The 57,306-nt window shown below is 67.8% G+C and carries 49 protein-coding genes and 1 tRNA gene; 27 read left to right on the plus strand and 23 right to left on the minus strand.

What is annotated here, in order from left to right:
• The first annotated feature begins 542 nt into the window (after window positions 1-542).
• The gene (locus tag CJ014_RS18180; protein WP_100081911.1) at window positions 543-5,171 is read left to right on the plus strand and encodes a 2-oxoacid:acceptor oxidoreductase family protein; all 4,629 of its coding nucleotides are present in this window, start codon (window positions 543-545) and stop codon (window positions 5,169-5,171) included.
• Window positions 5,172-5,268: 97 nt separating this feature from the next.
• Here CJ014_RS18180 and CJ014_RS18185 read toward each other — a convergent pair whose 3' ends face one another.
• The gene (locus CJ014_RS18185) at window positions 5,269-6,192 is read right to left on the minus strand and encodes an AraC family transcriptional regulator (RefSeq protein WP_100081912.1); all 924 of its coding nucleotides are present in this window, start codon (window positions 6,190-6,192) and stop codon (window positions 5,269-5,271) included.
• A 92-nt stretch (window positions 6,193-6,284) separates the two neighbouring features.
• Between CJ014_RS18185 and CJ014_RS18190 the strand changes: the two genes are divergently transcribed.
• On the plus strand, window positions 6,285-7,256 hold the full coding sequence (locus CJ014_RS18190) for an oxidoreductase (protein ID WP_100081913.1): 972 nt from the start codon (window positions 6,285-6,287) through the stop codon (window positions 7,254-7,256).
• Between the two features lie 71 nt (window positions 7,257-7,327).
• On the opposite strand, the gene CJ014_RS18195 is transcribed toward CJ014_RS18190, so the two are convergent.
• Window positions 7,328-9,295, minus strand: a complete 1,968-nt coding sequence (locus CJ014_RS18195; RefSeq protein WP_100081914.1) for a right-handed parallel beta-helix repeat-containing protein — start codon at window positions 9,293-9,295, stop codon at window positions 7,328-7,330.
• A gap of 237 nt (window positions 9,296-9,532) precedes the next feature.
• Here CJ014_RS18195 and CJ014_RS18200 point away from each other — a divergent pair, with 237 nt between their 5' ends.
• The gene (locus CJ014_RS18200; RefSeq protein ID WP_207765799.1) at window positions 9,533-10,570 is read left to right on the plus strand and encodes a LacI family DNA-binding transcriptional regulator; all 1,038 of its coding nucleotides are present in this window, start codon (window positions 9,533-9,535) and stop codon (window positions 10,568-10,570) included.
• An 82-nt stretch (window positions 10,571-10,652) separates the two neighbouring features.
• Here CJ014_RS18200 and CJ014_RS18205 read toward each other — a convergent pair whose 3' ends face one another.
• From CJ014_RS18205 to hisB, 6 genes are all read right to left on the minus strand, one after another.
• A complete protein-coding gene (locus CJ014_RS18205; RefSeq protein ID WP_207765804.1) occupies window positions 10,653-11,426 on the minus strand; it encodes a ferredoxin--NADP reductase in 774 nt (257 codons plus the stop codon).
• A 299-nt stretch (window positions 11,427-11,725) separates the two neighbouring features.
• Window positions 11,726-12,028, minus strand: a complete 303-nt coding sequence (locus tag CJ014_RS18210; RefSeq protein ID WP_133121879.1) for a hypothetical protein — start codon at window positions 12,026-12,028, stop codon at window positions 11,726-11,728.
• Between the two features lie 104 nt (window positions 12,029-12,132).
• Complete coding sequence (hisA, locus tag CJ014_RS18215; RefSeq protein WP_100081918.1) at window positions 12,133-12,894, minus strand: 1-(5-phosphoribosyl)-5-[(5-phosphoribosylamino)methylideneamino]imidazole-4-carboxamide isomerase; 762 nt, start codon at window positions 12,892-12,894, stop codon at window positions 12,133-12,135.
• On the minus strand, window positions 12,891-13,538 hold the full coding sequence (gene hisH / locus CJ014_RS18220; RefSeq protein WP_100081919.1) for an imidazole glycerol phosphate synthase subunit HisH: 648 nt from the start codon (window positions 13,536-13,538) through the stop codon (window positions 12,891-12,893). Before hisH ends, hisA begins: the two co-directional genes overlap by 4 nt.
• Window positions 13,535-14,008 (minus strand): DUF2628 domain-containing protein, encoded by a 474-nt coding sequence (locus CJ014_RS18225; protein WP_100081920.1) that lies wholly within the window; start codon window positions 14,006-14,008, stop codon window positions 13,535-13,537. Before CJ014_RS18225 ends, hisH begins: the two co-directional genes overlap by 4 nt.
• A gap of 11 nt (window positions 14,009-14,019) precedes the next feature.
• Complete coding sequence (gene hisB, locus CJ014_RS18230) at window positions 14,020-14,613, minus strand: imidazoleglycerol-phosphate dehydratase HisB (protein WP_100081921.1); 594 nt, start codon at window positions 14,611-14,613, stop codon at window positions 14,020-14,022.
• A gap of 267 nt (window positions 14,614-14,880) precedes the next feature.
• On the opposite strand from hisB, the gene CJ014_RS18235 reads away from it, so the two are divergent.
• Window positions 14,881-16,305: an MFS transporter gene (locus CJ014_RS18235; RefSeq protein ID WP_207765800.1), complete on the plus strand. Its 1,425-nt coding sequence runs from the start codon at window positions 14,881-14,883 to the stop codon at window positions 16,303-16,305.
• A gap of 6 nt (window positions 16,306-16,311) precedes the next feature.
• Here CJ014_RS18235 and queG read toward each other — a convergent pair whose 3' ends face one another.
• Window positions 16,312-17,328, minus strand: coding sequence for a tRNA epoxyqueuosine(34) reductase QueG (gene queG / locus CJ014_RS18240; RefSeq protein WP_100081922.1), 1,017 nt, complete (start codon window positions 17,326-17,328; stop codon window positions 16,312-16,314).
• A gap of 21 nt (window positions 17,329-17,349) precedes the next feature.
• Window positions 17,350-18,042 (minus strand): glutathione S-transferase family protein, encoded by a 693-nt coding sequence (locus CJ014_RS18245; RefSeq protein ID WP_100081923.1) that lies wholly within the window; start codon window positions 18,040-18,042, stop codon window positions 17,350-17,352.
• 206 nt (window positions 18,043-18,248) lie between these two features.
• On the opposite strand from CJ014_RS18245, the gene CJ014_RS18250 reads away from it, so the two are divergent.
• Window positions 18,249-19,058 (plus strand): undecaprenyl-diphosphate phosphatase, encoded by an 810-nt coding sequence (locus CJ014_RS18250; RefSeq protein WP_100081924.1) that lies wholly within the window; start codon window positions 18,249-18,251, stop codon window positions 19,056-19,058.
• 10 nt (window positions 19,059-19,068) lie between these two features.
• Here CJ014_RS18250 and CJ014_RS18255 read toward each other — a convergent pair whose 3' ends face one another.
• A complete protein-coding gene (locus CJ014_RS18255) occupies window positions 19,069-20,049 on the minus strand; it encodes a complex I NDUFA9 subunit family protein (RefSeq protein ID WP_100081925.1) in 981 nt (326 codons plus the stop codon).
• Between the two features lie 226 nt (window positions 20,050-20,275).
• Between CJ014_RS18255 and CJ014_RS18260 the strand changes: the two genes are divergently transcribed.
• From CJ014_RS18260 to CJ014_RS18320, 13 genes are all read left to right on the plus strand, one after another.
• Window positions 20,276-20,360: transfer RNA gene (locus CJ014_RS18260), tRNA-Leu, on the plus strand.
• A gap of 249 nt (window positions 20,361-20,609) precedes the next feature.
• Window positions 20,610-21,797 (plus strand): FprA family A-type flavoprotein, encoded by a 1,188-nt coding sequence (locus tag CJ014_RS18265; protein WP_100081926.1) that lies wholly within the window; start codon window positions 20,610-20,612, stop codon window positions 21,795-21,797.
• A 179-nt stretch (window positions 21,798-21,976) separates the two neighbouring features.
• Entirely contained in the window at window positions 21,977-22,591 is a 615-nt protein-coding gene (locus tag CJ014_RS18270) for a ribonuclease D (RefSeq protein WP_100081927.1), read from the plus strand.
• 271 nt (window positions 22,592-22,862) lie between these two features.
• Window positions 22,863-23,558: an LPS export ABC transporter periplasmic protein LptC gene (gene lptC / locus CJ014_RS18275; protein ID WP_165790894.1), complete on the plus strand. Its 696-nt coding sequence runs from the start codon at window positions 22,863-22,865 to the stop codon at window positions 23,556-23,558.
• 78 nt (window positions 23,559-23,636) lie between these two features.
• Entirely contained in the window at window positions 23,637-24,197 is a 561-nt protein-coding gene (lptA, locus tag CJ014_RS18280; protein ID WP_100081929.1) for a lipopolysaccharide transport periplasmic protein LptA, read from the plus strand.
• A gap of 28 nt (window positions 24,198-24,225) precedes the next feature.
• Complete coding sequence (gene lptB / locus CJ014_RS18285) at window positions 24,226-25,002, plus strand: LPS export ABC transporter ATP-binding protein (RefSeq protein ID WP_100081930.1); 777 nt, start codon at window positions 24,226-24,228, stop codon at window positions 25,000-25,002.
• Between the two features lie 104 nt (window positions 25,003-25,106).
• Window positions 25,107-26,627 carry an RNA polymerase factor sigma-54 gene (gene rpoN / locus CJ014_RS18290; protein ID WP_100081931.1) on the plus strand — a complete coding sequence of 507 codons (1,521 nt, stop codon included), beginning with the start codon at window positions 25,107-25,109 and terminating at the stop codon, window positions 26,625-26,627.
• A 348-nt stretch (window positions 26,628-26,975) separates the two neighbouring features.
• Window positions 26,976-27,581 carry a ribosome hibernation-promoting factor, HPF/YfiA family gene (hpf, locus tag CJ014_RS18295; RefSeq protein WP_100081932.1) on the plus strand — a complete coding sequence of 202 codons (606 nt, stop codon included), beginning with the start codon at window positions 26,976-26,978 and terminating at the stop codon, window positions 27,579-27,581.
• A 90-nt stretch (window positions 27,582-27,671) separates the two neighbouring features.
• Complete coding sequence (gene ptsN, locus CJ014_RS18300; RefSeq protein ID WP_100081933.1) at window positions 27,672-28,136, plus strand: PTS IIA-like nitrogen regulatory protein PtsN; 465 nt, start codon at window positions 27,672-27,674, stop codon at window positions 28,134-28,136.
• 268 nt (window positions 28,137-28,404) lie between these two features.
• Window positions 28,405-28,905 (plus strand): MmcB family DNA repair protein, encoded by a 501-nt coding sequence (locus CJ014_RS18305; protein WP_100081981.1) that lies wholly within the window; start codon window positions 28,405-28,407, stop codon window positions 28,903-28,905.
• A gap of 186 nt (window positions 28,906-29,091) precedes the next feature.
• Window positions 29,092-30,492, plus strand: coding sequence for a polyhydroxyalkanoate depolymerase (locus CJ014_RS18310; protein WP_165790895.1), 1,401 nt, complete (start codon window positions 29,092-29,094; stop codon window positions 30,490-30,492).
• Window positions 30,493-30,582: 90 nt separating this feature from the next.
• Window positions 30,583-31,011 (plus strand): Hsp20 family protein, encoded by a 429-nt coding sequence (locus CJ014_RS18315; RefSeq protein ID WP_100081935.1) that lies wholly within the window; start codon window positions 30,583-30,585, stop codon window positions 31,009-31,011.
• Window positions 31,012-31,131: 120 nt separating this feature from the next.
• Entirely contained in the window at window positions 31,132-31,407 is a 276-nt protein-coding gene (locus CJ014_RS18320) for a BQ00720 family protein (protein WP_425351929.1), read from the plus strand.
• 1 nt (window position 31,408) lies between these two features.
• Here the strand turns inward: CJ014_RS18320 and CJ014_RS27885 are convergent, their stop codons facing one another.
• Window positions 31,409-32,455, minus strand: coding sequence for a hypothetical protein (locus CJ014_RS27885; protein ID WP_165790896.1), 1,047 nt, complete (start codon window positions 32,453-32,455; stop codon window positions 31,409-31,411).
• Between the two features lie 72 nt (window positions 32,456-32,527).
• Between CJ014_RS27885 and CJ014_RS27890 the strand changes: the two genes are divergently transcribed.
• A complete protein-coding gene (locus tag CJ014_RS27890) occupies window positions 32,528-33,529 on the plus strand; it encodes a heparan-alpha-glucosaminide N-acetyltransferase (protein WP_165790897.1) in 1,002 nt (333 codons plus the stop codon).
• 61 nt (window positions 33,530-33,590) lie between these two features.
• On the opposite strand, the gene fabI is transcribed toward CJ014_RS27890, so the two are convergent.
• The 3 genes from fabI to fabA form a co-directional block, all read right to left on the minus strand.
• Window positions 33,591-34,421: an enoyl-ACP reductase FabI gene (gene fabI / locus CJ014_RS18335; RefSeq protein ID WP_100081938.1), complete on the minus strand. Its 831-nt coding sequence runs from the start codon at window positions 34,419-34,421 to the stop codon at window positions 33,591-33,593.
• 52 nt (window positions 34,422-34,473) lie between these two features.
• Window positions 34,474-35,694 (minus strand): beta-ketoacyl-ACP synthase I, encoded by a 1,221-nt coding sequence (gene fabB / locus CJ014_RS18340; protein WP_100081939.1) that lies wholly within the window; start codon window positions 35,692-35,694, stop codon window positions 34,474-34,476.
• A 61-nt stretch (window positions 35,695-35,755) separates the two neighbouring features.
• Entirely contained in the window at window positions 35,756-36,265 is a 510-nt protein-coding gene (gene fabA, locus CJ014_RS18345) for a 3-hydroxyacyl-[acyl-carrier-protein] dehydratase FabA (protein WP_100081940.1), read from the minus strand.
• 324 nt (window positions 36,266-36,589) lie between these two features.
• Here fabA and irrA point away from each other — a divergent pair, with 324 nt between their 5' ends.
• Window positions 36,590-37,000: an iron response transcriptional regulator IrrA gene (gene irrA / locus CJ014_RS18350; RefSeq protein ID WP_100081983.1), complete on the plus strand. Its 411-nt coding sequence runs from the start codon at window positions 36,590-36,592 to the stop codon at window positions 36,998-37,000.
• Window positions 37,001-37,220: 220 nt separating this feature from the next.
• Here irrA and CJ014_RS18355 read toward each other — a convergent pair whose 3' ends face one another.
• From CJ014_RS18355 to CJ014_RS18375, 5 genes are all read right to left on the minus strand, one after another.
• Window positions 37,221-38,006 (minus strand): GntR family transcriptional regulator, encoded by a 786-nt coding sequence (locus CJ014_RS18355; RefSeq protein WP_100081941.1) that lies wholly within the window; start codon window positions 38,004-38,006, stop codon window positions 37,221-37,223.
• A complete protein-coding gene (locus CJ014_RS18360) occupies window positions 38,003-38,872 on the minus strand; it encodes a glucosamine kinase nucleotide-binding domain-containing protein (protein WP_100081942.1) in 870 nt (289 codons plus the stop codon). Before CJ014_RS18360 ends, CJ014_RS18355 begins: the two co-directional genes overlap by 4 nt.
• A gap of 287 nt (window positions 38,873-39,159) precedes the next feature.
• Window positions 39,160-40,614 carry an NAD-dependent succinate-semialdehyde dehydrogenase gene (locus CJ014_RS18365; RefSeq protein WP_100081943.1) on the minus strand — a complete coding sequence of 485 codons (1,455 nt, stop codon included), beginning with the start codon at window positions 40,612-40,614 and terminating at the stop codon, window positions 39,160-39,162.
• 64 nt (window positions 40,615-40,678) lie between these two features.
• Window positions 40,679-41,419: an RluA family pseudouridine synthase gene (locus CJ014_RS18370; RefSeq protein ID WP_100081944.1), complete on the minus strand. Its 741-nt coding sequence runs from the start codon at window positions 41,417-41,419 to the stop codon at window positions 40,679-40,681.
• Window positions 41,420-41,491: 72 nt separating this feature from the next.
• Complete coding sequence (locus tag CJ014_RS18375) at window positions 41,492-43,129, minus strand: hypothetical protein (RefSeq protein WP_133121880.1); 1,638 nt, start codon at window positions 43,127-43,129, stop codon at window positions 41,492-41,494.
• Window positions 43,130-43,415: 286 nt separating this feature from the next.
• Between CJ014_RS18375 and CJ014_RS18380 the strand changes: the two genes are divergently transcribed.
• From CJ014_RS18380 to CJ014_RS18400, 5 genes are all read left to right on the plus strand, one after another.
• The gene (locus tag CJ014_RS18380; protein WP_100081946.1) at window positions 43,416-43,868 is read left to right on the plus strand and encodes an RbsD/FucU family protein; all 453 of its coding nucleotides are present in this window, start codon (window positions 43,416-43,418) and stop codon (window positions 43,866-43,868) included.
• A 129-nt stretch (window positions 43,869-43,997) separates the two neighbouring features.
• Complete coding sequence (gene rbsK, locus CJ014_RS18385; protein WP_100081947.1) at window positions 43,998-44,930, plus strand: ribokinase; 933 nt, start codon at window positions 43,998-44,000, stop codon at window positions 44,928-44,930.
• A 117-nt stretch (window positions 44,931-45,047) separates the two neighbouring features.
• A complete protein-coding gene (locus tag CJ014_RS18390; protein WP_100081948.1) occupies window positions 45,048-47,525 on the plus strand; it encodes a beta-glucosidase family protein in 2,478 nt (825 codons plus the stop codon).
• Between the two features lie 442 nt (window positions 47,526-47,967).
• A complete protein-coding gene (locus CJ014_RS18395) occupies window positions 47,968-49,017 on the plus strand; it encodes an HD domain-containing phosphohydrolase (protein ID WP_165790899.1) in 1,050 nt (349 codons plus the stop codon).
• A 35-nt stretch (window positions 49,018-49,052) separates the two neighbouring features.
• Complete coding sequence (locus tag CJ014_RS18400) at window positions 49,053-51,605, plus strand: ATP-binding protein (RefSeq protein ID WP_133121881.1); 2,553 nt, start codon at window positions 49,053-49,055, stop codon at window positions 51,603-51,605.
• On the opposite strand, the gene kdsA is transcribed toward CJ014_RS18400, so the two are convergent.
• Both kdsA and galE read right to left on the minus strand, forming a co-directional pair.
• Entirely contained in the window at window positions 51,599-52,456 is an 858-nt protein-coding gene (gene kdsA, locus CJ014_RS18405) for a 3-deoxy-8-phosphooctulonate synthase (RefSeq protein ID WP_100081951.1), read from the minus strand. The two genes, CJ014_RS18400 and kdsA, sit on opposite strands and share 7 nt — an antisense overlap.
• A 55-nt stretch (window positions 52,457-52,511) precedes the next feature.
• On the minus strand, window positions 52,512-53,504 hold the full coding sequence (gene galE, locus CJ014_RS18410; protein WP_100081952.1) for a UDP-glucose 4-epimerase GalE: 993 nt from the start codon (window positions 53,502-53,504) through the stop codon (window positions 52,512-52,514).
• Between the two features lie 370 nt (window positions 53,505-53,874).
• On the opposite strand from galE, the gene CJ014_RS18415 reads away from it, so the two are divergent.
• Together CJ014_RS18415 and gdhA are read left to right on the plus strand one after the other, a co-directional pair.
• Entirely contained in the window at window positions 53,875-54,936 is a 1,062-nt protein-coding gene (locus CJ014_RS18415) for a response regulator (protein WP_100081953.1), read from the plus strand.
• Window positions 54,937-55,327: 391 nt separating this feature from the next.
• On the plus strand, window positions 55,328-56,701 hold the full coding sequence (gdhA, locus tag CJ014_RS18420) for an NADP-specific glutamate dehydrogenase (RefSeq protein ID WP_207765801.1): 1,374 nt from the start codon (window positions 55,328-55,330) through the stop codon (window positions 56,699-56,701).
• Window positions 56,702-56,734: 33 nt separating this feature from the next.
• On the opposite strand, the gene rnk is transcribed toward gdhA, so the two are convergent.
• Entirely contained in the window at window positions 56,735-57,154 is a 420-nt protein-coding gene (gene rnk / locus CJ014_RS18425; RefSeq protein ID WP_100081954.1) for a nucleoside diphosphate kinase regulator, read from the minus strand.
• Window positions 57,155-57,306: the final 152 nt, after the last annotated feature.

Raw genomic sequence — 57,306 nt, forward strand, 5'->3', positions numbered from 1 at the left:
CAAACCATGCGGATTAAACTTTCATGGAAAGGTGAACTTTGAATTCCGGCGCCGCGGAACGCACGGCAGCCGGACTATACCGGATAGATAAACCGATTAATCCGTCGACGAATACTGTCCGGTTCCTGACGGCAAAAATCGCCGGCCCGCCAGCCTCGATCGTCCGGAAGGAGTCGGCCGGACGATTGGCCTGCCCGAATTCCTACTTTAGGAGCAGCAGGTTGCTTGAAACGGCAACCGCGTGGAATGAAGGCGCTGCGAGGATGGTGCCCTGCAAAAAACGCATAGCAGTAAAACCTTCGCAGTTCCACGTAGTCCCCGGTTGAGTACTTACGACAAACTTCTGCCGCGCTTCTATAACGGCAGAAGGGTCCATCGGTAACAACACCGAAACCCAAGTAAGTTTCGTATAGTTTTGACTGAAATCAAGGTCAGAACTCCATCGGCAGCTGAACATTGGCGTATCGATGCCCGAACCTCGGCCAGTGACTGATCGGACGGGGCGGACAGGAACACCAGATGCAGCAGGACGGATGCAGCAAATGAGCGCGAAATATCCAGGTCTTCCCACGGTCATCAACGGCAACGGCGCCGTTGCCCACGTCATGGGCCAAGTATGCGGCGGTGTCATCGGCTACCCGATCACGCCCTCGACCGAAATTTCCGAAATCTACGAGAGCTTCCGCGCCGGCGGCGGCTGCAACGTCTGGGGCCGCCACCCCTTCTTCTACGAGCCGGAAGGCGAGCATTCGGCCCAGTCGGGCGCCCTCGGCGCCGCGCTGACCGGCGGCAAGTTCATCTCCAACGCCTCGTCGTCGCAGGGCATCCTCTACGGCCTCGAGTCGCACTACGTGACGGTCGGCAAGAAGGCCGGCGGCTTCGTGCTGCAGGTGGCCGCCCGCGTGGTGTCCAAGCACTCGCTCAACGTCATGGCCGGCCATGACGACGTCTACTCGCTGCTGCCCACCGGCTACACCATCCTGTTCGGCGCCAACCCGCAGGAAGCGGCCGACCTCGCTGCCATCTCCTACAAGGTGTCGGCGCTGTCGCTGGTGCCGGTCGCCAACGCCATGGACGGCTTCGCCACCTCGCACATGCTGTCGGAAGCCAAGATGCCGGAGCCGGCGCTGCTGAAGGAATTCCTCGGCGACCCCACCGGCCGCATCAAGTGCCCGACCGTCGCCCAGGAAATCCTGTTCGGCGCCAAGGGCCGCGCCTACCAGCTCCGCCAGTGGCTGGTGCGCAAGAAGGACGCCTTCACCGTCGCCAACACGGCCGCGCTCAAGGCCTACATCGACGCCAACGAGGAGGCCATCGAGGCCGACAACGAAGGCAAGCTGATCGAGGCCGTTGGCAAGTGGGTTCCGGCCGATCTCCAGGGCCAGTTCAAGCGCCAGTGGCTGAACGCCTGGGAGAAGGGCACCCGCCAGCTCGTCCCGGCGCTGGTCGACATCCACAACCCCGGCCTGACCGGCGGCGTGCAGAACCAGCCCGACTTCCAGTCCGGCGCCGCCGACCATCGCACCCACTTCGTGGTGGACGTGCCGAAGTTCGTCAAGCAGGCCATGGACGAGTACGGCGCGCTGACCGGCCGTCAGTATTCGCCGGTCATGACCTACAAGACCGAGGACGCCGACTACGTGATGATCGGCCTCGGCTCGGTCACCGACGACGTCGAAGCCGTCGTTGACTATCTGCGTTCGAAGGGACGCAAGGTCGGTTCGATCGCCATCAAGCTGCTGCAGCCGTTCCCGGAAGCCGAGCTGATCGCCGCCATCGCCGGCAAGAAGGCCGTCACGGTGCTCGAGCGCTCGGACGACACCGCGCTCACCGGCTTCGTGACGCAGGCCCTGTTCAAGGCGCGCGAGAATGCCGACGGCGGCCGCCACGAGGGCATCCCGGCCATCGACAAGCTGCCCAAGGTCACCACGGCCATCTTCGGCCTCGGCGGCCATGACCTGCAGTCGCGCCATATCGTCGCCGCCTTCGACAACATGGAAGCGGCCCGCAACAACCCGTTCGTCTACCTCGGCTCGCAGTTCTTCTCGAAGAACCCGAATGCCCGCATGAGCGAGGTTCAGGCCAAGCTCAAGGCGGCCTATCCGCAGACCGAGTTCATGGCGCTCGAGACGGGCGAGAACCCCCGCCTTCTGCCGGAAGATGCCTTCCGCGTCCGCTTCCACTCGGTGGGCGGCTACGGCACCATCGCCACCGGCAAGCTCCTGACCGACATCCTGGCCGGCGCCCTCGGCCTCTACTCCAAGGCCGCTCCCAAGTACGGCTCGGAAAAGTCCGGCGCTCCGACCAACTACTACATCACCCTGTCGCCGGAGCCGGTGAAGATCACCAACGCCGAGATCGAGGACGTCGAGATCGTCATCTCGCCGGACCACAAGGTCTTCGCGCACTCCAACCCGCTGCGCGGTCTCGCCAAGGGTGGCACCTTCATCCTGCAGACCTCGAAGACGCCGCTTGAGGCGTGGCTCGACATGCCGGCTTCGGCCCGCAAGGCGATCCGCGACCGCGAGATCAAGTTCCTGGTGGTCGACGCCTTCGCCGTCGCCAGCAAGAACGCGCCGTCGCCGGAACTCGCCACCCGCATGATGGGCATCGCCTTCATCGGCGCGCTCTGCGGTCACGAGAAGCGGATCACCGCCGGTGCCGATCGCGCCGCCATCCTCGAGAAGGTGCGCCAGCAGATCTCCAAGAAGTTCGGCGCCAAGGGCGACGCCGTCGTCGCCGGCAACATGGCGGTGATCGCCGAGGGTGCCGAAGCGACCCACGAAGTCGCCTATAACGACGAGGCCTTCAAGGCCGCCGAGGCCAACGCTCCGGTGGTCCACGCTCGCTCGGTGGCGATCTCCGCTTCGATCTGCAGCCTCGACACCAACTCGCCGGCCGGCATCTTCGACGCCGACTACTACGAGGACATGCTGGCCGGTCCGTTCCGGGACGGCACCATCGGCGAATCGCCGGTCCTGCCGGGCACCGGCATGTTCATGCCGGCCGGTTCCGCCGCCATGAAGGACAAGGGCCTGTTCCGCCGGCAGGTGCCGGTGTTCGACGCCGAGAAGTGCACGGCCTGCCTCGAGTGCACGCTGGTCTGCCCCGACGCCGCCATGCCGTCGACGGTGCACGAGATCGATGACCTCGTCGCCACCGCCGCGCGCCAGATCGACGTTCCGGAAGACCGCCGCGCCGAGATCGCCGACAAGGTGCCGGCGATCGCCACCGCCATCCGCGAAGTCTACAGGGCTCAGCCGAAGGCCCGCGCCTTCCATGAGATCTTCGCCCAGGTGGCGCCGGGCGTTGCGGCCGGCGATGCGTCGCTCGCCCTCGACTTCGACAAGATGACGACGGTCCTCGCCAACTTCCCGGTGGCGCGTACCCGCCTGTTCTTCGATCAGACCGAGAAGAAGACGCCGGGCTCTGGCGCCCTCTACTCGGTCGGCCTCGACCCGTGGAAGTGCTCGGGCTGCCTCGAGTGCACCACCGTCTGCGGCTCCGACGCCCTGATCCAGACCGAGCAGGACGACGCGCTGCTCGAGACGCTGCAGGCTCGCTTCGAGTTCCTGACCAAGACGGCCAACACGCCGTCCCGCTTCACCGAGCAGCTCACCGGCGCCAACGCCAAGCGCCTCATCCTCGACCGCGACAACTACTATGCCATGACCGGTGGTCACGGCGGCTGCCGCGGCTGTGGCGAGGTGACGGCGCTGCGCCTGATCATGGCGGCGAACAATGCTCTCCAGGGCCGCGCCCGCAAGGAGCACATCGCCGACGTCGAAGCGCTGGTCGCCAAGCTGGAAGCCAAGCTCGCCACGGTGACCGACGAGGCGCGCGCCGCGCGCATCAAGTCGTCGCTCGAGACGATCAACCACCATCTCTTCCTCCTGGAGAGCGGCCCGACGGGCGAAGGCCCGGCGGCGGCGGTGATCGCCAACTCGACCGGCTGCTCGAGCGTCTACTCGTCGACCTTCCCCTACAACCCCTACCGCGATCCGTGGGTGAACAGCCTGTTCCAGGATGCCCCCGCGCTCGCCAAGGGCATCTACGAAGGCATCGCGGCGGATGTGCTCGTCAACTTCCGGGCCATGCGCATCGCCGAGCTGGAGCTCGACGACAAGTATGATCCGTCGGTGCACGACAAGATGTTCCGCACCTTCGGCTGGGAGCAGTTCAGCGAGACCGAGCTCGGCCGCCTGCCGACCGTGTTCTCGATCGGCGGCGACGGCGCCACCTACGACATCGGCTTCGGCGCGCTGTCGCGGTTGCTGTCGACCAAGACGCCGATCAAGGTGATCGTGGTCAACACCGGCGTGTACTCCAACACCGGCGGCCAGGCCTCGACCTCCTCGCTGATCGGCCAGGACTCCGACCTCGCCCGCTATGGCGCGGCGCATGCCGGCAAGACCGACAACCGCAAGGAACTCGGCCTGATCGCCGCCTTCCACCCGGCGGTGATGGTGGTGCAGACCGCCACCGCCATCCAGGGCCACTTCCTGAAGAACGTCCTCTCCGCCCTGTCGCGGACGACGTCGCCGGCCATCATCGACGTCTACACGCCCTGCCAGGGCGAGCAGGGCATCGGTGACGACGTGTCGAGCGAGCATGCCCGCCTCGCCGTCGAGAGCCGCACCAGCCCGGTCTACGTCCACAATCCGGACGGCGGCTCGGTGCTGAAGGAGCGCTTCTCGCTGGACGGCAACCCCGACGTCGAGCAGGACTGGACGACCCTCGTCCTGACCTACAAGGACGCCGATGGCAACGAGCAGACCAAGGAAGTGCCGCTCACCCCGGCCCACTTCGCTCACCAGGAAGGCCGCTTCAAGAAGCAGTTCACCGGCAAGCCGCTTGCCGATGACGTCAACAACGCCGTGTCGATCGACGAGTTCATCGACCTCAGCGAAGAGGACCGGGTCGGCAAGATCCCGTTCATCTGGGAAGTCAAGAAGGGCAAGCTGATCCGCTTCCCGGTGCCGGCCCAGATCGTTCGCCTGGTCGAGGAGCGCCGCCGCTTCTGGCGCACGCTGCAGAACCTCGCCGGCATCGACGCCGCCAAGCTCGACGAAGCCCATCAGGCCGAACTCGACGCCCTGCAGAGCCGCTACGACGAGGCTCTGGCGGAGATCGATACGCTGAAGGGCGCTACGACCAGCGCCGCCGAGTAATCGGCCTCAATACCAAGATGATCGGGCCGCCGGGAAACCGGCGGCCCTTTTGTTTTTGCACGCCGTCGGAATGGCAAGCTCCGGCGGAAAGCCTGCGTCAAGCCGGCAGGCCGCGGTGCAGACTGCGGTAGCGGGCGGGCGACTGGCCGAGAATGCGGCGGAAGGTGGCGGCGAAGGCGCTGTCGGAGGCATAGCCGAGGGACTGGGCGATGCGCGGCAAGGGCTCGTCGCCACGCCGAAGCCGGGCAGCCGCGAGCCGCATGCGCCATGCCGCGAGATAGTCGATCGGCGGGGCGCCGACAGTGGCGCGGAACCGCTCGGCGAAGGCCGAGCGCGATTGGCCGGCGATGCGGGCGAGTTCGTCCACCGTCCAGCGGCGGGCCGGCTCGGCATGGATGGCGCGCAGCGCCGGGGCGAGACGCCGGTCGCCGAGCCCTGCGAGCCAGCCCGGATGATGCGCCGTTCCGCGGGCGAGATAGGCACGCAGCACGTGGATGAAGATCAGGCGCAGAAGGTCGTTGCAGGCGATGCGCGACCCTGGCGCTCCGCCGTTCCATTCGGCATCGAGCTGCTCCAGCAGCCAGGCGATGGGACCGGCTTCCTCGCGGCGGATGACGACGATCGGCGGCAGGGCATCGGTCAGCAACGCGCCGTCCACCGTATCGAGGTTGACGCTGCCGCCGAGGAGGACGAAATCCCGACCGTCGCCGACCGCGACGTCGAGGCTGCCGCCGGCGAAAACGTCTCGCGCCGGGATCGGCCGTAGCTTCGGATCGCTGCAAAGCGTGAAGGCCTTGCCGCTGACCACCAGGCAATCTCCCTCCCCGACCCGCAGCGGCGCCTCGCCGTCCTGAATCAGCCAGGCGCCGCCATGGCGGATCGCGTTGAACTTGACGTAGGACGGCGGCGGGAAGGCGACCGACCAGGGGCCGCCGGCGGCGAAACGGACCGAGAAGAGGGCGTGCGCGTCGATGGCGCTCAGCACGTCAGACAGCGCATCCTGCGTATTCTGGACGATCACGACGAAAACCCGGAGTTTCGAAGCTGGGAACGCCGAGAACCTAACCGATATGAAGCGCGGACACCAGCACGAGAGAACCAAGGAGTGACGACATGTCCGAACAGAAACCCATCGGGTCCCGCTTCAACGGCGCGAGCACGGCGCAGGAGGTGGTGGCGGGAATCGACCTTTCCGGCAGATCGGCCATCGTGACCGGCGGCTATTCCGGCCTCGGCCTCGAGACGACGCGGGCGCTTGCCGGCGCCGGCGCCGCGGTCATCGTGCCGGCGCGCGACCGGGCCAAGGCGGAGCGCATGCTGGCCGGCATCGACAATGTGCGCATCGAGGCGATGGACCTGACGGACCCGGCCTCGATCGCCGCCTTCGCGGAACGGATCGTCGCCTCGGGCGCGCTGGTCTCCATCCTCGTCAACAGCGCCGGCATCATGGCGACGCCGCTCGCGCGCGACGCCGACGGCCACGAGAGCCAGTTTTCGACCAACCATCTCGGTCATTTCCGGCTGGTGGCGAGCCTCTGGCCGGCGCTCGTCAAGGCGGACGGGGCACGCGTCGTGTCGGTTTCCTCGCGCGGGCACCAGATCGGGCCGGTCGATTTCGACGACCATGACTTCCGCGCCCGTGCCTATGACAAATGGCAGGCTTACGGCCAATCCAAGACGGCGAACGCCCTGTTCGCGCTCGGGCTCGACCGGCGGGGAGCGGCGTACGGCGTGCGCGCCTTCTCGCTGCATCCAGGCGTGATCCTGACCGACCTGGCCCGCCACCTGAGCGAGGCGGAGATCAATTCCTTCGACGTCTACGACGAGAACGGCAACCGCCGCGTCGATCCGTCGCGGGACCTCAAGAGCCCGGAGCAGGGAGCGGCGACCAGCGCCTGGGCGGCGACGAGCCGGCAACTCGACGGCCTCGGCGGCGTCTATTGCGAGGACTGCGAGGTGGCCCTGTCGCAGAACGAGGCGGAAGGCAACAAGGGAGTGGCGGCTTGGGCCATGGACCCGGACGCGGCCGAACGTCTCTGGATGCTTTCGGAGCGGTTGACCGGGCTGTCGCTGCGGCGGGCCTGAGTGCCGGCCGGGGCGGCGATTTCACGCGAGGCGCGGGCTTCATGCCCGCGTCTCGCGGAATGACAGCCTCTTCACCAGAGGCGGATGCGGCTCGCGCCGGCGGCGAGCGTGGCCAGCGGCCCGACCGGATAGGTCCGGCCGATCTCCTTGCGATGACCGAGCAGGTCGCAGTGCAGCGTCAGCGGCGAACCGTCCGGCTCCTCGAAGTCCGCATCCGGGAAGCGGACGCGCGGCAAGTCGTCCTGGGTGACCACGGACAGAACGCCGGCGCCGAGGGCGTCGGGAATATCGGCGTCGAGGTAGACTTGGTCGCCCTCGTCGACGACGCTAAACGAGACGGGAGCCTCGACGGCGAGGGGGTCGCGCTCGAGCTCGAAGGCCCGCGCCCCCGCCGCATAGGCGTTGTGATGGATGTAGGCGGGCTGTTTGACGCCGTGGAACCGCTGGTGGTCGCCCAGGCGCTGGTTGATCCGCTTGAGGTAGTCGGCGAAGGTGGCGGGCAAGCCGTCGTAACCGCACGTGCCGTAGGTGGCCAGGGCGTGCCCCTCGCTGCCGGGCTTGAAGGCGCGGTCGGCGTCGCCGCCGAGGAACAGATTGCCGATGTAGCGGTCGTCGCCGCCGTAGATCACGGCATAGCCGGCGACCTCGGTGCTGTGCGGGCGATGGTAGGGCGTGGCGCGGTCCAGGACGGGCTCGAGGCGCAGCGCGCCGCAGATGAAATTGTTGACGAAGGCCCCGCCCTGGCTGAAGATTTCCAGCGCCACCGGCGAGGCGAGGATATTGTGGTCGACCACATAGGGGCCGTGACTGACCTCGACGAACAGGTCGCGGGTGTTGGCATAGTAGAGATTTCGCGACACGCGCGTGCCCTGGGTCTGCCAGTCGAGCCAGGTGCCGAGCGTGCAGTGGTGGATCCGGTTGTGCAGGATCCGGACGTCGATGGCGGCGTGGAGCTTGATGCCGCCGATCTCGTAACCGTAGAACTCGCGCTTGGTGCCGATGTGGTGGATGTGATTGTCCTCGATCGTCGAGAAGATCGCGCCCAGGTGGCCGACGACGCCGTTCTGGCCGCAGTCGAAGATCGTGTTGCGACGCACGATGTGCGAGCCGATATGCTCGCGATCCCAGCCGATCTGCCGGGCGGCGAAGACCGACTCCAACTGATACTGGTAGCCCGGCTTGTCGCCGCGTGAGGTGGAATAGTTGTTGCCGGTCGACGCTTCCTTGCCGAGCGACACCGCCGAACACTTGGCGTCGTGGATGACGTTGTCCTCGATGATCCAGCCCTTCGCCCAGTTGGGGCCGATCAGTCCGGGCTGGTCGGCGGTCGGCGGCGCCCACGGCGTGGCGGCATGCGCCAGCTCGAAGCCGCGAACGGTGATGTAGTCGAGGTGATGCTCGACGGGGTAGAAGACCGAGCGGCGCACGTTGATCTCGACCAGCTCGGCATTCGGGTCCGCACCCTGGAAATTGGCCCAGATGGTCGTCGCATCCGCGCCGACCTCGGCGTACCAGACGGAACGCGTCCGGTCGGGATCCTCGATCGGCTCGGCGGTGCCGGTCCAGCCGTCCACCTCCTCGCGGCGCGTCGGCGGCTCAAGCACGGCGGCAAGGTCCGGCGCCTCGTAGAAGCCGCGTCCGTCGAGATAGACCTCGCCGAGGTGCTTGGGCAGGCCGTTTGCGGCCGGCACGAGCCAGTCGCCACCGACCTCCTCCGCGAACGGATTGAACCCGCCGAACAGGGCGTTGGGGACGACCGCCCGCCAGACGTCGCCCTCCTCGCGAGTCCAGTCGGCGATGCGCTCGGAGCCCTTGATCACCACCCGCTCGCCCCTGGCCGCCTCGTAGGTGATGCGCCGGCGGTCGCTCAGCCCGCCGCGCGCCGGCTTGACCCACTCGCGGTATTCGCCTTCGTGAACGACAATGGTATCGCCCGGCTGCGCCAGCGCCGCGGCGCGGTTGATGGTGCGCAACGGCGTGCCGGCCGAACCGTCGGCGGCGTCCGAGCCGGTGATGGCGACGTGATAGACGTGTGTCATCGTTGCAGATCCTCCGTTCGCGGCTATGCCGGCCGCAGTCCATCCCAGCGGGCCGCTCGCCCCGCCTCGGCCGATGCATTTTCCTATGGATAGGAAAAAGTTTCCTATTTTTTTCGTTACTATACGCAGGCTATATATGGATTATTTCGCGAGTCAATCAGAAGAACGATAGTTTTATAATTCTTATTTCCGAAAAAGTTTCTGATATTTGAGACCACACTGCAAAGGAGCCGTTTCATGGATGCGGATATGGAGCGGCCGACGCTCGACGAGGTGGCCCGGCTGGCCGGGGTGTCCAAGGCGACCGCATCCAAGGTTCTCAACCATCGCCGCTATGTTTCCGAGGACACCCGGCGGCGCGTCGAGGAGGCGATCGGCCGGCTCGGCTACGTGCCGACCACGGGACCGCGAGACGCGGCATCCCTGCGGGCGGTCAACGTCGTGTTCGATACGCTGGCCAACGTCTATTCGGCGCAGGTTCTGAGCGGCATCGTCGGCGCCGCGCGTGCCCAGGATGTGGAAGTGCTGGTCGATGCGCTCGACCCGGCGGCCGGCGACGCCGGCGGGCCGCTGTCGGCGAGCTGGATCAGGCGCCTGGCGACGCACGGCCGGGCCGGCGTCATCGTGGTGACGGCCGAGCTCACCGCCGGGCAGCGCGCGCAGATGCGCGCGGCCGGGCTGAGCGTCGTGGTGATCGATCCCCTCAATCCCCTCGACGACGAGGTCGTCTCCGTCGGATCGACCAACTTCGCCGGCGGCCTGCAGGCGACCAGGCACCTGCTCGATCTCGGCCACCGCCGGATCGCCTATGCCGGAGGCGTGTCCGTCTCGGCGCCGTCCCGCGAGCGGCTGCAGGGCTACCTCAGCGCGCTGTCCGACGCGGGCGTGGCGGCGGACCCCGGGCTCGTTCTCGAGCAGGGCTTCTCCTTCCGCGCCGGACGGGAGATGGCCGCCACGCTGTTCGCCAGGGAACGGCCACCGACGGCGATCTTCGCCGGCAGCGACGCGAGCGCGCTGGGTGTCCTGGAAGCGGCGCGTCGTCAGGGCCTTCGGATTCCCGACGATCTGTCCGTCGTCGGCTTCGACGACACCTATTCGGCCTTCACGACCGCGCCGCCGCTGACGACGGTACGCCAGCCCATCGAGGACATGGGGCGCGTGGCCCTGAGAACGCTCCTGCAGCAGGCGCGCGGCGAACGCCCGGACTCGCACCACATCCAGCTCGCCACGCAGCTCGTCGTCCGGGAATCGACGACGGCGCCGAGGCCGGAATAGGTTATCCGGCGCGGCAAACGGAAAAGAAAAGGCGCCCGCGAAGGACGCCTTTCTTGATCGGGCCTGTCGTCCGAACAGGAGCCTAGCCGACGAAGGCGCGCTCGACGACGAAAGTGTTGGGAGCGTTGTTGGCGCCTTCGACGAGGCCGAACCGCTCGAGCCGGTCCTTGGTGTCCTTGATCATCGCCATCGAGCCGCAGATCATCGCCCGGTCGACGGACGGATCGAAGGGCGGAACGCCGAGATCGACAAACAGCTTGCCGGAATCGATGAGATCGGTGATGCGGCCCTGGCGCGGATGCGGCTCGCGCGTCGCCGAATCGTAGAGGCGGAGCTTGCCGGCGGCGAGTTCGCCGAGGAATTCGTGATTGACCACGTCGTCGTAGAGCTCGCGGGCATAGGCGAGCTCGGCCACCTCGCGGCAGGTCTGGACGAGGATCACCTCTTCGAACTTCTCGTAGACCTCGGGATCGCGGATAAGGCTGGCGAAGGGGGCGACGCCGGTGCCGGTCGACAACAAATAGAGGCGCTTGCCGGGCAGCAGCGCGTCGATCACCAGCGTTCCCGTCGGCTTCTTGCGCATCAGGATGGTGTCGCCGACCTTGACCTTCTGCAGGTATTCGGTGAGCGGGCCGCCCGGCACCTTGATGGAGAAGAACTCGAGCTCGTCGTCCCAGGCGGGGCTCGCCACGGAATAGGCGCGGAATACCGGTCGTTCGGCATTGGGCAGGCCGATCATCACGAATTCGCCGGAGCGGAAGCGGAAACTGGCCGGGCGCGTGGTGCGGAAGCGGAACAGCCGGTCGGTGTAGTGGCGGACCTCGGTTACCGTCTCGGCATAGACGTTGTCGGGGATCGGGAAGGCCTGGGCGCCTTCGGCGCCGGTCGCGACGTTCGAGGTATAGGCGTTCAAGATCGGCTTCCTCCGCCAGTGCACATCCGGCCGCGACCGACACGGATCCGCGTCGGCGGGCACACGGCCGCGTGCGGGGTGATAGCACCCGCTCCTTCCCTAGATGAAGCAAATGAGTTGCAAATTCCAGTCATTCCAGGGAAAAAACCGCCGGAAAAGCTGCATGGCAGGATTGCGCGGCGAGCGGCCGGAACCGGAAAAGCGACGTGCGGGCAACGCGGGCCCTTAGCTTTGCGTTCCGCTCAGCGGAGGGCGGTGGCACCGGCCCGGGATGGCCGGGCCGACTTGGCGCCGGCCTTTTGCGGCTCGGCGACCGGGCGCGACAGGCCGGCCCGCACCGTCAAGGCGGCGAAGGCGGCGAGCTCGAAGGCGGTGACGGCGAGGACGACCGAAAGGGCGATCTGCCAGCCGGGCAAGGCCAGTGCAATTGCGCCGACGCCGGCAGCGCAGGCCACGATCGCCGCCAGAAGGATGAGCGGGACCAGGCGCAGCCGCACGCCGGCGACGAACCCCGTGAGACCCGACATCGCGACAATGAACAGCATGGCCATACTCCGGACAAATCCTGATATCCAGACTATGGCAGGCCGCGCTTAGGACCCGCTTACAAAAATAGCTCAATTTTGATTGAATTCGCCGCGAGTCCCGATCACGAAACCGGGCCTGCCGGAGCGGGTCGAACCGCGGCCAGGCGGGCAAGGGCGGCGCGCGGGTCGAGGCGGCCGTCATAGAGCGCCCGGCCGGAGATGGCGCCGTCGAGCACCGCCGCCTCCGGCTGGCAGAGCGCCTCGATATCGTCCATCGAGGCGAGGCCACCGGAGGCGATCACCGGGATCGATACGGCACGGGCAAGCGCCAGCGTCGCCGGAAGGTTGAGCCCCTTCAGCACGCCGTCGCGATCGATGTCGGTATAGACGATGGCGGCGACGCCGGCATCCTCGAAGCGGCCGGCCAGCTCGACGGCGGTCAGCTCGGCGCTTTCCGCCCAGCCCTCGACGGCCACCTTGCCGCCGCGGGCGTCGATGCCGACCACGATGCGGCCGGGAAAGGCCTTTGCCGCCGCTTTCACCAGCTCCGGATCGCGCAGGGCCACCGTGCCGAGGATGACGCGGGAAATACCCTTGCCGAGCCAGGCTTCGATGGCCGCCATGTCGCGGATGCCGCCGCCGAGCTGGACGCGCATGCCCGGCGCCACGGCCGCGACGATGGCGTCGACCGCCGCGCCGTTGACCGAACGGCCGGCGAAGGCGCCGTTGAGGTCGACGACGTGCAGCCAGTCAAAGCCGATGTCCCGGAAGGCGCGGGCCTGCGCGGCCGGATCGGCGTTGTAGACGGTGGCGGCATTCATGTCGCCGAGCTTCAGCCGAACGCAGGCGCCGTCCTTGAGATCGATGGCGGGGTAGAGAATCACGGGCGCCACCTCAGGAAGTTGGCAATGAGCCCGAGGCCGAGCGTCTGGCTCTTCTCGGGGTGGAACTGGGTGCCGGCGATGTTGTCGCGGCCGATCATGGCGGTGACCGGACCGCCGTAGTCGGCGACGGCGATCAGCGCGCCGGTCTCGCGCAGCGTCATGTGGTAGCTGTGGACGAAATAGGCGTGGAGGCCGTTGTCGCCGGTGGCCAGCCCTTGCAGCAGCGCATGGGGCCGGACGAGGTCGATGGTGTTCCAGCCCATGTGCGGCACCTTGAGGGCGGGATCCCCGGGCTTGATGGGCTCGACGTCGCCATCGATCCAGCCGAGGCCGTCGGTCACCGTCTTCTCGAGGCCGCGCCGCGCCATCAGTTGCATGCCGACGCAGATGCCGAGGAAGGGGCGCCCCTTGTCGATGACCGTCTCGGTCAGCGCCTCGATCATGCCGGGAACGGCGGCAAGGCCGGCCTTGCAGTCGGCAAAGGCGCCGACGCCCGGCAGCACGACGCGGTCGGCGGCGCGCACGGCATCCGGATCGGCGGTCACCAGGATGGCATCGCCACCGCTGTCGCGGGCGGCCCGCTCGAAGGCCTTGGCCGCCGACCGCAAATTGCCGGAGCCATAATCGATGATGGCGACGGTCATGGCCGGGCTCCGCTTTCCGGGAAGAGGCCGAGGACGCCCGGCGGGACGCTTCTGGCGGGATGAACGACCGGCGGCGCCGACGGCGAGGCCGGGCGGGGCTGGGCGAGCCAGCTATCGAAGAAGCGCCGCTCGGCCGCCTCATGGCTTTGGGCTTCGACGACGCCGCTTTCCCGGAAGCCGCGTAGCGCCAATGTCAGGCGGCGGATATCGTTGGCGACGATGCCGGTGGCCAGCGCCAGGATCAGCTCGAAACCGCCGCCGGTCACCGAGCCGAGCCAGCGCTCCGAGACGGCGATCAGCGCGGCGATCACCAGCCAGCCGACAAGGCCCAACCATTCGCGATGCCAGAGGAACCACAGCGGCCCGAGCAGGAAGGCCCAGAAAGCGAAACCGTCGCGCACGAAGACCGCGCGGTCGGCCGCGACTTGCGGCGGGGCGTCGCCAAGCAGATGAACGCTGAAGATGGCCATTCATGCCTCCGTCAGGCTTCGAGAACACCCTTGGTCGACGGCACGCGGCCGCCCTGGGCCGGATCGACGGCAACGGCGAAACGCAGGGCGCGGGCCAGCGCCTTAAAGCAGCTCTCGGCGATATGGTGATCGTTCGATCCGTAGAAGGTCTCGACGTGCAGCGTCAGGCCGGCCTGCATGGCGAAGGCGCGAAACCATTCCTCGACGAGCTGGGTATCGAAGCTGCCGATCTTCGGCGCGTGGAAGCTGGTGCGAAAGACCAGACAGGGCCGGCCGGAGATGTCGACGACGACGCGGGACAGCGCCTCGTCGAGCGGCAAGGTCACGTCGGCATAGCGGGTGATGCCGGCCTTGTCGCCGAGCGCCTTGCGAAAGCACTGGCCGAGCGCGATGCCGACGTCCTCGACGGTGTGGTGGTCGTCGATATGGAGGTCGCCCTTCGCCTTGACCTCGAGATCGATCAGGCCATGGCGGGCGATCTGCGTCAGCATGTGGTCGAAGAAGCCGACACCGGTGGAGATGTCGGCCTCGCCGCGACCGTCGAGGTCGAGGCGGACGGAGATCTCGGTTTCGCGGGTCGAGCGGCTGAGGCTGGCCGTGCGCATGGCTCGCTGTCACTCCTGCGGCGGGAATAACCGGCTTCTATCAGGGGGAGGGGGAAATGGAAACGGGAAATGCCGCCGGCCGGACCGCGGCCGCCAAGCAAAGCCGGCTTGCCTTCACCGAACTTTGAACGTTTCAAGCCGCATCCGGCCTGTTCTTTTCGTCTCCGATGCCGCATGACGGGCTCCGACGCCACCGCGCCGCACCTCCCCGAACCGCAGATATCCGTGCCCGGTGGTTTCCGTTCCTGCCCTCCGCCTATCCCGCCGATGACCGACACGCCCGTCCTTCCCGCCGCCGTCCTCACCCGCTATTCGCCCGCCGTCGCGCTGACCATGGCGGCGATCGGCTTTATGCAGATCCTCGACAGCGCCATCATCAACACGTCGCTGCCGACCATGGCGCGCGCTTTCGGCGTCGCGCCGATCGACCTGTCGCTGGCCGTCACCGCCTATGTGCTGGCGGCCGCCGCCGCTTCGCCGCTGGCCAACTGGCTGTCGGACCGGTTCGGCGCCCGCGACGTGCTGGTGGCGGCGCTCGCCGCCTTCACGCTGTCGTCGGTGTGGTGCGCGCTTTGCCAGACGCTGCCGGAACTGATCGTAGCCCGGGTGGTGCAGGGGGTCGGCGGCGCCCTGCTGCTGCCGGTCGGCACCGCCGTGGTGATGCGCCGGGCCGCCAGGGCGGATTTCGTGCGAGCCACGGCGCTGATGGTCTGGCCGGCGCTGATGGCGCCGATCGTCGGACCGGTGCTGGGCGGCTTCATCACCGAACATCTCAGTTGGCGCTGGAACTTCTGGCTCAACCTGCCGCTCGGCATCTGCGGCCTGCTGGCCATCCTCAAGCTGGTGCCGAACGAACGCGGCGACGACGTGCGGCGGCTCGACGTCGTCGGCTTCCTGCTGTGCGCCGCCAGCCTGACGGCGCTGCTCGCCGGTTTCCAGCGCTCCGCCGAAGCCGGCGGCGAACGCATCGTCGCGCTGGCGATGATCGGCCTCGGCGGCCTTCTCGGCGTCGCCGCCGTCCGTCATCTGAGGCGGCATCCCGAGCCGCTGCTGTCGCTCGCCGCGCTGTCGCGGCCCAGCCTCGGCTACGCCTTTCATCCGGGCGGCCTCTACCGCGTGCTGTTCTCGGCGGCGCCTTTCCTGCTGCCGCTGTGGTTCCAGCTCGGCTTCGGCCTGTCGCCGGCGGCGGCCGGCCTGTGGGTGCTCGTCTACTTCGTCGGCAATCTCGGCATCAAGTTCATCACCACACCGCTGATGCGGCGGTTCGGCTTCCGCAGCGTGCTGGTCGGCGATGGCGTGCTGGTGGCGCTGTCGATGGTGGCCTGCGCCCTGGTCGGCTCGCTCGACCGGCCTTTCGTGGTGGTGGTGATCCTGCTGTTCGCCGGCAGCGTCCGCTCGGTGCAACTGACCACCCTGACGACGCTGGCCTTCGCCGACGTGCCGGGCGCCGAGCGCGGCAACGCCTCCAACCTGATCGCCATGATGCAGCAGGCGACCCAGGCCGCCGGCGTGGCCGTCGCCGCCTTCAGCCTGTCGGCGCTGCAAATCGCCATGGGTCGCGACGACATCGGCCTTCCCGAGCTGCAGGGCACGTTCTGGATCATGGCGGTGCTGGCGCTGGCCGGCGCCATCGCAGCGCTCCGCGTGCCCGATGCCTTCGGCCGCGAGGTCAGCGGAGCCGGCGGCCGCTAACCTCTTCTACGGCGGCAGGCGATCGATAGCCCATCTTGCCGCCTCGGCCACGACCGGATCGGGATCGTCGAGCAGCGGCGTCAGCGCCGGGGCCAACGCCGGATCGCCGGAATTACCGATGGCGATCGCCACGTTGCGGACAAAGCGATTCCGGCCGATGCGCTTCACCGGCGATCCGGAAAACAGCGCCCGGAAGGCGGCATCGTCCAATGCCGCGAGCGCTGTGAGCGACGGCGCCGTCAGCTCGGGCCGCGGCCTCAGCTTCATCTCGGCCGCTTCGCTCGCGAACTTGTTCCAGGGACAGACGGCAAGACAGTCGTCGCAGCCGTAGATGCGATTGCCGATCAGCGGCCTCAGGTCCTCGGGAATGGGACCGGCGTGCTCGATGGTGAGATAGGAGATGCAAAGCCGCGCGTCGATCTGGTAGGGCGCCGGCAGGGCGCCGGTCGGGCAGGCGTCGAGGCAGCGGCGGCAGGCACCGCAACGGTCGTTGGCCGGCTCGTCCGGCGGCAGGTCGGCGGCCGACAGGATGACGCCGAGCAGCAGCCAGGAGCCGAAGTCGCGCGAGACGAGGTTGGTGTGCTTGCCCTGCCAGCCGACGCCGGCCAGCGCGGCAAGCGGCTTTTCCATCAGCGGGGCGGTATCGACGAACACCTTGACGTCGGCGCCGGTGTCGCGGGCGATCAGGCCGGCCACCTCCTTGAGGCGGCCCTTCAGCACGTCGTGATAGTCGCGGTGGCGGGCGTAGACGGAAATGTTGCCGACGGCGGGCCTTGCGAGATTGGCGAGCGGGTCGCTGTCCGGGCCGTAGTTCATGGCCAGCACCACGGCCGACCGCGCCTCCGGCCACAGCACGCGCGGGTCGGCGCGCCGTTCGAGCGTCTCCTCCATCCAGGCCATCGAGCCGTGGCGGCCGAGATCGACGAAGGTGCGCAACCGGCGCGCGGCCTCACCGAGCCGATCGACCGGCGCGACGCCGATCGCCGAGAAACCGAGATCGCGGGCGCGGGCCCGCCAGTTCAAAACGCTCTCCCCAAGGCCGGCTCAGAAGTCGAGATCAGTGTAGATCGGCGCTGCCGGCAGGCCGGCCAAGCGGTCGGCAAGCAAGGTGCGGAAGGTCGGGCGCGACTTGATCCTGGCATACCAATATTTGGCATTGAGATCCTCGTCCCAAGGCACGTCGCCGACATAGTCGACCACCGACAGCTCGGCGGCGGCGGCGAGGTCGGCGAAGGTGAGCTGCTCGCCGGACAGCCAGTTGCGCGAGCCAGACAGCCAGCCGATGTAGTGAAGATGATGCTTGATGTTGACGCGGGCAACCCGCAGCACCTGATTGTCGGGCGAGCCGCCGCCCAGCTCGCGCGGCAGCTCCAGCTTCATGATCTTCTCGTGCTGGAAATACTGCACCGCCTCGTCGTGCGTCTTGTGCAGGAACCAGTCGACGAGGCGGCGCATCTCGGCGCGCGCTTCCGGATGGTTGGGCATCAGGCGCCGGTCGCCGAGCGCGTAGCCGCGCGTCTCGTCGACATATTCCATGATCGGGCCGGCGCCGACGATCGGCGGGCCGTCGTTCTCGACGAGGACGGGCACGCTGCCGGCCGGATTGAGCTCAAGGAATTCCGGCCGCCGTTCCCAGGTCTTCTCGACGACGAGCTCCACCTTGGCGTCATGCTCGGCCAGCATCAGCCGGACGAAGCGCGACGTGGTGGAAAATGGATGATGATAAAGCTTGAGCATCGTGAACCCGGATCGCCGGCTTGGCCGACGTCAAGACAAGAGGGTGGTGATGGATCGCCAGGAATGTCCAGCGCCGCCCCGCGCCCGTCCGATTCGCAACGGCGGCGGAGCCGCGAGGCTGGCCTATAGAGCCGACGCCATGTATGAACAACCGGTTACCAGTTTACCCCTTTCGCTTCACCCATTTTTACCGAAAGCATCGCGACATGGATCTGACGGGCCTCATTCAAGCGCTTCTCCTTGGCATTATCGAAGGTATCACCGAGTTCCTGCCGATTTCCAGCACTGGCCATCTCATCATCGCCGAACAGTGGCTCGGCGCGCGGTCCGACATGTTCAACATCGTCATCCAGGCCGGCGCCATACTGGCGGTGACGGTGATCTACTGGCAGCGGCTCGTCGGGTTCCTGACCGGCTGGCGCGATCCGGAGACGCGGCTTTACATCGGCAAGCTGGTCGTCGCCTTCCTCGTCACGTCCGTGCTCGGCCTTATTGCCAAGAAACTCGGCTTCAAGTTGCCGGAAACCGTGGTGCCGATCGCCTGGGCCCTGGTGATCGGCGGCTTCTGGATGATTCTCGCCGAATATTTCGCCGCCAAACGACCGGAAAGCAGCCATATCAGCTGGACGGTTGCGGTGATGGTCGGCATAGCGCAGGTGGTGGCGGGCGTGTTCCCCGGAACGTCGCGCTCGGCCTCGACCATCTTCGTGGCCATGCTGCTCGGCACCGGCAACCGGGCGGCGGCCACCGAGTTCGCCTTCCTGGTGGGCATTCCCACCATGTACGCGGCGAGCGCCTTCGAGATCGTCGCCACGCTGAGGGACGGCGCCGCGGCAGCCGGCGAGGACTGGCTGGCCCTCACCGTCGCCTTCATCGCTTCGGCGATCACCGCCTTCGTCTCGGTCAAATGGCTGCTGGGTTACATCCAGACCAACCGCTTCACCGCCTTCGCCGTCTACCGCGTGCTGTTCGGCGGGCTGCTGTTCGCCCTGATCCTGACCGGCTGGGTCCACTGACCCACCGGCTTCAGGCCGTCGCGCCGTCCCGGTCGTATTGGCCATGCGGACGGAAGCGGACGGCATATTCGGGCAACACGACGCCGAGCGACGTCGGCGCGATGCCTAGGGCTTCGAACGTGCGGCCCTCGCCGATGGCGGCGGCCGAAACCACGCTTCCCGCCTTCAGCAGCTCGACCTGGTCCGGCGTCAGGGGCGCGCCGGGCAACCAGGCGGTCAGCCGCGCGACAAGCGCGGCGAGACCGAAGGGAACCGTCAGAAGGCGCCGGCGGCGGCCGGTCTCGGCGAGCAAGCGCTCGATGACGGCGCGGAAGGTCAGAACTTCCGGCCCGCCCAGCTCGTAGACGCGACCGCCCGTGATGCGGCCCTCGACGGCGCGGGCAATCGCCTCGGCGACATCGCTGACGAATACCGGCTGCAGGAGCGTCAAGCCGCCGCCGATCAGCGGCAGCACCGGGCTCCGCGCGGCAAGCTCGCCGAACAGGTTGATGAAATGGTCCTCGGGACCGAACACCACGGACGGCCTCAGCACCACCGCGTCCGGCACGACGTCGAGCACGGCCGCCTCGCCGGCCGCCTTGGTGCGGGCATAGACCGAGCCGGAGGCGGCGTCGGCGCCGATGGCCGAGACATGCACGAGGCGGGAGATGCCGGCGGCGGCGGTCGCCTCGGCGACGGCGCGGGCCCCGAAGGCCTGCACGGCGGCGTGGGTCTGACGGCCGGAAGCGGAGAGGATGCCGACGAGATTGACGACGGCGTCGGCGCCGCTCACCGCCCGGTCCACCGAGGCGCGGTAGCGCAGGTTGGCCTGCATCGGCATGATCTGGCCGACGCCGCCGAGCGGCTGCAGGTGGGTGGCGAGATCGGGCCGGCGGCAGGCGGCGCGGATGCGCCAGCCGCGCCTGGCCAGCGCCCGCACGACGTGGCGGCCGAGGAAGCCGGAGGCGCCGAAGATGGTGACGATCGGCTGTTCTTCACGAACGAGGGGCATGACGATCCCTTCCTGCGCATGTTGCGGCGAACAATCCCGGCCGCCGCCCGTTGCCAACGGTGGGCCGAACCAGCAAAACCAAGTTATTACGGCAGGATGCCGCGCCCTGTACAGACCGGACAGCGTAGCATTCCGTAGCCGGCGGCAATTTGTCGGAGAGAACGGAAATGGCGGTTGACAACGCCGCGCCGACCCCGTATTCACCCCGCCAGCCGACGACCCCTGTGCCCAGGTGGCGGAATTGGTAGACGCGCACGGTTCAGGTCCGTGTGCCGCGAGGCGTGAAGGTTCGAGTCCTTTCCTGGGCACCATCGTCGATCTCCGGAGATCGACGGGCTGTCCGTTTCACGTGATCGATGTTCGTTGAATAGCCTGCCCCCCGGGGCGGGTTTTTTGATATCTGCGCTCATCGCGGGGCAGCCTTGCGCCGGATCGTTTTAGAACCGTTCCATGCTTGTCGGAAATCGTCAACGCGCCTAATCCCTTGCGGGTAAACGAAGACACGCGCCGACGCGGCCTGGAGCCGCGACGAGAGCCCGCCACCCCGAGGAATACCTGCAATGATCGCCCAGCGCATTACCGACGACATCCTTTCGTTTCGTGCCATCGATTGGGATCGCAAGCTGTTCGACGAATTGGTACCGCTGCCCGAGGGGACGACCTACAATTCCTATCTTGTCCGCGGCCGGGACAAGACCGCACTGATCGATACCGTCTATCCGCCCAAGGCCGAGGAACTGATCGCCGCGTTGAAGGCAGCCGGCATCGACCGGCTCGACTACATCGTCGCCAACCACGCCGAGCAGGATCACTCCGGCTCGATCCCGGCGCTGCTCGCCCTGTTTCCCGAAGCGAAGGTGGTGACGAATGCCAAGTGCAAGCGCTTCATCCTCGACACGCTGCCGGTCGATCGCGACGCCTTCGTCACCATACGCGACGGCGACAGCCTGGATCTCGGCGGCAAGACGCTTTCCTTCCATCTGACGCCCTGGGTGCACTGGCCGGACACCATGGTTACCTTTGCGGTCGAGGACCGAATCGCCTTCACCTGCGACTTTCTCGGCGCCCATCTCGCCACCACCGGGCTGTTCGCCCGCGACGAAGCGCAGGTCGCCATCTCCGCCAAGCGCTACTACGCCGAGATCATGATGCCCTATCGCGGCTTCTCGGCCGAAGCGCTCCAAAAGGTCGAGGCGTTCGATCCGCTGTTCGTGGCGCCGAGCCACGGCCCGGTGCACGACCGTCCGGCCTTGATCTTCGACCTCTATCGCGGCTGGACGTCCGACGAGGTCAGGCCGCTGGTGGTCATCCCCTATGTGTCGATGTACGAGAGCACGGCGAAGATGGTCGCCCTCCTGGTCGACCGCCTCACCGAGCGCGGCGTCGCCGCCCAGCCGGTCAACGTGGTGGACCTCGACAGCGGCGCGCTCGCCATGAGCATCGTCGACGCCTCGACCATCGTCTTCGCCTCCCCGACGGTGCTGTCCGGCCCGCATCCGAGCCTTGCCGCCGCGGCGATCCTGATCAACGCCCTGGCACCCAAGACGCGCAAGGTGGCGGTGATGGGCTCCTTCGGCTGGGAGGGCAGCCTGCCCGACCAGGTGATCGCCCTGCTGCCGCGCCTCAAGGCCGAGGTCCTGGAGCCGGTCATGACCAAGGGCCTGCCGCGCGAGGAGACGATCGAGGACATCGCCCGCCTCGCCGACGACATCGCCGGCCTCAGGATCACCGACGCGGCGGCGGCCTGATCTCCCGGACGTCGGACGGCGGCGGCATAATTTTCTTGCGCTCGGCCGTTCGGCGTCCGCATATACGGCGGATCGTTTCCCGGGACCGGCGGCCATGCCGCCGGTCGCTTTTCATGCATCCGTCCGTTCGGAAGGCCGACGGCTTTTCAGGCGGATGTGCCAGCTTGCAGAGTTCCGCCATGACCATCCGCCTCCATACCGGCGACCTTCCCGACCTCGACGCCTACGGCGAGGTCATTGCCATCGATACCGAAACCCTCGGCCTCAATCCGCATCGCGACCGGCTCTGCGTCGTGCAGCTGTCGCCGGGCGACGGCTCGGCCGACGTCGTGCAGATCGCCAAGGGCCAGACCGCGGCGCCCAATCTCGTCCGGCTGCTCACCGATCCCAGGCGGATCAAGGTGTTCCACTTCGCCCGCTTCGACATCGCCATCCTGAAGCAGACCTTCGGCATAACCGTCACACCCTTGTTCTGCACCAAGATCGCCTCGCGGCTCACCCGCACCTACACCGACCGGCACGGCCTGAAGGACGTCACCAAGGAGCTCCTCGGCATCGATATCTCCAAGGCGCAGCAGTCGTCGGACTGGGGCGCGGCGATGCTCAGCCAGGCGCAGCTCGAATACGCCGCCTCCGACGTGCTCAACCTGCACGCCCTGCGCCAGCGGCTCTTGGCCATGCTGGAGCGCGAAGGGCGCCTGGAAATGGCCGAGGCCTGCTTCCGCTTCCTGCCGACCCGCGCCGATCTCGACCTCGCCGGCTGGGGCGAAGAGGACATCTTCGCGCATAGCTGACGGCTCGGCGCCGCCGGCAATCGCAGCAAAAGACAAGAAGCGCAATCGTTTCGAGCGATTGCTTGAATGTGATCGCAGCCCCCTCGCGGCGCGGCAAACGTTGGTTTATCTTTTGTGTCTAGAATTCGCCGGATAGAATAGGAAACCGGCCCTTGCCCGCGGGATAGCGACCGGCGGGCGTCACTTGAGGCTGAAGACGGAGGTCCCGTCCGCAAAACGGGCATGAAGGATGACAGGCATCGCGGCGAACGGCGCTTTTGGTGGCGGCGGCATGGAACCGTTTGACGGATCCGCCGTGCGCGCGACGCTGTTTGCAACGGCGGCACGGGAGAGCCGGCGGGTCCGCCGTCTGCGCATTTTGCTGCCGACGCTCGGCGCGCTGCTTTTCGCGGTGGTGATCGGCGCGACGGTCATCACGCGCATCTCCATCAGCCTCAGCATCGGCGACCTGAAGATCACCACCGACGGCCTCGCCATGGACGCGCCGCATCTGTCGGGCAGCGACGGCAAGGGGCGCACCTACACGGTGAGCGCCGAAAGCGCCGTGCAGGACCTGAGGGATACCCGGATAATCCGCCTCAAGAACATCGAGGCGAATGTCATCCAGACCGATGGCAGTCGCGCCAAGCTGCTCGCCGATACCGGCGTCTACGATTCCGCGGCGCAGACGCTGGTGCTCAAGGAAAACATCCGGCTGAGCAATTCCGACGGGTCGGGCGGCGCGCTGAGCCGCGCCGAGATCAACCTCGGCACCGGCTCGCTGACGTCGGACAGCCCCGTCGCGTTTTCATCCCGCCTCGGCGAAATCAATGCCGAGAAGATGGGCGTCGAGAAGAAGGCGGGAACGGTGACCTTCTCCGGCGGCGTCCGCATGACCGTCGATCCGACCGCCCGCCCGGGCAAGGCGGCCGACGGTCAGCCGGAGCAATCCGACCGAAAAGAAGACACTCCCAGTTCGTCCCCTTGATGACACTCGAATGGTTCGGGGAGCTTCGGCCCGAGCCAGACAGTTCCAGCCGCCTCGACGAGGCAGAAGGCAACGAAGATGACGGTCCGCATGCCTCGCTCCAGCCTCCTCCGCCGGGCCGCCATGGCCAGCCTGCTGCTCGCCCTGGCCCTTGCGCCGGCCTCCGCCGCCGAGCAAACGGCCAAGCTGCCGCCGACGACCTATCAGGGTCTCGGCATGTCCTCCGACCAGCCGATCCAATTCGAATCGGAGCAGCTCGAGGTGCACGACCAGGACAAGACGGCGGTGTTCACCGGCCACGTCATCGTCCGCCAGGGGACGACCGTGCTGAAGACCGACCGCCTCACGGTGTTCTACCAGGGTTCGCCGACCGGCGAGGGACCGCAACAGGTCAGCCGCCTCGAGGCGAAGGGCAACGTGCTCGTCACGTCGCCCAACCAGACGGCGAGCGGCGACGCCGGCACCTTCGACACCGCCGCCAACACGATCCTGCTCACCGACAACGTTGTGCTCACTCAGGGCGACAATGTCATTCGCGGCTCGAAGCTGCTGATCGACATCAACACCAGCCAGGCCAAGATGCTCGGCGGCCGGGTGCAGATGCTGATCGCGCCGAAGTCGCTCGACGCCAAGGGCTGACGCCCCCTTTCCGCCGGATACCAGAGCCTTGCTGAAGCATTTCGCCCAATCCGAGAGCCTGCCTCTTCCCGAGGCGGCCGATACGTCCGACCTCGCCGTTTTCAACCTCGTCAAGACCTTCGGCCAGCGGCCGGTGGTGCGCGGCGTTTCCATGCAGGTGCGGCGCGGCGAGGCCGTCGGCCTCCTGGGTCCCAACGGCGCCGGCAAGACCACGCTGTTCTACATGATCACCGGCCTGATCCCGGCCAACGGCGGCAGCATCTTCCTCGATGGCCACGACATCACCGGCTATCCGATGTTCCGCCGAGCCCGGCTCGGCATCGGCTACCTGCCGCAGGAAGCCTCGATCTTCCGCGGCCTGACGGTCGAGAACAACATCCGCGCCGTGCTCGAACTGGTCGAGCCGAACCGCGACGCCCGCGAGGCCGAGCTCGACGCGCTGCTCGACGAGTTCCACCTCGCCCACCTGCGCCGCCAGCCGGCCATCGCCCTGTCCGGCGGCGAGCGGCGGCGCGCCGAGATCGCCCGGGCGCTGGCCAGCCGGCCGGTGTTCATGCTGCTCGACGAGCCTTTCGCCGGCGTCGATCCGATCGCCGTCGGCGACATCCAGGCGCTGGTGCGCCATCTCACCGGCCGCGGCATCGGCGTGCTGATCACCGACCACAACGTGCGCGAGACGCTCGGCCTGATCGATCGCGCCTATATCCTGCATTCCGGCATGCTGCTGGTGGAAGGTACGCCCGACGACATCATCTCCGATGCCGACGCGCGCCGCGTTTACCTCGGCGAGCAATTTACCCTTTGATGCCGCCCCCTGCCTAGGTTATGAAGCAAGAAGCGGACCACCTTCGGCCGCCTTATTGACATTCATGGCTGCCGCTTCGATGCGGGGCGGACGGGGGTTGCTCGATGGCGCTGTCGGCGCGGCTCGAACTCAGGCAAAGCCAGTCGCTGGTGATGACGCCGCAGCTGATGCAGGCCATCAAGCTGCTTCAGCTCTCCAACATGGATCTGGTCACCTACATCGAGCAGGAACTCGAACGCAATCCGCTGCTCGAGCGCGCCGACGACGGCGAGGGGGAAGGGCCGGCCATCGAACCGGCGGCCGACGGCGACCTGCCGGCACGGGCCGACGCGCCGGACTGGTTCGAGACCGAGGGCGCGCCCAGTTCCGAGCGGGTGGCCAGCGTGCTCGATACCGATATCGGCAACGTCTATCCGGACGACACCGGCCAGCCGGAGCGGCCGGCGCTCGACGTCGGAGCGCTCGCCGGCGGCGACTGGTCGTCGATCGGCCGGGGCGGCGCGGGCGAGGACTACAGCCTGGAGAGCTTCGTCGCCGGCGAGGTCAGCCTTGCCGACCACCTCGCCGAGCAGCTGGCCGTTTCCGTCGCCGATCCGGCCTTGCGCCTGATCGGCCACGACCTCATCGACCAGGTGGACGAGGCGGGCTATCTCAGGGCCGATCTCGCGGCCACCGCCGAGCGGCTGGGCGCTTCCCTTTCCGATGTCGAGAAGGTGCTCGGCGTGCTGCAGACCTTCGAGCCGACCGGCATCTGCGCCCGTAACCTCGCCGAATGCCTGGCGTTGCAGCTTGCCGAGAAGGACCGGCTCGATCCGGCGATGCGGATGCTGGTCGACCATCTCGATCTTCTTGCCCGGCGCGATCTTCCGGCTCTCAAGCGCCTCTGCGGCGTCGACGACGAGGATCTCGGCGACATGATCAAGGAGATCCTGGCGCTCGATCCCAAGCCGGGCCACGCCTTCGGCTCGACGCAGGTGCAGACGGTGGTGCCCGACGTGATGGTGCAGCCCGCCGCCGACGGCGGCTGGACGGTGGAGCTCAACACCGACACGCTGCCGAAGGTGCTGGTCAACCAGACCTACTACGCGGAGGTGTCGAAGACCGCCCGCGACGAGGAGAAGAGCTATCTCGGAGAATGCTTCCAGTCGGCCAACTGGCTGACCAAGAGCCTCGACCAGCGGGCCAAGACCATCCTGAAGGTGGCGACCGAAATCGTCCGCCAGCAGGACGGCTTCCTGACCTACGGCGTCGCCCACCTGAGGCCGCTCAATCTCCGGATGATCGCCGACGCCATCGGCATGCACGAATCGACGGTGTCGCGGGTCACGTCCAACAAGTACATGGCGACGACGCGCGGCATCTTCGAGCTCAAGTATTTCTTCACCTCGTCGATCGCTTCGTCGGAGGGCGGCGACGCCCACTCGGCCGAGGCGGTCCGCCACCGCATCCGGCAACTGATCGACGGAGAAACCGCCGACGACGTGCTTTCGGACGACACGCTCGTCAAGATGCTGCGCGACGACGGCATCGATATCGCCCGCCGCACGGTGGCCAAGTATCGGGAAGCACTGCGCATTCCCTCGTCGGTGCAGCGCCGGCGCCTAAAGCAGCTTGCCGGTGCGTAAAATCACTGTAACCTTTCCTCAACCGGGGCTCATCCGGAAGGCGGATTGATATCGCTTCCGGTCAACGCCACATCTCGAGCAGGCGGGTGCGTCGCCCGGCAACGCCAGCTCAGGGGAGGATCCTTCCGCTTTTCCGCTTCACGATCCGATCGGCGCAGCCCCAGTCGACACTGACGGGGCGAGGGGTGAGGCGACACACCATCCACCGGCGAGACGGAAAGCCGCGCCCCCGCTCGCCGCTGCCGGCCAGAGGCCCGCTCCAGGCGGCTGGCCGGAAACGCGGGCACCGGGCGGAGTTTTCCACCGGCGCCCCGATCGGTTCAAAAGGCGCGAGAAACGAGGACTCTGATGCCGCTTCGCATTACCGGAAAGAACGTCGACATCGGCCAGGCGCTTCGCGAACACATCACCACCCGCACCGCCGAGGAACTCGGCAAATATTACGACGAGGCCTTCACCGGCCATGTCGTGGTGCAGAAGGAGGGCAAGGCCTATATTGTCGACTGCTCGATCCAGCTCGCTTCCGGCACGACGCTGCAATCGCGGGGCGAGGATTTCGAGGCCTATCCGGCAGCCGAAAAGGCGATAGAGCGAATCGGAAAACGGATGCGGCGCCACAAGCGCAAGCTGAAGAACTTCAAGGGCGGCGAATCGGCGGCCGGCGACCAGACGCCGGGCGGGCCGTCCTGGAGCGACATCAATGCCCAGGCGACGGTATTCGCAGCCTTCGACGACGAGGAGCTCGGCGAGGACTTCGCCCCGGCCGTCGTGGCGGAAACCACCCAGAAAATCCGCACCATGAGCGTCGGGTCGGCGGTCAGCGAGCTCGACTTCACCGGCGCGCCGCTGGTGATGTTCCGCAATGCCGGCAACGGCGGCGTCAACGTCGTCTACCGGCGCAATGACGGAAATATCGGCTGGATAGACCCCTCGCTCACCGAAATCGCCGGCTGAGGGAACCATCCCATCTGTCTTTTCGTCATCTAGACCTATATGAAGGCGGGGGTCGGGCTACCGGCCCTCCGCCAAACCTGGAACAAGACAATGGATCTGAGCGACCTCCTGGTGATCGACGCAATCCTGCCGCGGCTCAAGTCCGCCAACAAGAAGCAGGCATTGCAGGAGATGGCCGCCAAGGCCGCGGCTCTCACCGGACGCGACGAACGCGACATCTTCGAGACGCTGATGCAGCGCGAGAAGCTCGGTTCGACCGGCGTGGGCCACGGTGTCGCCATCCCGCACGGCAAGCTGGCCGGTCTCGACCGGCTGGTCGGCGTCTTCGCGCTCCTGGAACGACCGATCGATTTCGATTCGCTCGACGGCGAGCCTGTCGACGTGATGTTCCTGTTGCTGGCGCCGGAAAGCGCCGGCGCCGATCACCTGAAGGCGCTGGCCCGCATCGCCCGCGTCCTGCGCGACGACGAGACGGCGGCCAAGCTCAGGGCAGCCGACGACGCGGCGGCGATGTACGCGCTGCTCACCGAGAACGTCCGCTCCGACGCCGCCTGAAGCCGCAGAGCGGCTTCAGACTTTTTTCCCGCCTCAGGCGCCGGCGGGCCTCCGGCCCTTAGGCTTCCGCTCCGCTTTCCGTCTTTCGGGGCTTCGTCCCGAAAGACCCGCTCCGCGCGGCGCCAGTCGGCGCCGGAAGCCGCCCCGGGGCGGCTTCAAGTTATCCTGTCACGGTTGCCAATGCCGGCATTGCTCGTTAGCCGCACCTAGGTATGGGGACGGTTGATTTTCCGAAACAAATCATGAACAATGGCGGCGGAGACAGATGATGCCCGTGCCGACCGCCGCCTTTTCCTCACCGATCGCCAACTTGGTCAACGATGGCCGCCAGTCGGAAAACGCCCGTCTCGTGCAACGAGGCGTCGGCCGGCTGCTGGCAGGCCACGGCTTCTCGGTCCTCTACGAGCTGCCGCTCGCTTCCGGCCGGCGGGCCGACATCGCCGCTCTCGGCGGCAATGGCGATATCTTCATCGTCGAGATCAAATCGTCGGTCGAAGATTTCCGCACCGACCGCAAGTGGCCCGACTACCGGTTCCATTGCGACCAGTTGTTCTTCGCCACGCATGCCGGCGTGCCCGCCGAGATCTTTCCCGAAGATGCCGGCCTGATCGTCGCCGACGGCTATGGCGGCGCCGTTCTCAGGGATGCTCCCAGCCATCGGCTGGCCGCGGCGACGCGCCGGGCGATGACGTTGCGCTTCGCCCAGGTGGCCGCAAGACGCATCCAGCAACTGATCGATCCCCAGTTGCCCGACATGGGAGCTTTCTGAACGCCTCGTTCGAAAGGCGGACAGACGGAAGTCTATGCCGAAAAGGCCACTTTTACCGCTCCGTCGCGACTAAGAGCGGGGGTGTCGCCGCTTGCCGCCGCAGGGGCGGGCGCTATCCTTTCCATGACTACAACGAAGCGGCCAAGGAAACCGGCAGGGGGCGATATTGACCGCTTGGAGGACGGCGTGCCCTATTATCACAGCTATTCCGGATCCGGGTCCGCCAGACAGCCGCCGCCCGATCGTCGGCCGCCGCCGGCGGCGTCGGGCCTCTCTGCCGAACTCTACGCGCGCGTCGCGCGCCGCTATTGCCATCCGGCGTTCAATCTCGGCACCACCTTCGTGTCGGGGGTGCGCGGGCCGGTCTTCGAACGGGTGGTGCACGCCACGCCCTTCTGGAGGCTGACCACCTTCGATCGCGTGCCGCCAACCCCCGACGCCGATGTCCCTTCCGTGCTGGTGCTTCCGCCCTATGCGGGGCATTGCCCGACGCTTGTCCGCGATACCGTGGCCGCCTTCCTCCCCGGCCATGCCGTGCATGTCGCCGGCTGGGCCGACGCCCGGGATGTGCCGCTCGCGGCCGGCGCCTTCGGGCTCGGCGAGGCGATCGAAGCGGTCGCCGACATGGTGACCGAGATCGGCGGCGCCGTGCATGTGGTCGCGGTCATGGAGGCGGGCGTCATAGGCATCGCCGCCGCCGCCCTGCTGGGCAGACGCGGCCAGCCGCCCGCCACGCTGACGCTGATCGGCGGCCCGGTCGACTGCCGCGCCGACCACGCGGGGCTGGCTACCGGCGCCGCCACGCGCGGGCTCGACTGGTTCATGCGGGCGGTGATCGCGCCGGTGCCGCCGCCCTTCGAGGGGGTCTACCGCGAGGTATTTCCCGGCTTCTTCACCCTCACCGGGCTCCTGACACGCGGTTTCGATCGTTCGATCGCCGACCCGAAGGAGCTTTTTGTCGGTCTCGTCGCCGGCGACGGCGACAGCGCCGGCGGCCATCGGGAATTCTTCGACGAGTTCCTGGCGGTGATGGACGTGCCGGCGGAATTCATGCTGCAATGGATCGAGGCGGTGCTGATCGACCGCCCCTTTGCCGCCGAGCCCGGCCAGACGATCCTTTCACAGGCGACGCCGCCGCTCGCCGGTACCCCGCTGATGACGGTGGAGGCGGAGATCGATGCGTTCGGCGGCGGCGGCCAGACCCATGCCGCCCACATGATGACCGGGGCGCCGTCGGCAGGCTGCCGCCATACGGAAGATCGAGCCGGCCGTTTCGCCCTGTTCAACGGCGCCCGCTGGCGCGCCTCGGTGTTTCCGCGCGTCGCCGACTTCATCGCCAACCATGCCGGACCGCCGAAGCCGTCACGCCCTGCCCCAACCGAGGATCTCCTGACGCTTTCGGGCCTCACCCCGGCATTCGTCGCCCGGCTCAATCGCGAGGGCCTCTATTTCATGCATCAACTCGCCAGGCTCGACGAAGCGGCCGCCGGCCACCTCGACCGACGGCTGGGCACCGAGACCCATCCGCTGGCCGCCCAGCTCGGCCGCGAGGCGCGCCGCCGGCTGGCCGAGGCCGGACGGTCTTGAACGGCAATGCCGGCAAGGCCATATAGTGCGTTGATCACCGGGTGCCTCAGGGGCCCGGTCAAGGTCGCTTCCTTGCGAGGACTTTGAAAGATGACGAGATTGGCAGGCTTCTCGAGCCCGTTCCTTCTGGGCTTCGACGAGATCGAGCGTGCGCTGGACCGGGTGTCGAAGGCGGCGAACGACGGTTATCCTCCCTACAACATCGAACGTATCGAGCGTGACTCCCCGGAAGGGGACGTGCTGCGCATCACCCTGGCCGTTGCCGGTTTCACGCGCGAGCAGCTCGACGTCTCCGTCGAGGAGAACCAGTTGGTGATCCGCGGTCGGCAGGCGGACGACAAATCGCGCCTCTACCTTCACCGCGGCATCGCGGCGCGGCAATTCCAGCGCACGTTCGTGTTGGCCGAGGGCATCGAGATCCTCGGTGCCGACCTTCGCAATGGCCTGCTGTCGATCGACCTGGTGCGTCCGCCGCTCGAGCGGGTGGTCCGCCGGATCGAGATCAACGCCGAGGACTGACGATAAACGCGCCGGTCACCTTTTCCCGATAGACTGAGTTTCAGACCCGCCTGCCGTCGCCGGTGGTCGGTGTCTTCCCCCTGTCCGGCCAAGGCCGGCGCGGGGGAAAGGAGTGATGCGATGGCCTCTTTCACCAAGAACACTTCCGCCGACGACCGGAAGATCATGCCCGACGCCGCCTTCCGGCAGCTCGGCGATGGCAGGGTCGCCTATCTGCGCCGCGTCTCCTCTGACGACGTGATAGCCGCCCATCCCGGCTATCTCGACCTCAGGCCCGGCATGAAGCTGTGGGCGCTGCATTCGGCCGATGGCCAGCCGATCATGCTGACCGACAGCCGTGAGGCGGCGATCGCCAACGCCGCCGAGGCCGATCTGACGCCGATGATGGTGCACTGATCTAGATCGAACCCTTGGCGAGGGCGGCGAAGCCCTCGTCGGTCGGAAAACGCGCGGCTGCCTCCGCCGCGATGCGCCGCGCTTCGGCAACCTCCCCCATGTCGTTCAACAGCCGGATGCGGCGGCGCGGCACGTCCTTGAGATAGCGCTTGGCAAGGCCCGACAGGACGCGGTCGGCGGCGATCGCCGCGTCGAGCCCGGCGAGCAGCGCCGCCGCCCGGCCGATAGTGCCCGCGCGTTCGGCGGCTTCCGCCGCCAGCAGCGTCAGGCCGGGATTGACCTCCGGCAAAAGCCCCAGCAGAGCATCCGGGTCGATGGTGGCGCCGGCGTCGAAGGCGACGCGGGCGGCGGCAAGGCGCGCGTGGGCCGGCCAATCGACCGGGCGCACCAGAAGGCCGCGTGCCGCCGCCTCGGCGGCGATGTCGCGGCGGAAGGTGGCGACCACCTTGCGGATGATGTTGAGGCTGTAGAGGTGGTCGTGCACCTCATGGCTCGAGCGGAGCGGCACCAGCTCCACCGCCTCGGCGAGCGGCCGGGCGGCAAGGCGGGCGCCGACGCCGGCGTCATAGGGATCATAAAGGGGAACGATCACCCGAGCCTTGCCCCGGCGCGGCGTCGCGAAGAGCCGCCCGAGATCGGCTTCGTCCGGCCTTGCGACCAGGCCTGTCGCCGCCGACTGGCTGCCCGGCTCGCCGATCCGGAAGTCCGGCGCGAAGGCGTAAAGCTCGGCCTTCGGATGCCGGACCGCCGTAGCGGCGGCGGCGAAGGCCCCCATCGAACTGCCATAGAAGACAAGGCGGGCCGCCCCGGCCGCCGAAGCCACTTCGCCGATCAGCGCGTCGATCGCCGCCTCGCGCCCGCGATACCAGCCGTTGACCGGCTCGTTGACAAGCAGCAGGCTGTGGGTGGTGCCGGCGAACAGGCGTTCGAGACCGAACTTTCCGGCCGGCACCCTTACCTGACTGAAGACGACCACCAGCGTATCGCTCGCCAGCCGGAAACGATGGGCGAGACCATCCGCCGTCACCTCGGTCAAGGAAGCTGTCATTTTCGGAAAGCCGCCGGTTGCCATGGCCGCGCCACTGCCGCACACCCGTTGGCGATGGTGGAGAGACGGGACATGGCTGATTCGTTACCTCAGAGAGAGTACGCCGAAGGTCGTCCGCAGCGCCTGCCGCTGATCGACGCCGTTCGCGGCCTGCTGCTCCTCGCCATGGCCTCCTATCATTTTTCCTGGGACCTCGCCAACGTGCGGCTGGTCAGCTGGGGCGTCGCCGTCGATCCGGCCTGGCGCGCCTATGCGGCGGCGATCGCCGGCGGCTTCCTGCTGATGTCCGGCCTTTCCTTCCGCCTCGCCGAACGGGGCGGGTTCGATCCGCTGCGCTACGGCGTCCGCCTTGTTCGCCTGGCGCTCGCCGCGGCAGCCGTATCGATCGGCACCTATCTCGTCTTCCCCGATGCCTGGGTGTTCTTCGGCATCCTGCACATGATGCTGCTGGCCAGCCTTCTGGCACCGCTGCTCGTCCGCCTGCCGGACGTCCTGCTGGTCCTTCTCGCCGCGGCGGCGCTGACTTTGCCGCATGTCTGGCGGTCGCCCGCCTTCGACGGCATCGGCTGGGGCTTCCTTGGCCTCGCCGAGACGCCACCGGTCTCCAACGACCTAGTGCCGCTGTTTCCATGGATCGCGCCCTACATCGTCGGCCTCGTCGCCGGCGGCCCGCTGGCGCGCCGGGAAACAGGATGGGGCGGGGCGAGGCCGTTGCCGCGCGGCTCGCGCTGGCTCGCCTGGCTCGGCCGCCATTCGCTCGCCTTCTATCTGCTGCACCAGCCGATCCTCTATGGCCTTGCCGTCGGCCTCGCCGCGCTGATTCCGGTCGATCCGGCGGTGCAGCGGGCGAGCTTCGTCGCCGACTGCCGCGCCGAATACGAACGCCATGGCGCCACGCCCGAGATGTCGGACCGCTTCTGCGGTTGCGTCGCCACATCGGTCGACGACACCGGCATCTGGGCGAGCCGCGACAGCGATCCCGCCTTCGAGCCCCTGCTCGCGACCGCCGTCCAGGCCTGCCAGGTGCCGCCGGCCGGCGATCTTTCCGATCCGGCCCCGGACAGCGACGACTGACCCTACAAAAAAAGCCGGCAGACAGAGCCGCCGGCTTCGATCGTCCGAACCGATGCCGCGTTCAGCCGGCCGGCATTTCCTCGGACTCGCGGCGATCCTGCTCCTTCAGCTCGTCGATGCGCGGCATCGACATGATCGAATAGCCGGAATCGACGAAATGGATCTCGCCGGTGACGCCCGACGACAGGTCCGACAGCAGATAGAGGGCCGAGCGGCCGACCTCGTCGATCGTGACGGTGCGCTTCAGCGGCGCGTTCTTCTTCTGGTAATTGAACATCAGCCGGGCGTCGGTGACGCCGGAGCCGGCCAGCGTCCGCACCGGGCCGGCCGAGATGGCATTAATGCGGATGCCGTCGCTGCCGAAGTCGGCGGCGAGATAGCGCACCGAACTCTCGAGCGCCGCCTTGGCAACGCCCATGACGTTGTAGTTGGGCATGACGCGCGTCGAGCCGCCGTAGGTCAGGGTGAGCAGCGTGCCGCCGCCGGTCATCAGCGCAGCGGCCTTGCGCGCCACCTCGGTGAAGGAGAATACCGAAATGACCATGGTGCGCGAGAAGTTGGCGCGCGTGGTGTCGGCGTAGCGGCCCCTGAGCTCGTTCTTGTCGGAAAAGCCGATGGCATGCACCAGGAAATCGAGCCGCCCCCACTCGGCCTTCAGGGCATCGAACACGGCATCGACCGACGCTTCGTCCTCGACGTCGCAAGGCAGAAGCAGCTTCGCCCCGACTTCTTCGGCCAGCGGCCTGACGCGCCGGCCGAAGGCCTCGCCCTGATAGGTGAAGGCCAGTTCGGCACCGGCGGCGGAAAGAGCTTTGGCGATACCCCAGGCGATGGAATGGTCGTTGGCGACGCCCATAATGAGGCCGCGCTTGCCGGCCATAAGTCCATTCATAATCTGACGTCCCGAGAGGAAGAAACCGCCCGGTCGGAGCCGGGCGGGTGGATCAGGCGGCGTAGCGCTGGAAAACCAGCGTGGCGTTGGTGCCGCCGAAGCCGAAGCTGTTGGAGAGAACCGTGTCGATCCTGGCGTCGTCGATGCGGTCGCGCACGATCGGCATGTCGGCAAAGGCCGGGTCCAGCTCCTCGATATGCGCGCTCTTGACGATGAAACGGTTGTTCATCATCAAGAGCGAATAGATCGCCTCCTGGACGCCGGTGGCGCCGAGCGAGTGGCCGGTCAAGGATTTGGTGGCCGAGATCGGCGGGATGCGGTCGCCGAACACGGCGCGGATCGCCTCGATCTCCTTGTCGTCGCCGACCGGGGTGGCGGTGGCGTGCGGGTTGATATAGTCGACCGGCGCCTTCACCGTGGCGAGCGCCTGGCGCATGCAGCGGATGGCGCCCTCGCCCGACGGGGCGACCATGTCGTAGCCGTCGGAGGTGGCGCCGTAGCCGACGATCTCGCCGTAGATCCTGGCGCCGCGCGCCTTGGCATGCTCCAGCTCCTCGAGGACGAGCACCCCGGCGCCGCCGGCGATGACGAAGCCGTCGCGGTTCTTGTCGTAGGCGCGCGAGGCGGTGGCCGGCGTGTCGTTATACTTGGACGCCATGGCGCCCATGGCGTCGAACAGCACGGAAAGCGTCCAGTCGAGCTCCTCGCAGCCGCCGGCGAACATCATGTCCTGCTTGCCGTACTGGATCATCTCGTAGGCGTTGCCGATGCAGTGGTTCGACGTGGCGCAGGCCGAGGAGATCGAATAGTTGACGCCCTTGACCTTGAACCAGGTGGCGAGCGTGGCCGAGGCGGTGGAACTCATCGCCTTGGGAACCGCGAAGGGGCCGACCTTCTTGGACGAGCCGCTGTCGATGGTCTTCAGCGCCGATTCGACGATGGCGCGGGTCGAAGCGCCGCCCGAACCCATGATGATGCCGGTGCGCTCGTTGCTGATGTCGTCGGCCTCGAGGCCGGCGTCGAGAATCGCCTGATCCATGGCCACGTGGTTCCAGGCGGTGCCGCCGCCGTGGAAGCGCATCGCCCGCCGGTCGACCACCGTCGAGGGGTCGAGGGTCGGCGCGCCGTGAACCTGGCAGCGGAAGCCGTGCTCGGCAAAGGTCGGGGCAAAAGTAATGCCGGAGCGGGCGTCATGCAGCGACGCCAGCACCTCCTGCGTATTGTTGCCGATCGAGGACACGATGCCCATGCCGGTGACGACGACGCGTCTCATGGCTGTCTTTCCTTGGGTTTCTGGCCTTGGTTTCCGGCCTCGTTTGTGGGGCGAGCGGCGCTCAAGTGGCCTGGAACAGGCCGACGCGAAGATCCGTCGCCTTGTAAATGGTCTCGCCGTCGGCCTTTAGCCAGCCGTCGCCGATGCCGAGCACCAGCTTGCCGCGCAGCACGCGCTTGAGGTCAACGCCATACTCGACCAGCTTGACGGCGGGGGTGACCATGCCGCTGAACTTCACCTCGCCGACCGACAGCGCCCGTCCCTTGCCCGGCGAACCCGACCAGCCGAGGAAGAAGCCGAGCATCTGCCAGAGAGCGTCGAGGCCCAGGCAGCCGGGCATCACCGGATCGCCCTTGAAATGGCAGGGAAAAAACCACAGGTCGGGCCGGATCGCCAGCGTGGCGCGGATGAGGCCCTTGCCAAATTCGCCGCCAACCTCGGCAATCTCGGCGATGCGATCGAACATCAGCATCGGTGGCATCGGCAGCTGGGCATTGCCGGGCCCGAACAACTCCCCGCGTCCGCAGGAAAGGAGATCCTCATACTCGTAGCTGTTCTTGCGAAAACTCATGCTGCTGTCCGTACCTTGTCCCTTCGGGCGCGCTCAAGGCAGCGCCAATCGCCGTCCGTCAGGACGGTGTTCACGTGATGGGTCGATGTCTAACACAGGCAAGCCGTCCTCGAAAGCCTTGCCGCAAAGGCGGCGCCGGCCTTTTTGGCGCGTTCTTGCAGTCTGCACCCACTTTGCTAATATGTCGCAATCGAAAAAGCCGTCCGGTTCCCCCCGGCCACCCAGGATAACGAGACCATGGACCGCCCGCTCCCTCTCAGCCCGTCGATCGCTCCGACGGACATGGTACGCCGTACCGGCGCCCAGCCGGCGCCTGTCGCGTCCATGATCGGCAAGATTCCCGTGCGGACCCGTCTCAGGGACGCCGGCCTCAGGCCCACCCGCCAGCGCGTAGCGCTCGCCGAGATCCTGTTCTCGCACGGCCATCGCCATCTCTCCGCCGAGGACCTGCACGCCGAGGCGCTGACCGCCAAGGTGCCGGTGTCGCTCGCCACCGTCTACAACACGCTGAACCAGTTCACCGAAGCCGGCCTGTTGCGCGAGGTGGCGGTCGAAGGCACGCGTACCTATTTCGACACCAATACCGACGATCATCACCATTTCTACGTCGAGGACGAAAACCGGGTGTTCGACATTCCCGGCCCGCACGTCGAGATCGGCAACCTGCCGCCGGCGCCGGCCGGCATGGAGATCGTCCGCGTCGACGTGGTCGTCCGCCTGCGCACCAAGCGCTGAGGGGGTTTTTTATTTAGCCTCAGTCGCCGGCGGGCCTCCGGCTCTTGGCTTTCGCTCCGCTTTCCATCTTTCGGGGCTTCGCCACGAAAGACTCGCTTCGCGCGGCGCCGCTTGGCGCCGGAAGTGGTTTTTACTTCGGCCTCAGTGGCCGGCGAGCCTTCGGTTCTTGGCTTTCGCGCTCCTCGCGGGCGCCGCAAGCCGCTCCGCGGCTTCGGGCTTGTTACTCTCCCGACAGCTCGGCCACCACCTCGTAGCCGTCGCCGCGGCAGAAGGCGCGGCTGATCTCGACGGCGCGACCGCCGGCCGTGTAGCTCACCCGTTCGATGCGCATGGCCGGCGTTCCCTCCGGCAGCTCCAGAAGACCGGCCTCGACCGCGCCGAGCGCCACCGCCCGGAAGCGCTCGACGCCGCGCGTTGCCGGCAGCCCGGCCGCGGCCAGGGCCGCTGACGGCGACACTATGGCCGCGTCGGCATCGATCGCGGCGGCCGGCAGCGTGGTCAGCTCCAGTATGCGTGGACGATCCCCCACGCAATGCAGGCGATAGAGCCGCAGCACCCGCTCGCCGGGGCCCAGGCCGAGCGTCATCGCTTCCGGCGCCGACGGCGGTCCGGTCAGCCGGTCGACGAGGCGGGTCTCCACCGGCTCGCCCTTTTCAGCCAGTTCGTCGGCGTGCGACCGCAACATGGTTCGCCGCGGGCCGGCCGATCCGGACGGCCGGTTCTCGTCCCGATGGGCAGGCCCCGCTCCGGCCACGGTGGAGCCACCGCCCGGCCGGGTGGTGACGCGGCCTTCGGCGATCAGCGGCGCCAGCGCCTGCCTTACCGTGATGCGCGAGATGGAAAGACCGGCGGCGATCGCCCGTTCCGAAGGCAGCGGCGCACCGGCGGCGAGCCGTCCGTCGGCGATGGCGGTCCTGAGCGCGGCTTCGAGACGCCGGCAGAGCGGCGCGTCCACGCCCCGCTCCCGCCAATCCTGGCCGACCACCCGGGTGAAGGGCTCCATCATCGGCCGACGTCCTTGCTTGCAAGGCCGAGCGCGCCATCGAGGGCGTCGCCGAGGGGATCGGCGAGAAAGCCAGAAAAGCGGGGCGCCAGCCGCGGCCGATAGCTCGCCGCGAGGCCGCCCATCAAGGCAACCCGCTCCATTCCCCCGGCGACAAGACGGCCGATCAGCGCCTCGATCTCGGCCGTGGCGGCCGCGACGATCGCGCCGGCCACCGGGTCGCCGGCTTCAGCATAGTGGAAAACGAGCGGCGCCAGCGCCGCCCAGTCGGCCGGCCGGGCCGTCTTGCCGAAGGCCGACAGCGTCGCCGCCGAACCGCCGAGCCGGTCGAAGACGGCGGCGGTCATCGGCGAAGAGCCCGCGAGACCCTCGTGCGCTTCGAGCGCCCGGCGCGCCGCCCGGCAACCGATCACCGCGCCCGAGCCACCGTCGGAAAGGGACGGTCCCCAGCCTCCGAAGCGCAGGCGGCGCTCGCCGAGCCGGCCGTAGCCCTGGCTGCCGGTGCCGACGATCAGGATGCCGCCGTCGCCGCCGGCAAAGGCGCCCTCGAGAGCGATCTCCGCATCGGTGACTACCCGCAGGCTGCGGAAGCCGAAAGACGCGGCGGCAAGCCGCGTCGCCACTTCAGGATTGCCTGCGCCGGCAGCGCCGATCACCGCCACGACGTCGGCCCGGTCGTGCCCGGACAGGCCGGCGGCGGACAATGCCATGCTCGCCACGGCCTCGAGCGCGGCGACGGCTCCCGGCAGGTCGTTGCCGGCATTGGCCGGACCGCCGACGCCCTCGCCGAGCCGGCGGCCGGCGCGATCGGCGAGACGGGCGCGGGCGCTGCTGCCACCCCCGTCCATGCCGAGAAGAAACCGTCCCATGGTGTTAGCCACTGCCTCGCCCAAGGCGCTCTCACGCCTGAATGTGAGCAAAGCGCGCCGCCGGCTTCCTGGCAACCGGCATCGCGCCGGTATCAACGACTATCTCGGCGGGCCGCCCGGACGAACCGAAATTTCCAGGGGTTTACTGGAGGTTCAGGCCGGTCCGGCCGGGCTCTGAGTCCGGATCGCGAGTCCGGAAGAGAGTCCGAAACGGAGTCCGGACGGAAGCCCGCATTGGTGATTGGGCTCGGCAACGGGAGTCCGGATGGCGACTGTCCGTTGGCGGCTCAGCGGTCGAGACCGGCGATCAGCAAGTATTTCTTCTCGACATATTCGTCGATGCCGTGATGTGAGCCCTCGCGACCGTTGCCGCTTTCCTTGACGCCGCCGAACGGCACCAGTTCGGAGGAGATGGCGCCGGAATTGATGCCGACCATGCCGGCCTGGAGCCCTTCGGCGACGCGGAAGATGCGGCCGACGTCCTGGGCGTAAAAATAGGAGGCGAGGCCGAACTCGGTGTCGTTGGCGAGCCGAATCGCTTCATCCTCGGTCTCGAAGCGGAATACCGGAGCGAGCGGCCCGAAGGTTTCCTCGCGGGCGACGGCCATGTCGGCGGTGACGCCGGTCAGCACCGTCGGTTCGAAGAAGCTGCCGCCAAGCGGCGACCGGGCGCCGCCGGTCACCACCTTCGCGCCCCTGGCGAGCGCGTCGGCGACGTGCGCTTCGACCTTCTCCACCGCCTTGGGGTTGACAAGCGGGCCTTGCGTCACGCCCTCCGAGCGACCGTCGCCGAGCTTCAGCGCCCTCACCGCCGCCGTGAGCTTTTCCACGAAGGCGTCGTGAATGCCGGCCTGGGCGTAGATGCGGTTGGCGCAGACGCAGGTCTGGCCCATGTTGCGGAATTTCGAAGCCATCGCCCCTTCGACGGCGGCGTCGAGGTCGGCGTCGTCGAAGACGATGAACGGCGCGTTGCCACCGAGTTCGGTATAGACCTTCTTCACCGTGCCGGCGCACTGGACGATCAGCTTCTTGCCGACGTCGGTCGAGCCGGTGAAGGAGACGACCCGCACCGCCGGATGGCCGGTCAGCACCTCGCCGATCACCGACGACTTGCCGGTGACGACGTTGAGGACGCCGTTCGGCAGACCGGCGCGCACCGCCAGACGGGCGAGCGCCAGCGCGGTGAGCGGCGTTTCCGAAGCGGGCTTCACCACCGCCGTGCAGCCGGCGGCAAGGGCCGGCGCCACCTTGCGGGTGATCATCGCGGCCGGGAAATTCCATGGCGTGATGGCGGCGACCACACCGGACGCCTCGCGGATCACCAGCACGCGGGCGCCGTCCCTCGGCGAGGGCAGCGTCTCGCCGGCGATGCGCTTGGCCTCCTCGGCGTAGAATTCGACGTAGCCGGCGGCGTAGTCGATCTCGCCCGCCGCCTCGGCGAGCGGCTTGCCCTGCTCGGCGGTCATGATGAGGGCGAGATCATCCCGATTTTCGATCATCAGTTCGTACCAGCGGCGCAGCAGGCGCGACCGCTCCTTGGCGAGCAGCCGCTTCCAGGCCGGCAGGGCGCGCTCGGCCGCCTCGACGGCCCGCGTCGTATCGTCCGTGCCCGCCAGCGGCACACGGCCGACGATGGCGCCGGTCGATGGATCGGTGACGTCGAGGGCGGGCGTGCCGACGAATTCGCCGTCGATCAGGCAGGCCTCCACGAGAAGCGACGGGTCCTTGAGCTTGAGCGTCATGATAGCGGCCTTTCGTGCTGGACACCGTGGGGCCCGGTCATTGCCCGGCCCGGGGGGCGCGGTGTCAGGAAGCGACCCCGCCGGCAACGGCGGGCGAAAGATGAACAAGGGCGCCATCGTCGTCGACGGCGCCGAGACGACCGAGCAGGCGTAACATATGGGGCGGCACCGGCGCCCGCGCCAGGATCGGCGGCTTCTTGCGGTAGAAGGGAAGCTCCAGCTCGCGGGCATGGAGATGCAGGTTGCGGTCGACGGCGCGCGCCGCGTCGCCGCCATAGACGCCGTCGCCGACGATGGGGCAGCCGAGATGCGCCATGTGGACGCGCAACTGATGGGTGCGGCCGGTGCGCGGCATCAGGTCGACCACCGTCAGGCGATCTCCCCGCGCGACGACCCGGTAGTCGGTGACCGACGGCTGACCGGCGGGATCGACCTTCATCCACCAGGAGCGTTTCTCGTGAGCGACCTTGGCGAGGGCCACGTCGACGCGGCCCTCGTCCTCCGGCAGGCGGCCCAGGACCACGGCCAGGTAGGTCTTCCGCGCCTTCTGGCCGGCAAAGATCTCGCCGAGCTCCCGGATGGCGCGCCGGTGGCGGCCGAGCGCCAGGCAGCCGGACGTATCCTTGTCGAGACGGTGGCCGAGCTGCGGCGGATTGGGCAGGCCGAACTGCAACGCCGGAAAATGCTGATCGAGCGTCTCGCCGCCGCCGAAGCCGGCATGCACGGGAATGCCGGCCGGCTTGTCGACGATGAGGAGGGAGCCGTCACGATAGAGAATGCGGGCGATCAACTCGTCGTCGGTCATGACACGTCCCGGATTGGCGGCGCGACCCGCCGCTGCCGGTTTCTCATAGCCCGAAGGAAGGCCGAAGCGAAGTCATTTCGCCTCGCCGAGCAAGGTCGCCGTGTTGCAGGCGGCGCCGGCGGCCACCACGTCCATCTTGCCCGGCACGATGCCGAAAGTGGCAAATACGCTGGACAACACCGCGCCGATGGGCCTGATGCTGCCGGCGATCAGCCGGGCGACCTCGTCACGAACCCCGCCTTCCGACATGACGTCCCGCGCCGCGCCTTCGAGCGACACCAGCACCTGCGTCTCGGCGGCCAGGCGTTCCAGCCGATTGCCGAAATCGATCGGCGTCCGAAGGCTGGCGACGGTATCGCCGCTGCCCGGCCGGAACACCAGCTCGACCGGCGGATCGTCGGCAAAGGACGATCGCCCCTTGGCCCAGGCCGTCAGGCCGTCGGCGGCGAGCAGCCGAACGTAGTCCGAGGCGCCGGCCGGCGAGGCCGCCGTTTCGGCAGCCAACGCCACGCTGGCGCGTACCGGCCGGCCGACGACGGTGATTTCCGGGCCCGACGCGTTGCAGGAGATACGCCGGATGCGGGCGTCACCCGAATTCAGCGTCACCTGAAGCGGCAGTTCGAGGACCTCGATACCGGGAATGGCCAGACCACTGATGGTGAAGCGCGCGTCGATACGAATGGCGGGAATGCCGACGAGGCCATCCTCGCCGCCGATCAGCACCGCCGCAGCGGTGCTCTCCGATTTCAGCGTCAGCGCGACGGCATCGATGCCGGTGACCGGCGACTTCAACTCGATGGCAGCGGCGCTCTGCGCCAGGCGGGCGCGCATCACCGCCTGGACGAACTCCAGCGGCCTGATCGGCGCGGCGAGCGTCAGATCGGCGGCCGATCCGCCAAGGCTGATCACGCCAGCCAGCGGCAGAGCCGTCTCCTCGGCTGCGCCGGCGCCGGCGAGCCGGTCGATGGCCGCCAGTACGCCGGCCGCCTCGCTCGAGCTTTTGGCGTCGTCGCGGTAAAGCGCGCCGAGCGCCGCCAGGAGTTCGCTCGGCTTGAAGGAGGCGCCGGCCACGGCGGCCACGCCTCCATCGGCCCTGCCGTCGCGAGTGGAAAGCGTGCGGCCGAGCTCCGCCACGAGATCGGCGACGCGGAATACCGCCCGGCCGAGCAGGGCCCGCTCGTCGGCGGTAAGCGCTCCGGCCGGGCCGAACAGGCGGGCCTCGATGGCGGCCGGCACGGCCGGCAGTTCCGGTACGGCCGTCGTCCGTTCGGTGAGGGAAGCGACCCCGGCACGCGTCGCCATCGCCGAGGCGGTGACGGCGCGTTGGCCCAGGCCGATCGGCGTGCCAAGCAGGCTGCGGGCACTCGTCGAAACGACGGCGCGCGTTACCTCGCCCGGGCCGGCCGCAAAGGCAAGGCCGGACGGGCCTGACCGCGCGCTGCCCCGTTCGGTCGTGACAACGATGTCGGCGCCGGCCATCACCGCCTCGGCGGCGGCGATGGCGGCGGCATCCGCGGCCTCCGGACTCTTTGCCGCCGCCAGCGCGGCGGCCGCGGCGGCGTCGGCCGCGAGGTGCCGGGTGGCCGACAGTCGCAGCCAGTCGGCGGTTGCGAGGAAGGACAGGGCGACGAGCAGGACACCACCGGCCACGAGGCCGATGACAACCGGCGTCGTCAGCGAGCGGAAGGTAGAAAAAACGGATCGGAACAACAAATCGGCAGGGACCAATGGCGGGCTTGCTTAACTATTGCGTGAATTCTCTTCCGAGCGGTTAACTTGCGAACGAAACCAGCGGCCATTTGGAGTTTCCTTCCCACGGTACCCTTGCGGACCTGACAAAACGTCGCCAACGGCCTATGGAAGACGGGGTGCCGACGGCACCCGCCAACAGGTCCCGAACGGCGCGCCCCGCAGTCAAAAGAGGACCGCCATCAATTTGTTGCCACGCACCCGTTCGATCCGGAAAGTCGGTGCTTTGGGTGCATCAGGAGGAATCATGCTCAAGGCCATCGATCCGCTGCTCAACCCCGATCTTCTCTATGTGCTGGCTTCCATGGGCCACGGCGATACGATCGCCATCGTCGACAGCAATTTCCCCATTCATTCGGTCGCCCAGGAAACCGTCTACGGCCATCCGCTGCGCCTCGACGGCGTGTCGGCCCCGCGCGCGGCACGGGCCGTGCTGTCAGTGCTGCCGCTCGACACCTTCATCCCCACCGCCGCCTTCCGCATGGAAGTGGTCGGCGAGCCGGAAAAATGGACCGACGTGCAGCACGAATTCCAGAAGGAAGTCTTCGATGCCGAGGGCCCGGCCTTCAAGCTGGGCGGCATCGAGCGCTTCGCCTTCTACGAAGCGGCCAAGAAGTCGTTCGCCGTGCTGCAGACCGGCGAGGGGCGCCTTTACGGCTGCTTCCTGCTCACCAAGGGCGTCATCCCGCCGAAGGCCTGATCGAAGGCGCCGAACACGAACCGCGGCGCTCTTCGGGCTTTTCCCGCCCTTCCGATACGGGCGGGACATGCCCGAGCGTCGCGGCGCCAGGGCGTCAGCATCCTCGTCCGCCGACAAGAGACAAACGATATGACCGACATTCAGAAATCCGGCGTCGCCATCCTCGGCATCTTCGCCGTCGACGTGACCTTCCTCGCCCCGCGCCTGCCGGCCATCGGCGAAACGCTGGCCGGCTCCGGCTTCATCATGGGGCCGGGCGGCAAGGGCTCCAATCAGGCCGTCGCAGCGGCGCGGGCCGGCGGCGACGTCCGCTTCATCACCAAGATCGGCAAGGACGCCTTCGGCGACATCGGCCTCAAGACCTGGCATGACGCCGGCGCCACCGCCCGCGTGCAGCGGATCGACAGCCACCCGACCGGCTCGGCCTTCATCTTCGTCAACGACGCCAACGGCCAGAACGCCATCATCGTCTATGCCGGCGCGTCCGGCACCCTGTCCCCGGCCGACCTCGACCTTGAACAGGAAACCATCGCCGCGTCGAAGGTGTTCGTGACGCAGCTCGAGCAGCCGGTCGACGCCGCCCTGCGCGGCCTGCAGATCGCCCGCGCCGCCGGCACGATCACCGTCTTCAACCCGGCGCCGGCCACCGCCTTCCCGGACGAGATCTACCGTCTCTCCGACTACATCGCTCCCAACGAGACGGAAGCGGCCATGCTGACCGGCATCGCGCCGGGAACGGTGGACGACGCCCGCAAGGCTGGCGACGCGCTGCTTGCCAAGGGCGCGAAGAACGCGCTGATCACGCTCGGCAGCAACGGCGTTCTCCTGCACAACGGCACGCAGTCGGTGCACCTGCCGGCGCGGGCGGCCGGCGAGGTGATCGACACGACGGGCGCCGGCGATGCCTTTCTCGGCGGCTTCTCGGCGGCGCTTGCCAAGGGGCTCGACCCGGTCGAGGCGGCGCGCTACGGCTCGGCGACGGCCGGCATTTCGGTGACGCGGCGCGGCGCCGCCGCCTCGATGCCGACGGCGGCCGAGATCGAGGCTTTCCTCCGGAGCTGACTTTCCGCACCACCATTGGTCGAGGCGACTATCGTCTCGCGCCACACGGCTCGCGACGCCGTGTGAGTCATGCTAAGAACAGCCCGATTGTATCGTTTCATGCGACGGGAGGTTCAGATGGCGAAACGGGATATCGAGGCGCTCCTCGATGCGATGACGCTGGAGGAGCAGGCATCCCTGCTGGCGGGCGCCGATTTCTGGACGACGGTGCCGATACCGCGGCTCGGCATCCCGTCGATCAAGGTGTCGGACGGGCCGAACGGCGCGCGCGGCGGCGGTTCGCTCGTCGGCGGCGTCAAGGCGGCGAGCTTCCCGGTCGGCATCGCCCTCGGCGCCAGCTGGAATCCGGCGCTGGTCGAGGAAATCGGCGGGGCGCTGGCCGAGGAGGCGCGCTCCAAAGGGGCTTCGGTGCTGCTCGCCCCCACCGTCAACATCCAGCGTTCCGCCGTCAACGGCCGCAATTTCGAGTGCTATTCGGAAGATCCTCACGTGACGGCGACGCTGGCCGCCGCCTATGTGACCGGCCTGCAGAAAGGCGGTGTCGGCGCCACCGTCAAGCATTTCGTCGGCAACGAATCGGAAATCCAACGCACCACCATGAGCTCGGACATCGACGACCGGGCGCTGCGCGAGATCTACCTGCCGCCCTTCGAGGCGGCGGTGAAGACGGCGGGCACCTTCGCGGTGATGAGCTCCTACAATCGCCTGAACGGCACCTTCACCTCCGAGCACAAGGCGCTCCTCACCGACCTCCTCAAGGAGGAGTGGGGCTTTTCCGGCATCGTCATGTCCGACTGGTTCGGCTCGCATTCGACGGCGCCGACCATCGAGGCCGGCCTCGACCTCGAAATGCCCGGCCCGACGCGCGACCGCGGCGACAAGCTGGTGGCGGCGGTGCGGGCCGGCGAGGTCGAGGCGGAGACGGTGCGCGACGCCGCCCGGCGCCTGCTGACGCTGATCGAACGGGTCGGCGGCTTCGAGGCGCCGGACATTCCGGCCGAAGAGGCGATCGACAAGCCGGCGCACCGGGCGCTGATCCGCCGGGCCGGCGCGGAAGCCATCGTGCTTCTGAAGAACGACGGCATCCTGCCGCTCGATCTTGCCGGCAAGACCATCGCGGCCATCGGTCCCAATGCCGAGGCGGCGCAGATCATGGGCGGCGGCAGCGCCCAGCTCAACCCGCATTACGCCGTGTCTCCGGCCGACGGCCTCCGCGCCCTCACCTCGGAAAACCAGCTTCGGAGCGCCGCCGGCGTCACCGCCAACCGGCTGATGCCGCTGATCCCCGGACCGTTCGAGGTGGACGTCTACGGCCGGCCCGACCTCAGCGGTCCCGTCGTCGCGCACCAGAGCCACCCGCTCGGCGAGGTGATGTGGTTCAACGCCGTGGCGCCCGGCGTCGCCGACGCCGACTTCTCGCTCCGGGCGACCACCCGCTTCACGCCGTCGGAAACCGCCGAGCACGTGTTCGGCCTCGTCAGCATCGGGCCGAGCCGCCTTGTCGTCGACGGCCGGACGGTGGTCGACATCAGCGAGACCTGGGCGCCGGGCGACAATTATTTCGAATGCGGCAACCGCGAAGCGCGCGGAACCATCGCGCTGGAGGCCGGGCGGCCGGTCGACGTCGTCGTCGAGTATCGCTTCGTGCAGGCCATCGCCCTGAATCTCAAGGCCATCCGCGTCGGCGTCGCCGTGCCGCTCGGCGACAGGGCTTTCGCGGAAGCCGTCGAGCTTGCCCGCGCCTCGGACGTCGCCATCGTCCATGCCGGCCGCTCCGGCGAATGGGACACCGAGGGCAACGATCTCCCGGGCATCGAGCTGCCCGGCCGGCAGGACGAACTGATTGCCGCCGTCGCCGCCGCCAACCCCAACACGGTCGTCGTGCTGCAAACCGGCGGCCCGGTGGCCATGCCCTGGCTCGACAAGGTCCGGGCGGTGATCGAGGCCTGGTACCCGGGACAGGAAGCGGGCAATGCCATCGCCGACGTGCTGACCGGCACCGCCGAGCCGGGGGGACGCCTCGCCCAGACCTTCCCGCGGCGCATCGAGGATACGCCGGTCGAAACCGGCGACCCGCTGACCTATCCCGGCCGGGACGGCCATGTCGCCTATCGCGAAGGCGTGTTCGTCGGCTACCGGCACTACGAAAAGGCCGGCATCGAACCGCTGTTCCCGTTCGGCCACGGCCTCAGCTACACCACCTTCGACTGGGGCGTGCCGACGGTGGACCGGCCGGCCTTCGATGGCGACGGTCTCGTCACCGTTCGCGTCCGGGTGACCAACAGCGGCCTACGGCCCGGCTCGGAGGTCGTCCAGCTCTACGTGGCGCCTCCGGCCTCGGGCGTCGATCGGCCGGTCCAGGAGCTCCGGGCCTTTGCCAAGCTCCATCTGGCGCCGGGCGAGAGCGCGGAAGCCACGATGACGCTTGCCGCCCGCGCCTTCTCCTATTTCGACGCAGCGCGCAACGCCTTCGTCGCCGAGAAGGGACGTTACCGGCTGATAGCCGCCGCGTCGTCGGCAATGCCGCGCGGCAGCGTCGACATCGACCTCACGCGCGAGGTGGTCGAAGCGGTGCGCGCCCGCTTCGTCCGCTGAGGCCGGAAAAACCGGCAAAAGAAAACCCGGACGTGGCTTGGCCATGTCCGGGCTGGCAAGTCTGCAACCTTGCGGCTGCAGCGACCGAGAGGCGTGCTTTCGGAAAGTGAGCTGGGTTTCCGTCGGCTCGATGCTGACGTTATGCCCGGGTCCCCGACGGTGCGCCAGCGCCAATCGTCCCCTCGGCGCCAAGTCTTGACAAGTCGTGAACGAGACCCGCAGACCCTTGTAATTTCTGACGATGCCCCTCAGGAATCATCAATCTTACTGCGGCCAATTTGCCTAAATTCCAGCCTCAAGGCGGTGTCTTGGTTACCATTCTCCTTATATTTTCATTCAAATAGGATGTGGCCCGGTTCACACCGCGTTTCTCATGCTCATTTTCTGAAGTTTCATGTTTCCCGGATACGTTTTCGCCAGGAACTCTCCACGGGAAACTGTCATGAAACTCCTTCTGGTCGACGATAATCCGAGCAATCTCTTCATGCTCGGCAAGCTGGCGCAGAGTTCCGGCATCGCCGACGTGCAGTCGTTCCGTGACCCGCTGCAGGCGCTCGACGAAGCCCGCCGCACCCGCTTCGACCTGATCATCGTCGACTACATGATGCCGGGGATGGATGGGCTGACCCTCATTCGCGAGGTGCGCAGCCTTCCCGACTATATCGACGTGCCGATCGTCATGGTCACCACCGTCGATCAACGGGAGATCTGCTACGCCGCGCTGGAGGCCGGCGCCACCGACTTCCTGACCAAGCCGGTCGATATGGCCGAGGCCAAGGCGCGGCTCCGCAACCTCGCCATGCTGCGCGAGATGCAGAACAAGCTCAGGGATCGCGCCGATTGGCTGCAAACCGAGGTGCAGAAGGCGACCCACGACCGGCTGGGCCTCGAAGAGGAAATCATCCTGCGCCTGGCGCGCGCCGTCGAGCGCCGCGATCCGTCGATCGGCAGCCATTTGGTCCGCGTCGCCCGCACCGCCCGCGAGATCGCCGAGGAGCTCGGACAGGCCGAGCCCTATTGCCAGGATCTCTACATCGCCTCGCTGATGCATGACATCGGCAAGCTCGGCCTGTCCGACGACCTGCTTTACAAGGCCGGGCCCTATACGGCCGAGGAACGCCGCCGGATGCAGGCGCATACGCTGATCGGCGGCGAGATCCTCGAGGGATCGCGGTCGCGCGTCATCCGCCTCGCCGCCGAGATCGCCGAGACGCACCACGAATTCTGGAACGGCACCGGCTATCCGCGCGGCCTCAAGGAGGCGACGATTCCGCTCGCCGGGCGCATCGTCTCGGTCGCCGACGTGTTCGATGCGCTGACCTCGGAGCGGCCCTACAAAGCCGCCTGGACCGCCGAAGAGGCCGCTCGCTACATTGCCGACAACGCCGGCCGGCAATTCGATCCGGAGGTCGCCCGGGCGTTCTCGCTCCGCTACTTCCGCATCCTGAAGATCAGGGAGCAGGCCGGAACACCCATCGGCTTTGCCGCCTGATACGCCCTCGCCGACTTGCCGGACCGGACCCCGCCGTGACCATCACCACCCCCCTTTCGAACGGATACGGCACGGGAATGCGCGCCGGCAAGACCATGGGACAAGATCGCCCGCTCAGGGGCACGCTGCTCTATGTCGTCGTCGGCTTCCTGTTTCTCGTCGCCGCCGTCGCGGTCTTCACCATCCTGATCCGCCAGCAGGCGGATACCGCGGATCTTGACGAGACGCGCACGCTTGCCGCCGCCTATCGGCTCGACAGGGCGGCGGAGAAGCTGCTGCGATCGGTCGAGACCGCCCGACGGCTCCCCTCGGAAGCCGCCGGACAGACCGTCGCCGCCCGTTTCGTCCTGTTCGACGCCACCGCGCGCGACCTTGCCGCGACGGCGCCGAGCAGCCCCGACCTCGGGACCGTCATGCGGACGGTTGCCGAAGCGCGGCCGATCGTCGACCGTCTGCCGGACGCGCCGGAAATCGACAGGCAAGCCCTCGACGCCCTCGGAAGCCACCTGGGCGATCTGCCCGTCGTCACCTCGAGGCTCGCCACCCTCGCCGAGGCGACGGAGGCGGCGGCGCGTTCCGACGCGCGCATGCTGCGCGAGAAGCTCTATCGCGTGCTCGCCGTGCTGGTCGGCGCCCTGACGCTCTCCATGGGCATCTTCATCGTCAGCCTGATCCGGCAGATCCGGGAAATCTGGAGTTCGCGCGTGCGCCTCGAAGCCATGGCCGTCGAGCTCAAGGAGGCGGTGGCGGCGGCGGAATCGGCCAATCAGGCGAAATCGGCTTTCCTCGCCACCATGAGCCACGAGATTCGCACGCCGATCAACGGCGTACTCGGCATGGCCCATCTCCTCAAGGATACGTCGCTCGACGCCGAGCAGCGCGGCTTCGCCAGCAATATCGAGACCTGCGGCCGCAGCCTGATTGCCCTGGTCAACGACATCCTCGACTTCTCCAAGCTGGAGGCCGGCTCCTTCGACGTCGATCGCGTGGCGTTCGACCCGGTGGCCACCGCCGAGGCGGCGATCTCCATGGTGGAAGCCTCGGTGCGCGAGAAGGGTCTCGTCGCCGTGCTGGCGCCGGAAATCGCCATGAGCGCCCGCTATTCGGGCGATCCGACGCGCGTCCGCCAGGTGCTGATCAATTTCCTCTCCAATGCCGTCAAGTTCACCGAGAGCGGCCTGATCGCCGTGCGCATCCGCGAGGCGGGCGGCGGCGACCGGCCGGTTCTGCGATTCGAGGTGGAAGACACCGGCACCGGCATTTCCGAGGAAGGCCAGAAGCGGCTGTTCAAGGAATTCTCGCAAGTCGACGCCTCGATCACCCGCCGCTTCGGCGGCACCGGCCTGGGGCTCGCCATCAGCCGGCGCATCGTCGAGGGGCTGGGCGGGACCATCGGCGTCACCAGCCGCGAGGGGCGCGGTTCGCTGTTTTTCTTCGAATTGCCGCTGGAGCGAGCCGCCGCCGCCGATCTCGATCCCGCCCCGCTCCACGGCGCCCGCGTCTCGGTGACCGGCCGCTTCCCCGCCGAGACGGCGGCGATTGCCGCGACCTTCGCCTATTTCGGCGCCGGGGTTGCCGGAACCAGGGACGAGGCCGACATCGCCGTTACCGTCGCGATGCTGCCCCCCGACCATCAGCGGGCGCGGCTCGACATCATCTTTTCGCAGGCGGCACCGCGCGCCGCCGGCAGGATCGCCCGCCCCGCCAATACCCTGACGCCCGCCATCGTCGCCGCCTCGATCGCCGGCAGCCTCCAAAGCGAGGACAAGCCCCGTCCATCCGGCGAAGAGACCTCGGTGCCGAAGGGATTGAAGGTGCTGGTGGTCGAGGACAACCGCATCAACCAGCAAGTGGCGCTCCGCCTGCTCGCCCGCCTCGGCATCGAGGCGGCGCTGGCCGAGAACGGCGCCGAGGCGCTGGCCATGGTCAATGCCCGCGACTTCGACGTCGTGTTCATGGACATGCAGATGCCGGTGATGGACGGCCTCGAGGCGACGCGCGCCATCCGCCGGTCGAGCGGACCCGGCCGCAACGTGCCGATCGTCGCCATGACCGCCAATGCCTTTGCCGCCGATCGCGAGGCCTGCCGCAAGGCCGGCATGAACGCCTTCCTGCCCAAGCCCGTCGAACGGGACGACCTCCTGTCGATTCTCGCCGACCTGCCCAGGGGCAGGGTGCCGGCAACGCGGCCTGCTCCCGCCGGTGACGCGGCGCACGGCGAACCGGTCAATCGTCGACGGATCGACGCGCTGCTGCGCGAGCTCGGCCCGGAAGATACGGCCTTCCTGATGGACTCGTTCGCCACCGACGTGGCGAGCCTGCTCGCCGACCTGTCGGCGGCGCTCGAGCGCGGCGACGCCGAGGTCGCCAAGCGCACCCTGCATACGCTGAAGGGCGCATCGGCCAACGTCGGCTTCGACGATCTATCGCATCAGGCGGCGGCGCTGATGGCGGCGCTGCCCGACCCGGACGTCGGCGCACTCGGCAAGCTGATGATGACCATCGCCGGCGCCGGCAGCGTCGTCGCCGGCCTCAAGGCCGAATTCGCGGCGACTGCCGAGGCCAGCCGGGCGCCGGCTGCTCAATAGGCGTCGGTAAGCGCCCGGCCCTTGCTGACGGCGTCGAGCGCCTTGAGATCGGCGAGAAGCGGCGCGATCCAGGGGAGCGGCAGCATGTTCGGCCCGTCCGACGGCGCCCGGTCGGGGTCGTCGTGCGCCTCGATGAACACGGCCGCGCAGCCGACCGCCATCGCCGCCCGGGCGAGAGCCGGCGCAAAGACGCGCTTTCCACCCGACGACGAGCCGCGGCCACCGGGCTCCTGCACCGAATGCGTGGCGTCGAACACCACCGGGTAGCCGGTCTCGGCCATGGTCGGCAGGCCGCGAAAATCGGTGATCAGCGCGCCGTAGCCGAAGGAGGTGCCGCGGTCTGTCAGGAGGATGCGCCCGTTGCCGGTCGACGCCACCTTGTCGGCGACGTTCTGCATGTCCCAGGGGGCGAGGAACTGCCCCTTCTTGACGTTGACGGCCTTGCCGGTCTCGCCGGCGGCGATCAATAGGTCGGTCTGGCGGCAGAGGAAGGCGGGGATCTGCAGGATGTCGACCACTTCGCCCGCCCGGCGCGCCTGTTCGATGTCGTGGACATCGGTCAGCACGGGGCAGCCCAGGCGATCGCGGACCTCGGCCAGAATCGCAAGGCCCGCCTCGATGCCGACGCCGCGCGTGCCCTTGAGCGAGGTGCGGTTGGCCTTGTCGTAGGAGGCCTTGAAGACAAAGGGTACGCCGGCCGCCCCGGCGGTTTCCGCCAGGAAGGTGGCGATCTTCAGCGCGTGCTCGCGGCTTTCGATCTGGCAAGGCCCGGCGATCAGCACGAAGGGGGCGGTATTGTCGAAGGTGACGGAGCCGACGGTAACGGCTTTCTGCGGCGTGGCGACGGCCATGGGCTAGACCTTTCGGAAGGGGATGCCCGGCCGAATCGGCCGGGCGCTCTGCTGTTCAGCGCTGGAAATTACGGCTGGCCAGCGACTTCTCCCAGGCCAGCGCGTGGCCGACGATGGTGTCGAGATCGTCGAGCTTCGGCTGCCAGCCGGTGATGGCGCGCAGGCGGCTCGAATCGGCGACCAGCGACGGCGGGTCGCCGGCGCGGCGCGGCGCCATGCGGACCGGGAAATCGACGCCGGACACGCGCTTCACCGCGTCGATCACCTCGAGCACCGAGAAGCCGTGGCCGTAGCCGGCGTTGGCGACGAAGGTGTCGCCGCCGGCCATCAGGTGCTTCAGCGCCAGCACGTGCGCCTCGATGAGATCGGAAACGTGGATGTAGTCCCTGAGGCAGGTGCCGTCCGGGGTCGGGTAATCGGTGCCGAACACATCCATGCCGTCGCGCTGGCCGAGGGCGGCCTGGGCGGCGATCTTGATGAGATGGGTGGCCCGCTTGCTCGACTGGCCCGTGCGGCCCTTCGGATCGGCGCCGGCGACGTTGAAATAGCGCAGCGCCGCATAGCGGAAGCCGTAGGCATAGGCGCTGTCGCGCAGCATGATCTCGGTCATCCACTTGGACGAGCCGTAGGGCGACACCGGCCCGAGCGGCACCGTCTCGTCGATCAGGTCGACGCCCGGTTCGCCGTAGACGGCGGCCGTCGAGGAGAACAGGAAGGCCTTGACCTTGCCGCGCACCGCCGCCGCGATCAGCGAGCGCGACTTCACCGTGTTGTTCTCGTAGTAGGAGAGCGGATCGGTGACCGAATCCGGCACCACGATCGAGCCGGCGAAATGGGCGATGGCGGTGATGCCGTGATCGGCGATCAGCTTGTCGACCAGTTCGCCGTCGCCGATGTCGCCGACGACCAGTGTCGCGGCGCCGGGAAGGACGGCGTCGTAGCCGGTCGAAAGGTTGTCGAGCACGACAACGCTCTCGCCGCGATCGACGAGGGCATGCACCATGTGGCTGCCGATATAACCGGCGCCACCGGTCACCAGAATGGACATAGAAAACTCCTCGGATCCTGTCAGCGCCCGACCCGGACGCCGGGAACAAAAGCCGGCAGGCGATGCCGGCGTTGTTCCATGTCTTTGCAAGCATCCGCCGGGTCCGAAAAGTCTCGCAACCTTTCGGGCGGATGCTCCAGAAGCGAGACTTCTCTATCGCCCGTTTGGCGGCGCTTTTCCAGTGGGAGGATGCCGTGCGGCGCAATTGTCCGTCGGCAACCGCGGCACGAAATTCATGTGCACATTTTCAGCCGGCAGGGGAAATTAACGGCTCGTTAACTACTTTTTTCGCAGTTTCCTGCATATTTTTCAATGCCCGCGGCGAAGATGCGATTCGATAGCCGGGGCCGGAGGGGAAAGAGGATCGTTCATGGCTCGACTGTCGGGGCCGTTCATTCCAGCCATCGAAGACACCGCGGCGCGACGCCTTCGCGTCGTCGGCGCCGCCGACGCGGCCATGGCACGGCCGACGATCACCGTTCTCCACGTTGGCGACACGCCGGAGGATACGTTCCTGATCGGCCGGCTCGTCGGCGCGCTGCCGAGCTTTTCCGCCACCTTCATCGCCGCCGGCACCCGCGAAGCGGCGCTGTCGGCGCTGTCGCGGCAACCCTGCGACGTCGTGCTGTGCGAATTCTGGATGGCCGGCCGGACCACCATGGCGCTGATCGATGAGATCAAGGCGGTTGCCGACGTGCCGGTGATCCTCATCTCGGCGCTCGACAATGACGATATCGAACTGATCGGCCGCCGGGCCGGCACCGACGGCCTGCTCACCAAGAGCGACCTGGCGGTGGCGCCCCTCGACAGGGTGTTTTCCACGCTGTTGCAACGCCGCCCGGCGCCGCGCCACGATGCGGCGTCGATGCTCAGGGCGCTGATGGCCAATCTCTATGCCGCCGGCCTTGCGCTCCGTCCCGAGCGGGACGGCGAGCCCGCGGCGGATCGGAAGGCCGGGCGAGCGGCGCTCGTCCGCTCGATCGCCGATCTCGAAGCGGCGAGCCGGTTTGGCGCCAGCGTCCAGCGCTTCGACGCCATTCCCTTCTTCGTCGACGCCGTCAAGAAGCAGAACCTCAGGGCCGAGGCGAGGGGCGCCGTCAATTTCCTCGCCCCGTCGCTGCCGCTGCCCATCGAAACCAGCCCGACGCTCTACGCCGATCTCGTCGAGGGCTTTCTCGCCGAAGCGGGCGACGCCGCGGCGGCCGGCGGCGTGGCGACCGTGTCGCTCAGGGCGGCGTCCGGCCGGCTCGTCGCAACGGTCCGTCCGTTGGGGGGCGAGACAATTGCCGGCGATGGCGAGGCACGGGCGGCAGCGGCCGAACGGCGCCTGCTGATCGAGGGCCTGGCGCGGGCCTGCGGTGGCACGCTGGCCTTTTCCGCCGACGACGGCCATGTCCTGGCCGTGCCGCTGCGTCTCTCCCACCCGATCTGAGACTCCCTAGCCCATAGGTTGTCATTATTGTTTTATATCCAGCCGTCGGTAAACCGGCGGTGGGAGAGTTATGCCCGACCGGGAAGCGTTTGGCGATTTTTTTAGCTAATGCTCCTAAAATGCCCAGCTATGGGCTTGCATCGTGATGTTTCCTTTATCACGATGCCCTAAGATTGGGCGTTTCCGTCATCTCTCAGATGCAGAGTCCCATCGCAGCCGGGACTGGGGCATCGCCAAGCTTTCCTTGAGCTCCCGTTATGGTTGCGGCATCCGGTCCTGCCGGGTGTCGCTCCTTCCTGTTGCGGCCACTCTGCCCGCCATGGCGCGGGAGTGCTCCGATCGCATCGGCATGGAGTTCGGCCCCCTTGGCGGGGGTACGCGGACCGGAAGCATGGAAAGGAAGTCGCAGGTGGTGTCGATCGATGAAAAGCTGGTTCCCATCCTGTCGGAGGTGCTGCGGCGCAACCCGGCCGAGGCGGAATTCCACCAGGCGGTACGGGAGGTGCTGGAAAGCCTCGGCCATGTGGTGGCCAAGCACCCCGACTATCTCGCCGACGCGCTGATCGAACGCATCTGCGAGCCGGAGCGGCAGATCATCTTCCGCGTGCCGTGGGTCGACGACCAGGGCCAGGTGCGCATCAATCGCGGCTTCCGCGTACAGTTCAACTCGGCCCTCGGCCCCTACAAGGGCGGCCTGCGCTTTCATCCGTCGGTCAATCTCGGCATCATCAAGTTCCTCGGCTTCGAGCAGATCTTCAAGAACGCCCTGACCGGCCTGCCGATCGGCGGCGGCAAGGGCGGCTCCGACTTCGACCCCAAGGGCAAGTCGGACGGCGAGATCATGCGCTTCTGCCAGTCCTTCATGATCGAGCTCAGCCGGCACCTTGGCGAGCACACCGACGTGCCGGCCGGCGACATCGGCGTCGGCGGCCGCGAGATCGGCTGGATGTTCGGCCAGTACAAGCGGCTGACCAACCGCTTCGAGGCCGGCGTGTTCACCGGCAAGGGCCTCAGCTACGGCGGTTCGCTGGTACGGAAAGAGGCGACCGGCTACGGCACCGTCTATTTCACCTCCGCCATGCTGGCCACCAAAGGCGCCGACTTCGAGGGCCGGCGGGTGACCATCTCCGGCTCGGGCAACGTCGCCATCTACGCCATGGAGAAGGCCATCAAGCGCGGCGGCAAGGTGGTCGCCTGCTCCGACAGCGCCGGCTACATCGTCGACGAGGCCGGCATCGACCTCGATCTCGTCAAGGAGATCAAGGAAGTGCGGCGCAGCCGGATTTCCGACTATGTCGAGCTGAAGCCGAAGGGCACGCACTTCGTGCCGACCGGCAAGGGCAGCATCTGGGACGTGGCCTGCGACGTGGCGCTGCCCTGCGCCACCCAGAACGAGCTGTCGGGCCGGGATGCCGCGACGCTGATCGGCAACGGCGTCATCGCGGTGGCCGAGGGCGCCAACATGCCGTCGACGCCGGAGGCGGTGCGCGCCTTCCAGGAGGCCGGCGTGCTGTTCGGCCCGGGCAAGGCGGCCAATGCCGGCGGCGTCGCCACTTCGGCGCTGGAGATGCAGCAGAACGCCAGCCGCGACAGCTGGACCTTCGAGGCGACGCGCGAGCGGCTGGCCGGCATCATGAGCGGCATCCACGACCGCTGCGCCGAGATGGCCCGCGAATATGGCGTCGCCAACAACTACGTGCTGGGCGCCAATATCGCCGGCTTCATCCGCGTCGCCGAAGCCATGCGCGCCCATGGCGTGATCTGAGGCCGGCGCCCGGGGGCGGCGGCTGCGCCGCCCTCAGGACGCCTCGGCGAGCTCGGTCGTGTCGACCTCGATGACCTCCAGGCGACGCGGCCGGCCGTCGCGGCCGGTCCAGTCGATGCTTTGGCCGGCGGAAAGGCCGATCAGGGCGGCGCCGACCGGCGTCAGCACGGAAATGCGCCCCTTCTCGATGTCCGCCTCGCCCGGATAGACCAGGCGGACGATGCGCGGCTCGGCGCCCTCCAGGCTGAAGCGGACGACGGCGCCCATGCGCACCGTGCCCGGCGGCAGGCGGTTGTCGGCGACGACGCGTGCCCGGTCGAGTTCCGCGGCCAGTTGCTCGGCAGCGGCAGGATCGCGCGCAGCGAGGGCATCGGCGAGATTGGCGAGACGCTCGTGGTCGGAGCGGGCGAGTGTGATGACGGGCGAATGCCGCCGGCGGTTGGCGAGAGCCATGGTCGTATCCTTAAAATGGTAGTCGCCCGCCGTCTGGCGGGACGAATTTCCGGAAAGCTGGAAGGGATGTCGCGCGGCGCCGGTCGTCTCGAAAGATCCGGCGTTAGGGCCTCACGGCCAGCGCGCGACGAGGCGGAACCGTGAGATCAATA

This window comes from Pleomorphomonas carboxyditropha, from assembly GCF_002770725.1.
Taxonomy (GTDB): Bacteria; Pseudomonadota; Alphaproteobacteria; order Rhizobiales; family Pleomorphomonadaceae; genus Pleomorphomonas; species Pleomorphomonas carboxyditropha.

Coding starts and splice junctions, on each gene's coding strand:
- fabA (WP_100081940.1), bottom strand. CDS start 36,265: ATGAGTTTTCGCAAGAACAGCTACGAGTATGAGGATCTCCTTTCCTGC.
- CJ014_RS18265 (WP_100081926.1), top strand. CDS start 20,610: ATGATCGCCCAGCGCATTACCGACGACATCCTTTCGTTTCGTGCCATC.
- CJ014_RS18320 (WP_425351929.1), top strand. CDS start 31,132: ATGGCCTCTTTCACCAAGAACACTTCCGCCGACGACCGGAAGATCATG.
- CJ014_RS18225 (WP_100081920.1), bottom strand. CDS start 14,008: ATGGCCATCTTCAGCGTTCATCTGCTTGGCGACGCCCCGCCGCAAGTC.
- hisH (WP_100081919.1), bottom strand. CDS start 13,538: ATGACCGTCGCCATCATCGATTATGGCTCCGGCAATTTGCGGTCGGCG.
- CJ014_RS18235 (WP_207765800.1), top strand. CDS start 14,881: ATGACCGACACGCCCGTCCTTCCCGCCGCCGTCCTCACCCGCTATTCG.
- CJ014_RS18200 (WP_207765799.1), top strand. CDS start 9,533: ATGGATGCGGATATGGAGCGGCCGACGCTCGACGAGGTGGCCCGGCTG.
- CJ014_RS18270 (WP_100081927.1), top strand. CDS start 21,977: ATGACCATCCGCCTCCATACCGGCGACCTTCCCGACCTCGACGCCTAC.
- kdsA (WP_100081951.1), bottom strand. CDS start 52,456: ATGGCCGTCGCCACGCCGCAGAAAGCCGTTACCGTCGGCTCCGTCACC.
- CJ014_RS18210 (WP_133121879.1), bottom strand. CDS start 12,028: ATGCTGTTCATTGTCGCGATGTCGGGTCTCACGGGGTTCGTCGCCGGC.
- lptC (WP_165790894.1), top strand. CDS start 22,863: ATGGAACCGTTTGACGGATCCGCCGTGCGCGCGACGCTGTTTGCAACG.
- CJ014_RS18180 (WP_100081911.1), top strand. CDS start 543: ATGAGCGCGAAATATCCAGGTCTTCCCACGGTCATCAACGGCAACGGC.
- CJ014_RS18370 (WP_100081944.1), bottom strand. CDS start 41,419: ATGACCGACGACGAGTTGATCGCCCGCATTCTCTATCGTGACGGCTCC.
- CJ014_RS18380 (WP_100081946.1), top strand. CDS start 43,416: ATGCTCAAGGCCATCGATCCGCTGCTCAACCCCGATCTTCTCTATGTG.
- CJ014_RS18195 (WP_100081914.1), bottom strand. CDS start 9,295: ATGACACACGTCTATCACGTCGCCATCACCGGCTCGGACGCCGCCGAC.
- CJ014_RS18365 (WP_100081943.1), bottom strand. CDS start 40,614: ATGACGCTCAAGCTCAAGGACCCGTCGCTTCTCGTGGAGGCCTGCCTG.
- CJ014_RS18315 (WP_100081935.1), top strand. CDS start 30,583: ATGACGAGATTGGCAGGCTTCTCGAGCCCGTTCCTTCTGGGCTTCGAC.
- hpf (WP_100081932.1), top strand. CDS start 26,976: ATGCCGCTTCGCATTACCGGAAAGAACGTCGACATCGGCCAGGCGCTT.
- CJ014_RS18190 (WP_100081913.1), top strand. CDS start 6,285: ATGTCCGAACAGAAACCCATCGGGTCCCGCTTCAACGGCGCGAGCACG.
- fabB (WP_100081939.1), bottom strand. CDS start 35,694: ATGAGACGCGTCGTCGTCACCGGCATGGGCATCGTGTCCTCGATCGGC.
- rbsK (WP_100081947.1), top strand. CDS start 43,998: ATGACCGACATTCAGAAATCCGGCGTCGCCATCCTCGGCATCTTCGCC.
- CJ014_RS18355 (WP_100081941.1), bottom strand. CDS start 38,006: ATGATGGAGCCCTTCACCCGGGTGGTCGGCCAGGATTGGCGGGAGCGG.
- gdhA (WP_207765801.1), top strand. CDS start 55,328: ATGGAAAGGAAGTCGCAGGTGGTGTCGATCGATGAAAAGCTGGTTCCC.
- ptsN (WP_100081933.1), top strand. CDS start 27,672: ATGGATCTGAGCGACCTCCTGGTGATCGACGCAATCCTGCCGCGGCTC.
- lptA (WP_100081929.1), top strand. CDS start 23,637: ATGACGGTCCGCATGCCTCGCTCCAGCCTCCTCCGCCGGGCCGCCATG.
- rpoN (WP_100081931.1), top strand. CDS start 25,107: ATGGCGCTGTCGGCGCGGCTCGAACTCAGGCAAAGCCAGTCGCTGGTG.
- CJ014_RS18415 (WP_100081953.1), top strand. CDS start 53,875: ATGGCTCGACTGTCGGGGCCGTTCATTCCAGCCATCGAAGACACCGCG.
- galE (WP_100081952.1), bottom strand. CDS start 53,504: ATGTCCATTCTGGTGACCGGTGGCGCCGGTTATATCGGCAGCCACATG.
- CJ014_RS18305 (WP_100081981.1), top strand. CDS start 28,405: ATGCCCGTGCCGACCGCCGCCTTTTCCTCACCGATCGCCAACTTGGTC.
- CJ014_RS18245 (WP_100081923.1), bottom strand. CDS start 18,042: ATGCTCAAGCTTTATCATCATCCATTTTCCACCACGTCGCGCTTCGTC.
- CJ014_RS18390 (WP_100081948.1), top strand. CDS start 45,048: ATGGCGAAACGGGATATCGAGGCGCTCCTCGATGCGATGACGCTGGAG.
- fabI (WP_100081938.1), bottom strand. CDS start 34,421: ATGAATGGACTTATGGCCGGCAAGCGCGGCCTCATTATGGGCGTCGCC.
- irrA (WP_100081983.1), top strand. CDS start 36,590: ATGATCGGCAAGATTCCCGTGCGGACCCGTCTCAGGGACGCCGGCCTC.
- CJ014_RS27890 (WP_165790897.1), top strand. CDS start 32,528: ATGGCTGATTCGTTACCTCAGAGAGAGTACGCCGAAGGTCGTCCGCAG.
- CJ014_RS27885 (WP_165790896.1), bottom strand. CDS start 32,455: ATGACAGCTTCCTTGACCGAGGTGACGGCGGATGGTCTCGCCCATCGT.
- hisB (WP_100081921.1), bottom strand. CDS start 14,613: ATGCGCACGGCCAGCCTCAGCCGCTCGACCCGCGAAACCGAGATCTCC.
- CJ014_RS18395 (WP_165790899.1), top strand. CDS start 47,968: ATGAAACTCCTTCTGGTCGACGATAATCCGAGCAATCTCTTCATGCTC.
- CJ014_RS18255 (WP_100081925.1), bottom strand. CDS start 20,049: ATGCCCCTCGTTCGTGAAGAACAGCCGATCGTCACCATCTTCGGCGCC.
- rnk (WP_100081954.1), bottom strand. CDS start 57,154: ATGGCTCTCGCCAACCGCCGGCGGCATTCGCCCGTCATCACACTCGCC.
- CJ014_RS18360 (WP_100081942.1), bottom strand. CDS start 38,872: ATGGGACGGTTTCTTCTCGGCATGGACGGGGGTGGCAGCAGCGCCCGC.
- CJ014_RS18250 (WP_100081924.1), top strand. CDS start 18,249: ATGGATCTGACGGGCCTCATTCAAGCGCTTCTCCTTGGCATTATCGAA.